Origin of the sequence: Mesonia algae (genome assembly GCF_003253545.1) — a bacterium.
GTDB classification, from domain to species: Bacteria; Bacteroidota; Bacteroidia; order Flavobacteriales; family Flavobacteriaceae; genus Mesonia; species Mesonia algae.
This window is the reverse complement of sequence record NZ_QKYV01000003.1, coordinates 202375-257995: the sequence shown is the minus strand read 5'-3', so window position 1 is coordinate 257995 and position 55621 is coordinate 202375. Positions and strand designations below refer to the sequence as shown.

The 55621-nt window shown below is 32.9% G+C and carries 69 protein-coding genes and 1 tRNA gene (1 of these 70 cut by a window edge); 11 read left to right on the top strand and 59 right to left on the bottom strand.

The window, feature by feature from the left end:
- Positions 1-687, top strand: the 3' portion of a protein-coding gene (gene porN / locus LX95_RS06590; protein WP_111540651.1) for a type IX secretion system ring subunit PorN/GldN. 267 nt of this gene lie to the left of the window's left edge; only the last 687 of its 954 coding nucleotides appear in the window; its start codon lies beyond the left edge, outside the window; it ends in the stop codon at positions 685-687.
- Between the two features lie 59 nt (positions 688-746).
- A complete protein-coding gene (locus tag LX95_RS06585; RefSeq protein WP_111540650.1) occupies positions 747-1823 on the top strand; it encodes an NAD(P)/FAD-dependent oxidoreductase in 1077 nt (358 codons plus the stop codon).
- Here LX95_RS06585 and LX95_RS06580 read toward each other — a convergent pair.
- The gene (locus tag LX95_RS06580) at positions 1790-2182 is read right to left on the bottom strand and encodes a DUF983 domain-containing protein (RefSeq protein ID WP_111540649.1); all 393 of its coding nucleotides are present in this window, start codon (positions 2180-2182) and stop codon (positions 1790-1792) included. The two genes, LX95_RS06585 and LX95_RS06580, sit on opposite strands and share 34 nt — an antisense overlap.
- Positions 2183-2249: 67 nt before the next feature.
- Here LX95_RS06580 and LX95_RS06575 point away from each other — a divergent pair, with 67 nt between their 5' ends.
- The 5 genes from LX95_RS06575 to LX95_RS06555 all read left to right on the top strand — a co-directional run bounded on the left by LX95_RS06575 (position 2250) and on the right by LX95_RS06555 (position 10110).
- Positions 2250-4169: an ABC-F family ATP-binding cassette domain-containing protein gene (locus tag LX95_RS06575; protein WP_111540648.1), complete on the top strand. Its 1920-nt coding sequence runs from the start codon at positions 2250-2252 to the stop codon at positions 4167-4169.
- A 93-nt stretch (positions 4170-4262) separates the two neighbouring features.
- Positions 4263-5396, top strand: a complete 1134-nt coding sequence (locus tag LX95_RS06570) for an efflux RND transporter periplasmic adaptor subunit (RefSeq protein ID WP_111540647.1) — start codon at positions 4263-4265, stop codon at positions 5394-5396.
- Positions 5397-8591 carry an efflux RND transporter permease subunit gene (locus tag LX95_RS06565; protein ID WP_111540646.1) on the top strand — a complete coding sequence of 1065 codons (3195 nt, stop codon included), beginning with the start codon at positions 5397-5399 and terminating at the stop codon, positions 8589-8591.
- Positions 8584-9918 (top strand): TolC family protein, encoded by a 1335-nt coding sequence (locus LX95_RS06560; protein WP_111540645.1) that lies wholly within the window; start codon positions 8584-8586, stop codon positions 9916-9918. Before LX95_RS06565 ends, LX95_RS06560 begins: the two co-directional genes overlap by 8 nt.
- A 12-nt stretch (positions 9919-9930) precedes the next feature.
- Positions 9931-10110, top strand: a complete 180-nt coding sequence (locus LX95_RS06555; RefSeq protein WP_111540644.1) for a CPXCG motif-containing cysteine-rich protein — start codon at positions 9931-9933, stop codon at positions 10108-10110.
- A gap of 52 nt (positions 10111-10162) precedes the next feature.
- On the opposite strand, the gene LX95_RS06550 is transcribed toward LX95_RS06555, so the two are convergent.
- From LX95_RS06550 to LX95_RS06540, 3 genes are all read right to left on the bottom strand, one after another.
- Complete coding sequence (locus LX95_RS06550; protein ID WP_111540643.1) at positions 10163-10324, bottom strand: DUF1328 domain-containing protein; 162 nt, start codon at positions 10322-10324, stop codon at positions 10163-10165.
- 24 nt (positions 10325-10348) lie between these two features.
- Positions 10349-10669: a hypothetical protein gene (locus tag LX95_RS06545; RefSeq protein ID WP_111540642.1), complete on the bottom strand. Its 321-nt coding sequence runs from the start codon at positions 10667-10669 to the stop codon at positions 10349-10351.
- Between the two features lie 119 nt (positions 10670-10788).
- The gene (locus LX95_RS06540) at positions 10789-11814 is read right to left on the bottom strand and encodes a helix-turn-helix domain-containing protein (protein ID WP_111540641.1); all 1026 of its coding nucleotides are present in this window, start codon (positions 11812-11814) and stop codon (positions 10789-10791) included.
- A 107-nt stretch (positions 11815-11921) separates the two neighbouring features.
- On the opposite strand from LX95_RS06540, the gene LX95_RS06535 reads away from it, so the two are divergent.
- Positions 11922-11994, top strand: a tRNA-Met gene (locus LX95_RS06535).
- A gap of 113 nt (positions 11995-12107) precedes the next feature.
- Entirely contained in the window at positions 12108-13286 is a 1179-nt protein-coding gene (locus tag LX95_RS06530) for a tyrosine-type recombinase/integrase (protein ID WP_111540640.1), read from the top strand.
- Positions 13287-13525: 239 nt separating this feature from the next.
- Here LX95_RS06530 and LX95_RS06525 read toward each other — a convergent pair whose 3' ends face one another.
- The 40 genes from LX95_RS06525 to LX95_RS06330 form a co-directional block, all read right to left on the bottom strand.
- Entirely contained in the window at positions 13526-13885 is a 360-nt protein-coding gene (locus tag LX95_RS06525) for a hypothetical protein (RefSeq protein ID WP_111540639.1), read from the bottom strand.
- Between the two features lie 154 nt (positions 13886-14039).
- Positions 14040-17309, bottom strand: coding sequence for a zincin-like metallopeptidase domain-containing protein (locus LX95_RS06520; RefSeq protein ID WP_111540638.1), 3270 nt, complete (start codon positions 17307-17309; stop codon positions 14040-14042).
- A 27-nt stretch (positions 17310-17336) separates the two neighbouring features.
- Positions 17337-17804 carry a hypothetical protein gene (locus tag LX95_RS06515; RefSeq protein ID WP_111540637.1) on the bottom strand — a complete coding sequence of 156 codons (468 nt, stop codon included), beginning with the start codon at positions 17802-17804 and terminating at the stop codon, positions 17337-17339.
- Positions 17801-18448, bottom strand: a complete 648-nt coding sequence (locus LX95_RS06510; protein WP_111540636.1) for a hypothetical protein — start codon at positions 18446-18448, stop codon at positions 17801-17803. Before LX95_RS06510 ends, LX95_RS06515 begins: the two co-directional genes overlap by 4 nt.
- 4 nt (positions 18449-18452) lie before the next feature.
- Positions 18453-18773, bottom strand: coding sequence for a hypothetical protein (locus LX95_RS06505; protein WP_111540635.1), 321 nt, complete (start codon positions 18771-18773; stop codon positions 18453-18455).
- Position 18774: 1 nt separating this feature from the next.
- Complete coding sequence (locus tag LX95_RS06500; protein WP_146240754.1) at positions 18775-19017, bottom strand: hypothetical protein; 243 nt, start codon at positions 19015-19017, stop codon at positions 18775-18777.
- Between the two features lie 20 nt (positions 19018-19037).
- Positions 19038-19289 carry a hypothetical protein gene (locus LX95_RS06495; RefSeq protein WP_111540633.1) on the bottom strand — a complete coding sequence of 84 codons (252 nt, stop codon included), beginning with the start codon at positions 19287-19289 and terminating at the stop codon, positions 19038-19040.
- Position 19290: 1 nt separating this feature from the next.
- Complete coding sequence (locus LX95_RS06490) at positions 19291-19476, bottom strand: hypothetical protein (protein ID WP_111540632.1); 186 nt, start codon at positions 19474-19476, stop codon at positions 19291-19293.
- A 2-nt stretch (positions 19477-19478) separates the two neighbouring features.
- Positions 19479-20747, bottom strand: a complete 1269-nt coding sequence (locus tag LX95_RS06485; RefSeq protein WP_111540631.1) for a leucine-rich repeat domain-containing protein — start codon at positions 20745-20747, stop codon at positions 19479-19481.
- Complete coding sequence (locus LX95_RS06480) at positions 20747-21556, bottom strand: hypothetical protein (protein ID WP_111540630.1); 810 nt, start codon at positions 21554-21556, stop codon at positions 20747-20749. Before LX95_RS06480 ends, LX95_RS06485 begins: the two co-directional genes overlap by 1 nt.
- 2 nt (positions 21557-21558) lie before the next feature.
- Positions 21559-22320, bottom strand: a complete 762-nt coding sequence (locus tag LX95_RS06475; RefSeq protein WP_111540629.1) for a hypothetical protein — start codon at positions 22318-22320, stop codon at positions 21559-21561.
- A gap of 3 nt (positions 22321-22323) precedes the next feature.
- Positions 22324-22929: a transglycosylase SLT domain-containing protein gene (locus LX95_RS06470; protein WP_111540628.1), complete on the bottom strand. Its 606-nt coding sequence runs from the start codon at positions 22927-22929 to the stop codon at positions 22324-22326.
- Positions 22929-23273 carry a hypothetical protein gene (locus LX95_RS06465; RefSeq protein WP_111540627.1) on the bottom strand — a complete coding sequence of 115 codons (345 nt, stop codon included), beginning with the start codon at positions 23271-23273 and terminating at the stop codon, positions 22929-22931. Before LX95_RS06465 ends, LX95_RS06470 begins: the two co-directional genes overlap by 1 nt.
- Entirely contained in the window at positions 23266-23658 is a 393-nt protein-coding gene (locus LX95_RS06460) for a hypothetical protein (RefSeq protein ID WP_111540626.1), read from the bottom strand. The genes LX95_RS06465 and LX95_RS06460 overlap by 8 nt, the downstream gene beginning before the upstream one ends.
- A gap of 10 nt (positions 23659-23668) precedes the next feature.
- The gene (locus tag LX95_RS06455) at positions 23669-24082 is read right to left on the bottom strand and encodes a hypothetical protein (protein WP_111540625.1); all 414 of its coding nucleotides are present in this window, start codon (positions 24080-24082) and stop codon (positions 23669-23671) included.
- Complete coding sequence (locus LX95_RS06450) at positions 24082-24828, bottom strand: hypothetical protein (RefSeq protein WP_111540624.1); 747 nt, start codon at positions 24826-24828, stop codon at positions 24082-24084. The genes LX95_RS06455 and LX95_RS06450 overlap by 1 nt, the downstream gene beginning before the upstream one ends.
- A gap of 110 nt (positions 24829-24938) precedes the next feature.
- Positions 24939-25139, bottom strand: a complete 201-nt coding sequence (locus LX95_RS06445) for a hypothetical protein (protein WP_111540623.1) — start codon at positions 25137-25139, stop codon at positions 24939-24941.
- Entirely contained in the window at positions 25120-25935 is an 816-nt protein-coding gene (locus LX95_RS06440) for a hypothetical protein (protein ID WP_111540622.1), read from the bottom strand. Before LX95_RS06440 ends, LX95_RS06445 begins: the two co-directional genes overlap by 20 nt.
- A 30-nt stretch (positions 25936-25965) precedes the next feature.
- A complete protein-coding gene (locus LX95_RS06435) occupies positions 25966-26244 on the bottom strand; it encodes a hypothetical protein (protein WP_111540621.1) in 279 nt (92 codons plus the stop codon).
- Complete coding sequence (locus LX95_RS06430) at positions 26238-26597, bottom strand: hypothetical protein (protein ID WP_111540620.1); 360 nt, start codon at positions 26595-26597, stop codon at positions 26238-26240. The genes LX95_RS06435 and LX95_RS06430 overlap by 7 nt, the downstream gene beginning before the upstream one ends.
- A gap of 82 nt (positions 26598-26679) precedes the next feature.
- Positions 26680-27288, bottom strand: a complete 609-nt coding sequence (locus LX95_RS06425; RefSeq protein WP_111540619.1) for a hypothetical protein — start codon at positions 27286-27288, stop codon at positions 26680-26682.
- A 90-nt stretch (positions 27289-27378) separates the two neighbouring features.
- Entirely contained in the window at positions 27379-27840 is a 462-nt protein-coding gene (locus LX95_RS06420; RefSeq protein ID WP_111540618.1) for a hypothetical protein, read from the bottom strand.
- 27 nt (positions 27841-27867) lie between these two features.
- The gene (locus LX95_RS06415) at positions 27868-28869 is read right to left on the bottom strand and encodes a hypothetical protein (RefSeq protein WP_111540617.1); all 1002 of its coding nucleotides are present in this window, start codon (positions 28867-28869) and stop codon (positions 27868-27870) included.
- 1 nt (position 28870) lies between these two features.
- Positions 28871-30634: a hypothetical protein gene (locus LX95_RS06410; protein WP_111540616.1), complete on the bottom strand. Its 1764-nt coding sequence runs from the start codon at positions 30632-30634 to the stop codon at positions 28871-28873.
- Between the two features lie 362 nt (positions 30635-30996).
- Entirely contained in the window at positions 30997-31572 is a 576-nt protein-coding gene (locus tag LX95_RS06405; protein WP_111540615.1) for a hypothetical protein, read from the bottom strand.
- A 119-nt stretch (positions 31573-31691) separates the two neighbouring features.
- Positions 31692-31886, bottom strand: coding sequence for a hypothetical protein (locus tag LX95_RS06400; protein ID WP_111540614.1), 195 nt, complete (start codon positions 31884-31886; stop codon positions 31692-31694).
- Between the two features lie 93 nt (positions 31887-31979).
- The gene (locus LX95_RS06395) at positions 31980-32222 is read right to left on the bottom strand and encodes a hypothetical protein (protein WP_111540613.1); all 243 of its coding nucleotides are present in this window, start codon (positions 32220-32222) and stop codon (positions 31980-31982) included.
- A 342-nt stretch (positions 32223-32564) separates the two neighbouring features.
- A complete protein-coding gene (locus LX95_RS06390) occupies positions 32565-32957 on the bottom strand; it encodes a hypothetical protein (protein WP_111540612.1) in 393 nt (130 codons plus the stop codon).
- A gap of 283 nt (positions 32958-33240) precedes the next feature.
- Complete coding sequence (locus tag LX95_RS06385) at positions 33241-33447, bottom strand: hypothetical protein (protein ID WP_111540611.1); 207 nt, start codon at positions 33445-33447, stop codon at positions 33241-33243.
- A gap of 167 nt (positions 33448-33614) precedes the next feature.
- Complete coding sequence (locus LX95_RS06380; protein WP_111540610.1) at positions 33615-33929, bottom strand: hypothetical protein; 315 nt, start codon at positions 33927-33929, stop codon at positions 33615-33617.
- A 242-nt stretch (positions 33930-34171) separates the two neighbouring features.
- Positions 34172-35335, bottom strand: a complete 1164-nt coding sequence (locus tag LX95_RS06375; RefSeq protein WP_111540609.1) for a DNA cytosine methyltransferase — start codon at positions 35333-35335, stop codon at positions 34172-34174.
- A 3-nt stretch (positions 35336-35338) separates the two neighbouring features.
- Positions 35339-35677 carry a hypothetical protein gene (locus LX95_RS06370; RefSeq protein ID WP_111540608.1) on the bottom strand — a complete coding sequence of 113 codons (339 nt, stop codon included), beginning with the start codon at positions 35675-35677 and terminating at the stop codon, positions 35339-35341.
- 18 nt (positions 35678-35695) lie between these two features.
- Entirely contained in the window at positions 35696-35968 is a 273-nt protein-coding gene (locus tag LX95_RS06365) for a hypothetical protein (RefSeq protein ID WP_111540607.1), read from the bottom strand.
- Between the two features lie 53 nt (positions 35969-36021).
- Complete coding sequence (locus LX95_RS06360) at positions 36022-36369, bottom strand: hypothetical protein (RefSeq protein ID WP_111540606.1); 348 nt, start codon at positions 36367-36369, stop codon at positions 36022-36024.
- 11 nt (positions 36370-36380) lie between these two features.
- Complete coding sequence (locus tag LX95_RS06355; RefSeq protein WP_111540605.1) at positions 36381-36611, bottom strand: hypothetical protein; 231 nt, start codon at positions 36609-36611, stop codon at positions 36381-36383.
- Positions 36612-36635: 24 nt separating this feature from the next.
- Positions 36636-36971 carry a hypothetical protein gene (locus tag LX95_RS06350; protein WP_111540604.1) on the bottom strand — a complete coding sequence of 112 codons (336 nt, stop codon included), beginning with the start codon at positions 36969-36971 and terminating at the stop codon, positions 36636-36638.
- A 25-nt stretch (positions 36972-36996) separates the two neighbouring features.
- Positions 36997-37440, bottom strand: a complete 444-nt coding sequence (locus LX95_RS06345; RefSeq protein WP_111540603.1) for a P-loop NTPase family protein — start codon at positions 37438-37440, stop codon at positions 36997-36999.
- 32 nt (positions 37441-37472) lie between these two features.
- Positions 37473-40427 (bottom strand): primase-helicase family protein, encoded by a 2955-nt coding sequence (locus LX95_RS06340; protein ID WP_111540602.1) that lies wholly within the window; start codon positions 40425-40427, stop codon positions 37473-37475.
- Between the two features lie 3 nt (positions 40428-40430).
- Entirely contained in the window at positions 40431-41009 is a 579-nt protein-coding gene (locus tag LX95_RS06335; RefSeq protein ID WP_111540601.1) for a hypothetical protein, read from the bottom strand.
- A gap of 13 nt (positions 41010-41022) precedes the next feature.
- Positions 41023-41277: a hypothetical protein gene (locus LX95_RS06330; protein WP_111540600.1), complete on the bottom strand. Its 255-nt coding sequence runs from the start codon at positions 41275-41277 to the stop codon at positions 41023-41025.
- Between the two features lie 164 nt (positions 41278-41441).
- On the opposite strand from LX95_RS06330, the gene LX95_RS06325 reads away from it, so the two are divergent.
- The gene (locus LX95_RS06325) at positions 41442-41828 is read left to right on the top strand and encodes a helix-turn-helix domain-containing protein (protein WP_170116588.1); all 387 of its coding nucleotides are present in this window, start codon (positions 41442-41444) and stop codon (positions 41826-41828) included.
- A 109-nt stretch (positions 41829-41937) separates the two neighbouring features.
- The gene (locus LX95_RS06320; protein WP_111540598.1) at positions 41938-42567 is read left to right on the top strand and encodes a hypothetical protein; all 630 of its coding nucleotides are present in this window, start codon (positions 41938-41940) and stop codon (positions 42565-42567) included.
- A 985-nt stretch (positions 42568-43552) separates the two neighbouring features.
- On the opposite strand, the gene LX95_RS06315 is transcribed toward LX95_RS06320, so the two are convergent.
- The 15 genes from LX95_RS06315 to LX95_RS06240 all read right to left on the bottom strand — a co-directional run bounded on the left by LX95_RS06315 (position 43553) and on the right by LX95_RS06240 (position 55454).
- Positions 43553-44908, bottom strand: a complete 1356-nt coding sequence (locus LX95_RS06315; RefSeq protein WP_111540597.1) for a DUF5458 family protein — start codon at positions 44906-44908, stop codon at positions 43553-43555.
- A gap of 2 nt (positions 44909-44910) precedes the next feature.
- Entirely contained in the window at positions 44911-45363 is a 453-nt protein-coding gene (locus LX95_RS06310; RefSeq protein WP_111540596.1) for a type VI secretion system contractile sheath small subunit, read from the bottom strand.
- A gap of 51 nt (positions 45364-45414) precedes the next feature.
- Positions 45415-47895, bottom strand: coding sequence for an ATP-dependent Clp protease ATP-binding subunit (locus LX95_RS06305; RefSeq protein ID WP_111540595.1), 2481 nt, complete (start codon positions 47893-47895; stop codon positions 45415-45417).
- A 483-nt stretch (positions 47896-48378) separates the two neighbouring features.
- Positions 48379-48663 carry a hypothetical protein gene (locus tag LX95_RS06295; protein WP_111540593.1) on the bottom strand — a complete coding sequence of 95 codons (285 nt, stop codon included), beginning with the start codon at positions 48661-48663 and terminating at the stop codon, positions 48379-48381.
- Positions 48664-48741: 78 nt separating this feature from the next.
- Positions 48742-49437: a hypothetical protein gene (locus tag LX95_RS06290; protein WP_111540592.1), complete on the bottom strand. Its 696-nt coding sequence runs from the start codon at positions 49435-49437 to the stop codon at positions 48742-48744.
- A gap of 10 nt (positions 49438-49447) precedes the next feature.
- A complete protein-coding gene (locus LX95_RS06285) occupies positions 49448-49648 on the bottom strand; it encodes a hypothetical protein (RefSeq protein ID WP_146240753.1) in 201 nt (66 codons plus the stop codon).
- Positions 49649-49752: 104 nt separating this feature from the next.
- Positions 49753-50502 (bottom strand): hypothetical protein, encoded by a 750-nt coding sequence (locus LX95_RS06280; protein ID WP_111540590.1) that lies wholly within the window; start codon positions 50500-50502, stop codon positions 49753-49755.
- Between the two features lie 93 nt (positions 50503-50595).
- Positions 50596-51126 carry a toxin-antitoxin system YwqK family antitoxin gene (locus LX95_RS06275; protein ID WP_146240752.1) on the bottom strand — a complete coding sequence of 177 codons (531 nt, stop codon included), beginning with the start codon at positions 51124-51126 and terminating at the stop codon, positions 50596-50598.
- Between the two features lie 104 nt (positions 51127-51230).
- Entirely contained in the window at positions 51231-51470 is a 240-nt protein-coding gene (locus LX95_RS06270; protein WP_146240751.1) for a hypothetical protein, read from the bottom strand.
- Positions 51471-51804: 334 nt separating this feature from the next.
- Positions 51805-52041, bottom strand: coding sequence for a hypothetical protein (locus LX95_RS06265; RefSeq protein WP_111540587.1), 237 nt, complete (start codon positions 52039-52041; stop codon positions 51805-51807).
- Between the two features lie 112 nt (positions 52042-52153).
- Positions 52154-52672 carry a hypothetical protein gene (locus LX95_RS06260; protein ID WP_111540586.1) on the bottom strand — a complete coding sequence of 173 codons (519 nt, stop codon included), beginning with the start codon at positions 52670-52672 and terminating at the stop codon, positions 52154-52156.
- A 172-nt stretch (positions 52673-52844) separates the two neighbouring features.
- Entirely contained in the window at positions 52845-53369 is a 525-nt protein-coding gene (locus LX95_RS06255) for a hypothetical protein (RefSeq protein ID WP_111540585.1), read from the bottom strand.
- A 430-nt stretch (positions 53370-53799) separates the two neighbouring features.
- On the bottom strand, positions 53800-54000 hold the full coding sequence (locus LX95_RS06250) for a hypothetical protein (protein WP_111540584.1): 201 nt from the start codon (positions 53998-54000) through the stop codon (positions 53800-53802).
- Positions 54001-54567, bottom strand: coding sequence for a toxin-antitoxin system YwqK family antitoxin (locus LX95_RS06245; RefSeq protein WP_146240750.1), 567 nt, complete (start codon positions 54565-54567; stop codon positions 54001-54003).
- Between the two features lie 23 nt (positions 54568-54590).
- A complete protein-coding gene (locus LX95_RS06240; RefSeq protein ID WP_170116586.1) occupies positions 54591-55454 on the bottom strand; it encodes a hypothetical protein in 864 nt (287 codons plus the stop codon).
- Between the last annotated feature and the right edge of the window lie 167 nt (positions 55455-55621).

Below are 55621 nucleotides of genomic sequence, written 5' to 3'. Positions count from 1 at the left end.
ACACCAACAAGAAGACCTTTATTTAATGTGATCAAAGATGCTATCGAAAAGGATAGTGTTAATATATATAGAGATTCTTACTTTATGAATAAGTTAACCACTGTAGAAATACAAGATAACTTTAAGATGAAAAGAATTACAGATATTGGTCAGCAAAGAATTAATGAAGGGGTGCACGAAGATTCTTTACAACTTGGTATGGGAGAGATTGTAGAATCTGAGCTTAAACCTGAAGATGTTAAAGGATACCGTATTAAAGGATATTGGTATTTTGATAAGAGACAAGGTGAATTAAGATACAGACTTATAGGAATTGCTCCTATGGCTTTATCTGCATCGCTTAAAGCGGAACTTCAAGTTGCTTCACTTAGTGGAACTCAAATGACTGATGAACAGCGTCAGGCTTTATCTGAACCGGTTGAGTTATTTTGGGTATTTTATCCAGAGTTGAGACCTGCTTTACATAAAGCAAAAGTTTTTAATGCAAAAAATACTTCACAACCTATCACTTTTGATCATTTATTAAATTCTAGAAGATTTGATGCTATGATTTATAAAGAAGATAACGTTTATGGAGATAGAGAAATTGATCAATATATGGTTGAAAATTCTTTAATGCAATTATTAGAATCTAACAGAATTAAAGATGTTATCAGAAACTTTGAGTCTGATATGTGGAATTATTAATATTTTTCATACAAAATTAGAAAGCACCCTTTTGGGTGCTTTTTTTTATTACAAGATATATGGATAAAAATCATTTTGATGTTATTGTTGTAGGTTTTGGTCTTTCGGGTTTAACTGTTACAAAAAGATTAGAAGAACAAAATAAAAAGGTTTTAGTGATCTCTGGTCAATTTCCTACTGCCTCTCGAGTAGCTGGGGGAATTTGCAATCCAGTGGTTCTGAAAAAATTTAATCTGGCATGGAATTCTGAAGAGCTTTATAAAAATGCTGTACCTTTTTATAAAGGGTTTCAACAGCAATTTCAAGAAACCTTTTACATTGAAAAGCCAATTTTGAAAATTTTTAATTCCATAAAAGAACAAAATGATTGGTTTTCAGCTTTAGGAAAACCAATTTTAGATAATTTTCTTGTGGAAGATTTAATGGTAAATAAAAACATCTCATTAAATGTTCCTCATAAAATAGGATCTACTAAGCATACTGGATTACTTTATGTGGCTAACTTATTAAATTCCTATAAGGAGTGTCTAATTAAAATAGATTGTTTCTTAGAAGAAGACTTTACTTTTACTGATTTAAATGTTGAAAGTGAGGGTGTGAGGTATAAAAATTATTCAGCCGATAATATTATCTTCTGCGAGGGAGCTTACGTGAATCAGAATCCTTATTTTAACTACTTGCCTATAGAAGGTAACAAAGGAGAGTACATTACTATTAAAGCTCCTAATTTAAAGTTAGATGATATCGTAAAAGGAAGTTTTTTTATGATTCCGAAAGAAAATGATACCTATAAAGTAGGAGCAACTTATAGCCGAGATTTTGAAGGTGTTGATCCTACAAATTCAGCGAAAAATCAACTGATTGAGAAGGTCAAACAAATGATTAATTGCGATTTTGAGGTGATAGATCAAGAAGCAGGGGTTAGACCTACGGTTACAGATAGGAAACCTATCATTGGTTCACATCCTAAATACGCCAACGTATATATTTCTAATGGTTTTGGGAGTAGAGGTATATTATTCGCTCCAACAGTTTCTAAGCAACTAGTAGAGGCTATTTATTCCGATAAGGAAATCCCTAAAGAAATAAACGTTTCACGATTTTATAAAGATTTTGATGAAGCCCCTTCTTTATAACTAAAAAAGAAGTTGATCCATATGTTTCTAGATAGTCGAGTAATTATAGGCATTAAAATAATCAAAGCTCCTATAATAGCAAAAAACGATACCAGTAAACCAGCTCCAAAAAAATAGTGAGCAATAATAAAAACGGCAGTAGAAAATGCAACTCCAACTGCATAACTTACATACATTGCTCCATAAAAAAATGAAGGTTCAATCTTGTATTTTGTTTGGCAATGAGAGCAACGCTCTTGCATCTCAAAAATAGCTCCTAATTTATAAGGGTTACTTTCCTTATACATACTTTCTTCGTGACAAACAGGACAATATCCAGTAAGAATACTGTAAATTTTAGTTCCTTTAAATAATTGCATAAGCGTTGGTATTACGTTACAAAAATAAGGATATTTGCATGATAATAACGTCACTTAAGTTACATAAATGCTAAACATTCATAATTTATCTATTTCCTTTCAAGGAGAATACCTTTTTCAAGAAATTACCTTTCGTTTAGGTGCTGGAGACCGTGTGGGACTAGTAGGAAAAAACGGAGCGGGAAAATCTACTTTACTAAAAGTATTGGCTAGAGATTTTGAACCAGATACCGGACAAATCGCTTATGAGAAAGATATTAAAATTGGTTTTTTACGCCAAGATATAGATTTTGAAGAAGGTAAAACGGTGCTTGAAGAAGCTTACCAAGCATTTAAAGGAATTAAAACCTTAGAAGTTCAGCTCGATAAAATTAATCACGCTTTAGCGGAAAGAACCGATTACGAGAGTGAAGCTTATCATCAACTTATGATTGATGTAAATGACGTACAACATCAATATGAAATTTTAGGAGGATACAATTACCAAGGAGATACCGAAAGAATTTTACAAGGATTAGGTTTTAAAAGAGAAGATTTCAATAAACAAACAGATACTTTTTCGGGAGGATGGAGAATGCGTATAGAATTAGCAAAACTCTTACTTCAAAATAACGATATCCTACTTTTAGATGAGCCTACCAACCATTTAGATATAGAAAGTATTATATGGTTAGAAGATTTCTTAAAAGGCTACTCTGGTTGTGTGGTTATAGTTTCTCACGATAAAATGTTCTTAGATAATGTAACCAATAGAACTATTGAAATTTCTTTAGGGAGTATTTATGATTATAATAAACCTTATACTAAATATTTGGTATTAAGGAAAGAACGCAGAGAACAACAATTAGCTACTCAAAAAAATCAGCAAAAAGAAATAGAAAATACAGAGAAGCTTATTGAAAAGTTTAGAGCAAAGGCTTCAAAAGCATCGATGGCTCAATCTTTAATAAAAAAATTAGATAAGATAGATCGCGTAGAGGTTGATGAGGATGATAACAGCGTTATGACGCTAAATTTCCCAGTTTCAGTAACTCCAGGAAAAGTTGTGGTTGAAGCTGATAAGATTTCTAAAAACTACGGCGACAAGAGTGTGTTGCAAAATATAGATTTGCTCATAGAAAGAAACACTAAGACAGCTTTTGTAGGGCAAAACGGACAAGGAAAGTCTACGCTCGCAAAAATTATAGTTGGTGAAATAGAATATGAAGGTGGTTTAAAGTTAGGTCATAATGTGAAGATTGCATACTTCGCTCAAAATCAAGCAGAATACCTTGACGGAAATAAAACCGTACTTGATACCATGATCGATGAAGCTAATGAAACCAATAGAAGTAAAGTAAGAGACATTCTAGGGGCTTTTCTATTTAGGGGAGATGAAGTAGAAAAATATGTAAAGGTTCTATCTGGAGGAGAGAGAAATCGCTTGGCTTTAGCAAAAATGTTGTTGCAGCCGTTTAATGTCTTGGTGATGGATGAACCTACCAATCACTTAGATATTCAATCTAAAAATGTACTTAAAGAAGCTTTACGGAAGTTTGAAGGAACTTTAATTTTAGTTTCTCACGATAGAGATTTCTTACAGGGACTTACCAACAATGTATATGAATTTAAAAATCATCAAATAAAAGAGTATTTAGGTGATATAGATGATTATTTGGCTGAGAGAAATGTAGAAAGTTTAAGAGAGGTAGAAAAGCGTACTGAAGTAAAAAAAGCTGAAGAGCCATTAAACCAAAAGTCTTCAAAGCAGTCTTATAAAGATCAAAAGAAGCTAAAATCGCTTCAGAATAAATTGAGCAATATTGAGGCAAAAATTGGGAAGTTAGAGAAGACAATAAAAGAAGATGATGCTAAACTAGCTGCTAATTATGAGAAAACTGCAGCTGACTCTAGTTTTTTTACTCAATACGAAGATAAAAAGAAAGAACTTACTTCGCTTATGAAAGATTGGGAAGAGGTTCAAGAACGTTTAGATCAGTTCAGTTAAGTTTAAAATTACCAAACTTTACCTTTATTGACTTTGCAGTGTTAATAATCTCACTTAATGAGATTAAATTATAAATTTTATAAATAAGTTTTAATGAGGAAGTTGGTTAGTGTTATACTAGGTTTGCTTATTCTAATTGGGGCAGGAGCATTAGCTTACTACCTCATAGATAGTAATAAAAAAGAAAAAGCTCCAGTTAAAAAAGTAGTGAAAACCGTATTTGTAAATACGGTAAAAAATTCAACCGTTCCTATAGAGCTTCCAGCAAACGGGACTTTAATTGCTAAAAATCGTATAGAGTTATTCTCTGAGGTACAAGGTGTTTTTCAATATAGTGCCAAGGACTTTAGACCCGGGGAAAATTACACTAGAGGCCAGGTTTTATTAAAACTAAACTCTCAAGAATACTTTGCTTCGGTACAATCTGCTAAAAGTGAATTGTACAATCAAATTGCGGCTATTATGCCCGATTTACGTCTAGACTATCCAGATGCTTTTTCAAAATGGGAAAGTTATTTAAATAACTATAATCTAGATAAAACTACCCCTAAGCTTCCAGAGATTTCAAATAATAAGGAGCGTTATTTTATAACAGGAAGAGGAATTCTTTCTACTTATTATAATGTAAAAAACTTAGAAGAACGTCTAGTGAAATATAGTATTATAGCACCATTTGATGGTATTTTAACCGAAGCTTTGGTGACTAAAGGTGCTTTGGTAAGACAGGGTCAAAAATTAGGAGAGTTTATAGATCCTTCTGTATATGAGTTAGAAGTTTCCATTTCTAAAGAGTATAGCGATTTACTTCAAAAAGGAGAAAAAGTAATTTTACAAGATTTAGAAGGTAGAGAAACTTATACAGGTAAAGTTTCTCGTATTAATGCAAGTATAGATCAAGCTACTCAATCCATAAGAGTATATATTCAGGTAGAAGGAGATTCTTTAAAAGAGGGAATGTATTTAGAAGCTCAACTTGAAGCTAAAAAAATAGAAAATGCCATCTCTATAGATAGAAAATTACTGGTCAATCAAAACCAATTGTACATTGTGAGAGATAGCATCCTCGATCTGGTAAAAATAGAACCTGTTTACACTTCAGAAGAAAAAGCGGTTGTAAAGGGATTGGAAGATGGAATAAAAATGGTCAATAAGCCCGTTTCTGGAGCTTATGCGGGAATGCCAGTTAAAATATTTCAGGAAAAAGAATCAGCTAAAAGCCAAAACTAGATGCGAAAAGTCATTAGTTATTTTATTCGCTATGAGGTTGCCGTAAACGTCGTAATTATTGCATTTATAGCTTTTGGTATTATCGGTTTAAGCCGAATGAAATCTTCATTTTTTCCTTTAATTGAATCACAAATTATAAATATCGATTTAAATTATCCTGGAGCAACTCCAGAGGAAATTGAAGAAGGAATTGTTCTAAAAATTGAGGATAACTTAAAAGGTTTAGCAGGCATTGACCGTGTAACCTCGACCTCTAGACAAGGTGGAGGTAGTATTACCGTAGAGATTGATAAAGACGAGGATATCGATATTATGGTAACAGAGGTGAAAAATGCGGTAGATCGCGTTCCTACCTTTCCTGCCGATATGGAGCCTCTTATCATTGCAAAAGAAGAAAATATAAGAGAAACCATTTCTTTTGCCATTAATGGAAAAGATATTCCCTTAGCAACTTTAAAGCAAATTGGCCGATCTATAGAGAATGATATTCGCAGAATGGACGGTATATCTCAAATTGAGATTTATGGGTTCCCAGAAGAAGAAATTCAAATTGCTGTTAGAGAAAATGATTTACTAGCCTACAATTTAACTTTTCAAGAAGTTGCTAATGCGGTTGCAGAAACCAATATTTTAACCTCGGGAGGTGATATTAAGACCAGTGCAGAAGATTTTCTAATTCGCGCAAGCAATCGTTCTTATTATGCTGATGAGCTCAACAATATCGTGGTGCGAGCCAATAATAACGGGACGTTAGTTCAATTGGAAGATGTGGCCACAGTACGAGATCAATTTTCAGAAACGCCAAACGCATCCTTTTTTAGTGGTAACATTGCTGTTAATGTAAATATTAGCAATACTAATAATGAAGATTTACTTTCTACTGCAGAGCAAATTAATGCTTATGTAGAAGAGTACAATCAAAGTCATGATGTGGTTCAATTAGATATCACACAAGATTCTTCCATAAGATTAAATCAACGTACGCAGTTACTTTTAGAAAATGGAATTGTAGGAATTCTATTGGTACTTCTTTTTCTATCTTTTTTCTTGAATACAAGATTAGCATTTTGGGTAGCCTTTGGTCTTCCTGTAGCCTTTTTGGGTATGTTTATTTTTGCCGGTTCTTTTGGAGTTACCATCAACGTATTATCTCTTTTTGGGATGATAATTGTGATCGGGATTTTAGTAGATGATGGTATTGTAATATCAGAAAATATCTACCAGCATTACGAAATGGGTAAAAGTCCTGTAAAAGCAGCGATTGATGGAACAATGGAAGTTATTCCTCCAATTGTTTCGGCGATTATCACTACAGTTTTGGCTTTTGCTACGTTTCAGTTTTTAGATAGTAGAATAGGAGAGTTCTTTTCAGAAGTTTCTACCGTTGTAATTTTAACCTTGATTGTTTCATTAGTCGAAGCTCTCATTATTTTACCTGCACACATTGGTCACTCCAAAGCATTAGTCCGGGAAACCGAAGAAGAACAAAAAAATAAAAAGGGAATTGATAAATTCTTTTATAAACTGCGCTGGTACAATAAAAAAGGAGATCAGTTTATGCGTTATTGTAGAGACCGTATTTACAGTCCTGCATTAAGATTTGTGCTACGTCAACGCTTCATTTCATTTGCAATAGTTATCGCAGCTTTTGTTATTACTATTGGTGCAATTGGAGGAGGAATTATTAAAATAACATTGTTTCCTAGTATTGCCAGTGATACGGTGAGTATTAATTTATTAATGGCCGAAGGTACAAATCCCAAAATTACCGATTCTGTAATTTCTATGGTAGAAGATGCCGCGTGGCGTGTGAATAAAGAATTTACTCAAAATCAAACAGGAAATAAACCCGTAGTTGAAAATATTATAAAACGTGTAGGACCAGGAAATAATAAAGCCTCTTTAAGAGTTAATTTATTACCAGGAGAGGAACGTGATTTCGGTTCCCCGGAAATTACCAATGCCATTCGAGATGAAGTGGGTGAGGTGTATGGAGTAGAGCAGTTAACGTTTGGTTCTGGTGGAAATTTTGGTGGGAGTCCTATTTCTGTATCTTTATTAGGAAATAATACAGAAGAACTGAAAGCCGCCACCGAAGAATTGCGAGAAGTTCTAGAGAACAATTCTCTGCTTAAAGATATCACCGATACCGACCCTGAAGGTGCAAAAGAATTAAATGTTACTTTAAAAGACAATGCTTATGCTTTAGGATTAACACTCAACTCAGTAATGCGTCAAATACGAGGTGGTTTCTTTGGAGCACAAGCACAACGGTTTCAACGCGGACAAGATGAAATAAGAGTATGGGTTCGTTACGGTTTAGATAACCGAAATTCTTTGAGTGATTTAGATGAAATGCGAATTGTAACTCCTGCAGGAGATCGAGTACCTTTTCAAGAGATTGCCAATTATGAAATTGCAAGAGGAGACGAATCAATTAGACATTTAGATGGGGTTCGAGAGATTCAAGTAAATGCAGATATGGAAGACCCTAACGGAAGTTCTACCGATATTTTACTGGATATTCAAAACAACGTCATGCCAGAGATCACTTCTAAATACCCAACCGTAAAAGCAGTTTATGAAGGTCAAAATAGAGAAGCTGGTAAATTGTCAGATTCGGCCAATAAAATTTTTCCAGTCATTTTATTTTTGATTTACGCGACTATCGCTTTTACCTTTAGAAGTTACAGTCAACCTTTATTATTAATGCTTATGATTCCGTTAAGTGTTATTGCGATAGGTTGGGGTCATTTATTCCACGGTTTCCCTATAAACGTTTTGTCGGCTTTAGGAATTATTGCCTTAATCGGAATTATGGTTAATGATGGTTTGGTTCTTATTGGTAAATTTAATTCTTTCTTAAAGGAAGGAATGAAGTTTGACGAAGCTTTGTATGAAGCAGGAAGAGCTAGGTTTAGGGCCATATTTTTAACATCAGTTACAACCATTGCTGGTTTAGCGCCATTATTGTTAGAAAAAAGCAGACAGGCACAATTTTTAAAACCTATGGCAATTTCTATCGCCTATGGTATTGGGATCGCTACATTCTTAACTTTATTATTTTTACCCTTATTACTTTCGGCAACCAACGAATTAAAAACAAAAATTAAATGGTTAAAAACAGGAAAAGAGGTTTCTAAAGAGGAAGTAGAGCGAGCGATTAAAGAACAAAAAATAAAAGAAGATGAGTAGAGTTAAACTATTACTTATATTAATATCTTGTTTGTTCAATTTTATAATGGTTGCGCAAGAAGAGACTCCTTTTTTATCTAAAAAAGAAGCGATAAAGCAAACTTTAGAAAAAAATTACGGAATTAAAATTGCCGATAATAATATTGAAATTGCCGAAAACAACGCAGGGATTTTAAATTCGGGCTATTTGCCAACTTTAGTAGGTAGTGCTTTTGCAGACTATAGTTTAGATGACCGTTTAACGGAAATTGATGGAGAAGAGCCTCGAGATCAAAATGATCTAGAAAATACGAGTTATGGAGGCTCTCTCGATTTGAATTATACCATATTTGATGGTTTAGGTAGGTTGTATAATTACCGTCAATTAAAAGAAGAATATAACTTATCGGAACTAGAGGCACGAGAAACGATTGAAAATACTTTATTGGAGCTTTTCTCTGTGTACTTTGAGATTGCTCGTCTATCTGAAAATGTAGAAGTATTAGAGCAGACTTTGGCAATCTCTAAAGAGCGAGTTACCCGCGCTGAATATCAATTTGAGTATGGACAAAGCAACAAACTGGAAGTTTTAAATGCTAAAGTAGATGTTACTAACGATAGTATTAATCTCATTGGTACACGCCAACAATTAAGAAACACCAAAAGAGATTTAAGTTATATTATTGGGAAAGAGCCTTCGGTTAATTTTGAAGTAGATACTATAGTAGGGTTTACGCCACAATTAAAGATTGAAAATTATGTAAAAGAAGCCAAAACAAATAATGTTTCTCTATTGCAAATAGAAAAGAATTTAGTGATTAGTGAGTACGATATTAAAGTAAATAAATCTGGATATTTACCTAGCGTAGGCTTAACAGGTTCTTATGGCTGGAATCGTAATAGAAGTGCCGACAGTCCGTTTTTTCCAGGTTCTTTGCAAACTACATCTGGGCTCTCTGCTAGAGTTAGTCTCTCGTGGGATATTTTTGATGGAGGCTCTACTTCTGTTCGAGTTAGAAACGCTAAGATTTTGTATGAAAATCAGCAAATTCAAAAGAAACAAATAGAAAATGAAGTTGATCGTGATTTAAAAAATGCATTAGATAATTATCAAAACAGACTTTATATTTATGAGTTACAAGAGCAAAATGTGGTGACAAGTGAAGCAAATTTTGAACGTTCTGAAGAACGTTTTAAAATAGGGCAGATTACCTCTATTGAATTCCGTCAAGCGCAAATTAATTTAATCAATGCGAAGACGAGTAAGAATTTGGCTAAATATGATGCAAAGTTAGCAGAGCTGCAGGTTTTACAATTGTCAGGTCAACTTTTAAACGTTCAATTTTAAAATTACTTTTTAATGATAGAGCATTATTTTCAATGTCCACATTGCTGGGAAGAAATTTCGATGTTGTTAGATTCTTCAGTGAGTCAAACTTATATAGAAGATTGCGAAGTTTGCTGCAATCCCATAGAAATTACGGTAAAGTTTGAAGCGAAAAACCTGATAGAGTTTAGAACTGAAATATTAGGACAATAAAAAAAGCTGCAAAATTTCAAATTTGCAGCTTTTTGATTTTATATAATATCAATTATCTTCTAAAAAGTCTTGAGAGTAAGGAAAGTACTAATAAGACAATAAAGATGTAAAAGATTATTTGTGCAATATCTGCAGCGCCATCAGCAATTCCTCCGAATCCGAAAATTGCAGCAACTAATGCGATAATTAAAAAAATAACAATCCAGCGTATCATAATGTTTGGTTTTTAGGTTAGTATTTAAATTTTTACTTGTTGATAAATAGCTTTTCTATTAGCATTATTTTTTAAACAAGTGATCATTAAATCCCCAATAGAATTAAAGTGAAGTTCTATTACACGAGAATTTGCCGAAAATAACCTACTATCTATTATATTTTTATTACCGTAATCATAATGTAGATACGCGATTTTTTTAGCGTAATCTATGTTTACAAGAGTAGCTTTGTAGTGCTTTTTTAATAAATAACAATAAAATGAATGCGCTACTTTCTTTTTAGGAGCAGCAATAATTTCATTTAAATTTGATTTGTTTCGATAGTAGAATTCTCTTGCTTTCACTTGTTTTTGTTTTAAATTTAAAACAGAATTCTCTAAGTGAAAGCATCTCCACAGATATTTATGCGGAGTTTAACAAAAAAACAAATGACCTCTTAAGGAATAGTTAATAAACTGATAATCTATTCTTTGTGTTTAAGGTTGGCTTTTCTAAAATCGTTAGGAGAGATGTAATATTCCTTTTTAAAGACCTTAGAAAAGTAGCTGGCATTAGAGAGACCTATTTTTTCAGTAATCTCTTGCATGCTTAAATCGGTGTTTAAAATTAACTCTACAGCTTTTTGCATTCTAAGTTTTTGAATGTAGTTATTTACCGTTTCATTGTATAAATGTTTAAAGCCGTTTTGTAATTTGTTTTCATTTAAGCCCACGTGTTGAGAAAGACTTTTTACGGTATGCGGAAAGTGAATTTCTTGTTCGATCTTGGATATGAGATTAGATATATTTTCAATCTCTTGTTTTCTTAGAACAGTTTTATCATTATCTGCTTTTAGGTCGTCCTCTAGTTGTTCAGCTTGTTGAATTAACAATTGCAAGGCATAAGATTCTAATTTTAGTTCTCTCATAAAATTAGAATTACTTTCCATATTCATTTCTTGAATGGTATTTGCAATAGAAACACTGTAGTTGCCATGATAAAAGAAAACTTTATTCGCATCAATATCATTAAAGATCTCCTTTAATGGATGTTCCCAAGATTCGACTTCACAAGCATATTTCTTTAAAAAAACGTCTCGATTAACTTCAATACTATTTAGATGTACGTTTTCATTCTTTTTAAATTCTAAAACGTGCCCGTGAGTTTCGTTACTACTAACAATTACGTTTTGGAATTTCAGAATCTGTGTTTTCTCCTGAGAAGTTTCTAATTGATGATTAATAAATCCTTCTCCGCAAATTAAAAACTTAAGAGGGTGCACTTCTGATAGTGAAAAATGAATCTGAGTGTCTCTTTTAAACTGACAACAATATTCAATTACACCAATCCCGCTTTTAAAATTCATACCTCTTATGTAGCCTTCACCGTATATTTTCGGGATATTTAAGATATGTTCGTGGCATTTAGCTTCAATTTTGGTATCTAATTGTTCAGCTAAATCTTTTAAAACTTCCTTTATCGGAAGAGATTGAACATTTATTTTTTTCATAGAAAGCAGTGACTGATTAGGTTACAGGCAAAAATAATAATTTTTTTAATATTTATCGTTTCTAGTTTTGCAGAATGAATAAAACGTTATATATTTGCATCACAAATCGCGGGATAGAGCAGTAGGTAGCTCGTCGGGCTCATAACCCGAAGGTCACTGGTTCGAGTCCAGTTCCCGCTACTAGATTTTAAAAACCCTTGCAATAGCAGGGGTTTTGCGGTTTTTATACCGTTTGTCTGGGTAAAAAATGGGTAAAACAATTTTTTTAATCGGTGTAATCGGTTAAAAAAAAAATGTCTTTAAGTCAAAATTCAAATTCCACAGCTCACAAAGAAATATTTTTAGATTTTGAACCTGCCGAAATAGGCGGTTTAAGCGGTAGTGATTGGCGTATTTATTTTCGTGTAAAAGTTCCTGGAGAGCAAAAAATGAAGCTCTTTAGAAGGCGTGTAAAGAAGTATTCTAATAAAACCGTAAGGATGCGTTACGCAAAACGCATGTGTGCTGAAATTAATAAGAAACTAGAAAAAGGGTGGTCGCCTTTTTTTGACGGTTATGCAGATAATGAGTTTTATAGGCTTATTGATGTATTAGATAAATTTCTAAAACAAGCTGAAAGAAAATTAAACGATAACCTGTTAAGAAAAGATACTTACAGATCCTACAGCTCATACGCTAAGAATATAGAGGAATATCTTAAGTTAAAAGGATTAGAAGATTTATTTACCGTGCAATTTGACAGGTCCTTTATTATTGAATTTTTAGATCATATTTATTATGATAAAAAAAGAACGGCCAGGACTAGCAATAATTATCTTTCCTTTTGCAGTCAATTATGCGTGTTTATGGTAGATAGAAACTATTTAACAAACAATCCTACCTTAAAAATACCTAAAAGAAAAGTAGGTAAGAAAAAGAGGGAAATCTTACCTAATTATTTAAGGAATGATATTTTTAAATACCAATCTAAAAACTCTAAAGAATATTTAACCTTGTGTTTGTTGGTTTACTTTTGTTTTGTTCGCAGAACCGAATTAACCAAGCTGAAGGTAAAACATATTGATTTGGAAAAAAGTACAATATTTATTCCTGCTGAAATTTCAAAAAATAAAAAAGACGGAATAGTTACAATTCCAAAAAAACTAAAGATTTTACTAGCAAAGCATGTGCATACTTTTTTAATAGATGATTTTTTATTTTCTAATGAAAATTTTAAACCAGGTAAAAAACAATTACAACCTAAAAAAGTTTCTGACGAATGGGGGAAAATGCGTAACGCTCTAAATTTTGAAAATAAGTACCAATTTTACTCTTTAAAAGATAGTGGAATTACTGAACTTTTTTTACTTGGTGTACCTAGTAAAAAAATAAGGGATCAAGCAAGGCATCATGATATTAAAATAACTGAAAGTTATACGCCAAGAAACTACAAAGCAGACGAATTTTTAAGAGATTTAGATTTTGATTTTTAGAAAAAATAAAATTTTTAAGTTTGAAACTGAAAAAAAGGCTAATTTTTGTAATAATCGCAGTTTTTTTAATGTAACGTATTGTTTTATAGCTATTTAAAGTCTTACAAAAATTAAAATAAATTTGTAAGAGCAAAATCGAAAAATCGCTGTAATAAAATGGTTTTCAATTGTTTAGCCCTATTACAAAAATTGTAATGATTTTTGTAATACTCTTACAAAAATTTGTAATTTTTATAATTTCAGCCCTTTTTTACATCATTTGCGTATAAAATGGGGTTAAAATCTCCTGCGGCCATTTTTAAAGGAGCTATGTAAATCTGCCAATTTTTGCGTGGAATATAAAAAGGATCTACCTCTATAATTTTAAAATTTCCTTCTGGAGCTATGATATATAAATAGCATTTTTCATTGAGAAATTTAAAGAAGAAATGGGATAATTTGGTAGGGGTAAATTCTATTTGAGCGTTACGCAATAATACGCTCAATTTCTCCTTGCCAATGTGATCTAAAAAACAGGAAATAGCAGGTTTATCGTAATTACAAAAACTTAATTTTACCTCTTTGTAACTATATTCTGTAGTGGTGTATTCTAATTCCATAAAATAAATTTAGGATATTTTCCAAAATTAGGATTTTTTCCAATAATACGAACAAAAAAAAGCCTTACCCACCACAGATAAGACTTTATATTTTTACTACAAATTGCTCTTTACAAAGATAACTTTATTGTTCTAATTAACAAAGTTTTAGGTTTTAATTTAAAGGAGTTATTACTAATCCGCTTGCGTTTTGTTGCGTTACGCTATTTACTTCCGCAGTAGCGGTGTTTTCTTCTCCTTCTATGGGTAGCATTTTACGATCATAGATATTATATTTTAAATCGCTTGCCGGTAAATGGTTGTAACGGTTTTTATCGGTATAGATATAGTTTTGTTTGTAGTCGTCAAACTTTTCGGTTAAGAGTACAATATCTACATCAAATTGAGATTTAGAACCGCCACGCATTTTGCCGTCACTCGTTAATTGAAAGATGATGATAAACAATTTACCGTTATATTTTTTTCGCAGATCTTTATCTACTTGTACATTTTTATCTAATTCTCGCAGCTTCTCGAAACTATCTATCATAATCACATCGTTAGCCATAATAAGCTCATGTAGATCCTGCATAGTGTTAATCTCTGGGGCTTCTACATTTGGTATGTTTTTGTTAGAAATATACTCTGGCACTTTAGATAAAAATAAACTACTTGCCGGGTGTTCTTCCATACTCGCAATACCAACTTTGTAATTATCTGCAAAAGCATCTACCAACTGAAAACAAAAGCGTGTTTTACCTGCGCCCTGTGGTGCGGTAACACTTATACCTATACTTTCTTTTTGCTTCACTTCTACCCTACCTAAAAACTTAGCTATTTCAGGATTGTCTATTTTGTAATATTCAAAATCTTGGTTTTGGCTTGCTTGCAAACGAGCTGCCAAACTATTAGGGTTTTGCTTAGGTTGCGTTACGCTATTTATTTCTGCAGTAGCGGTGGTTTCTTGAACCTCGCAAACTTCTTGCGGTTGCTCTCCTAATAATGCTATTTGGCCTGTCTCTTTATTTACTTTTTGAGGTTCTTCTACAACTTCTTTATTTTCCTCTTTAAGGTTTTCTTTTTGTGGAGTTTCAATTTTTTCATATATTTTTTTTAATGCAGGAATAACAAATTTTCTTAAGCTATAGCTTGCATTACCTGTAATTTGTCGCTGCCAAGCTTTATTTTTATTGGACCACCTAAAACTGTGGCTTTTCAAAACTTTTCTTATTTCTTCTGACGGTATATCATCAAATAAAATTTGATAACGGTTTTGCTCGGCATTTTCTAAGATCTTAAAATCTTTAAAATCGTGCATTTTGTTTTCTGTGCTACGGTTTTTCTCTTGCTTTACTCGTTGCTCATACCTTTTAACTTTTGCTAAAGAGTTTTGAGTACCTTGTTTAGCCCAAATTAAATTATCTGTCATTAGCCTTTTATAAGAAATTAAAAATTTATCGCTTACTTCTAACTTTTTTACTTCTTCTAAAATTTTCTCAATCGTTTCTTCCTTTGAAAGTTTTTTTCTTTTTACAGATGAAACTATTTTGTTTATAGATTTATTTAATTCGTGTTCTCTTTTGGCCTTTTCAAGTTTTTGCTCCAATACCTCTAAAGCTCCTTTTTCTCCTGTTTTTACAGGCTTATTAACTCTGGCTGTTAACTCTCTGCGCATTCTATCTTCTGCATACTTAGAATAATCTATTAATTCTGTAAGCTTATTATGATGCGCATTACTATTTTTTTCTGCTCTTCTAGTTGGAAAGTTTGCAGGACCTGTAATCATTGTACTTAAAAGCCTGGATCTACTTTCTAATTCTGAAATTTTACGTTTTAAATATCCTTTATGGAATTTATCAAAAGCAGCTTCAAAGTTTTCTTCGGTCTTTTGACTTTTAGAGTATTTTTTAGCGTTATTGTAAACCTCTTTTAAATAGCTGAAGTGGCTATTTTGCTCTTGTTCTGCTCTTTTTTCTGGAGAAAAAGAGGTGCCGGAATGCGCTCTTTTTGCTAAATCGTAACTAATTTCACTTTTAGAAAAAGGATAAATCGTTTCATTAGATGTTTCTTTTTTACTTTTTTCTGTTTTGGTTGTTTCTTTAGCTTCTTCTTTTTTTGGCTTATTTTCTAATTCTTTTAAATAAGCAGGATTTCCTTCTTTATCACGATCTAAAATGTAATCGGCTGCGGCTTGGCTTTTACTTGAAGCTCTAAAGAAATAACGGTTATCTTCTTTCATTTCTTTAACTAAACGACCATTCCAACCGCTTAAATATTTAGCGGAATTATCTAATGTTTTAAATAACGTTCCTGCTTCTGCCGATAAAAATACAGCTCCCATTTCGGCTATTAATTCTTCAAAAGCATTATCTCTTTTTGTGGATTCACTTCTTGAAGAAACAGCAAATCTCTTTAATCTCTTACCGTGCCCTGTGCTATGGGTTAATTCGTGAAAAATGGTAGTGTAGTAGCTTTGTTCGTCTTTAAAAGCTTCTATAGGTGTCATTAAAATACTATCGGTATCTGGATAATATGCAGGTTGATCTCCTTCAAATAAAATTTTAGGAGCGTTAGGCATATTATTTACAATTAATTCAGCTATTTCTATACGTTCTTTTAGGGGCTTATCTGCATTTGGGTTTTTTGGTAATTCTCCCCAATCTATCCCTGTAATATCATCGGCATTAAAAACGTTGTAATACTTTAATATTGGTAAATAAGAATTTTTATAATAGTCTGCATCCCTGTTTAGGTTGTTGATGTTTTTATCTACCCAAGCATCAAATTTCTTTTTGTTGTACGTACCAAAACTTAACTCTTTGCCGTTTTTTCCTTTTTCATCTACTTTATACAGCTTTGTAAAATACACAACCTTAAAACCTGTAGATCCTTTTTTAAGTTCGCCTTTATTTTTTTTAATCTGGTTAAAGGTTAAAAAATAAGGAACGTCAAAATTTCTACGAGTTAAAATTTTCTCTCCGTCTTTAATTTCTACTTTAAAATTGAGTAAAAAGTAGTTGATGCCACGGTAAGGGTTTTTACTTTCAAAATTAATGGCTTGTTTACCTTGGTAAAGGTTGGTTTTCTCCCACTCTCTTTGCCACGGTAAATGCCCTACTTTTTTAATCGTGTTAATGATTAAATCGGTTATCATTTGGTAAATATCATCTGGAGAAACAGGTTTACCAAGTCCGGGGGTTTCGCCTTCTTCTGGTATTGCCAAATAATCTATTCCTGGTAATAAATTTTCTTCTAAAATTTCATCTTGTGGCGTGGTTTCAATATCAAAACTTTTAGCTTCTGGATATGAAGCTAAAAGTTGTTCTAATTTTTGTAAAATATGTTTTTGATCTTCCGCTTTAGCTTTATTGATAAGATTTTCTACTTCCGCCCTGGTTAAAATTTCTCCGTTAAGGCCGTTGTAAGTTTTGATTGATGATAACATAGTATTATTTTGATGTGATGATTGTTTTTAAGCTTCAATAGTATAAGTTTCTCCAAATGCGCTAAACTCTAATTTTAACTTTAAAGAATTAGGGTTTTGAATGATCGATAAAGCATTAGTTAAAACGCTTCCTAAATCGTCTAAAGGAACTACTGTATTTATGTTTTCTACTACGGTAGTACTTTGCGCAGGTAAATTAATTGCGCTTAAGTTTGGTGTAGCTTTCCCTAAATATTCTCCGTTAGAATTATACACTAAAATACGAGAAAGCACCACTTTTTTAGCGGTATCTAAAGCTATATTTGTTAGTGAGTTATTAACGATTTCTAAGTTTGTGTAAAAGCTAAGTTTACCGCCACTTAATCTTATATTTTTAATCCCTAAAGGTTTAAATTCTAATTGCTCAAATGCTTGCAGGTATTCATCTACTTTATTTTTTCCTATGTACCAAAAAAAGCCTGCGGCTATAGCTGTCATTCCTAAAATTGTTCTCATTGTTTTTTGCGTTTAAAAAGGTTGATAAAAAATAAAAAAGGGTTGCTCCTGGTAATAAGGCCAACTAAACCAAAAACTACTATGAAAACAACCATAGGCCATATAATTAAACCACTTGCAAACCCTTTATTTTCTTTATTTTTTTCGCTTAAAGCGGATTTTTCTTTATGTTCTTTTTTACTGTTTTCGGCGGTGGTTTCTTCTGTTTTTTTACTTCCGTTAAGGCGGTTTTCTATACTTGTAGATTGCTTAATAATATTCTCGCTTGTACTATCGCTAAGAATAGATTTTTCTTCTTCTACAATCGTTGAATTTTGCCAATTATAAGTTTTACCGTTAATGGTGGCTTGGCTGGGTTGGTTATGATCTACCGGGGTAAAAGTGGTTTTAGTTTCCGTTTGTTTTACGGTGGCATTTTTAACCTCTTGTAGCGTTACGCTCTCTTTTACTCTCGTAATTTGTTGCGTGTCGCTCGTTTCAATTTTAGAGGTTTCTATATCTTTTACCTCCAACTGCTCTAAACTTGTGACTTCTTTACGGACGGTTTTCTGCTTGCTTTTACAAGAGAATAAGCAAAACACTAAAAGCCCTACAAATAAGGCTTTTATAAACGGATCTATATTTTTAGGCTGCTGTAGTGTCATAAGATTAGGTTTTGCTTGGTGTTATATTGCCACCTTTAGGGAAGTGATCTAAAACAAACATAGCTTCTGGATCATCTTTTAACTGACGTTTAAGCAACGGAATAAGCACCTCTAACCTCATATTTAAATCTGCTAGGTTATTCTTTAGATCTTCGATCTCTAACTCTTGTGCGGTTATGGTTTTACGCATTTTGGCAATATTGCCGCTTTTACGATCTACCCAAGATTTTAGAAATTCGCCAAAGGGTTTAAAAAACCATTGGCCTACTGCACCAAGTATTAAACTTGCCGATCCTATTAATGCTATTCTTTCTGCTTCTGTCATTTTATAAACTGTTATAAATTATTGCGTACTTTAATACTATGTGAATTGTTGGCAATATGATACTTGCTAAAAAATCTAGTACGCTAGGTTCTCCTTTTTCTCCAATGAAATCTATAAACTCAACCAATGCGGCAGCAAATACCACCAACAAAAAAGCTATAAAACCTAAAAAGGGTTCTAAAGCTAAATAAGCGATTGAAAAAGCGATAATATGGTTTTTCTTATCATCGCCTATCGAGTTCATAAAAGCCGCTATTTTTGATTTTAGAACCATAGCAATAATGTAGCTACAATAGTTAAAAACATTCCAAAAACACCGCATAGAAAGTGTTTACCTCCTAGCGTTCTATTACCTAAATAATAGTTGTGTAACGGAATACCTGCAACCGCTAAAAACGTAATTATTACCGCTATAGCGTGTGCGTTGTCATTCACTCCCCAAAAGAAGAAGAAAATAGTGGTTAATAAAATTTGTAGGATTAATCCTAAAACGAAAAATTTACTTAAAGTACTCATTTTATATGGTGTTAATTGGTTCAAAATCTTCTATTTTGGTAACATCATAACCCAGGGCTATAAACATTTGCAAAGCATCTTCTTTGCTTGCAACTAAAGTTAGATTACCGCTTGCTATTACACCGCCTTCTGGAGCTTCTCCCACGGTAATAATTTCTTCATTGTTATAAACGATTAATAGTTTCATTTTTAAGATTGGTTAAAGGTTACGGTATGGCCGTAATTGTTTACTAATACATATATTTTCTCGGCTTCGTTGGCAGGATTACCATTGCTTACGCCTAGCACAAATCCTGTAGGTGCTTGGTAATTTCCTGTAGGAGTTAAGCTGCTATGCCCCCAACTTATATCTCTAAATTTATTCGGGTACTCGTCTGCTTGTGCTGTTGGTGTGCTTGTATCTAAATAGGCTTCGTTGGTGCAAAGGGTGTAGAATGCGTTGATGAACTCGTTGAAATCAGTTGTATTATTAATCCAACTATGGAAATTATTAATACTTCTTAAAGAAAACAAATGAATCCAAGCACTTGATATATCTGAAATTCCAATATCACCATATATGTACATAGTTGATAACTGGTTCCATAGACTCATATCAAACCAAGGTTGGCGCACACTATTATTAATACCAAAATCAAATCTGTTAATGTTTGAAAATAATGATAAAGCTGGTGGTAAATATGTGTATTCGTTTGAATCAATTCTCAATGTAGTCAAAGTATTAGCCATACTTTGCCAATCACTAGGTAGATAGTTGATATTATTATCTCTTAAATCAAGGTTAATCATGTTAGTCCATTGATTTACCTTAAATAAGTTTGACGACACTTCATTTGAACAATCAAATACACTACTCGCTTGAAATCTTTCTAAATCTAAATTAAAAAAACTGTCTGGTATTTTATCGAATTTTGATGAGGATAGAATCCTTAAATTAAGCTCTTTAAGATTTATTAATGGACTTAAATCGGTTGGAAAACTCGTAATATGTCTTAAAACATTAAAACTTAAACTATTTAATGAAATCATAGATTTTATTTCATTTGGTAATGCCCCGTAAATATTAAACTGAGAAAGTCTTAATTCAATGATACTTTCAATGTTTTCAAAAATTATTGTTATTGTTTTTTGACTTCCAATAGGATTTATAAAGTCGATTTTATTAAAATATCCAGATGTAGCACCTTGGTTAAAACCGTTTATTGTTTGACCGTCTGACGTGATCGATAAATAATATGTAGAATTTTGCTGATAGTTAGAGCTAAAACTATAAACGTTACTTCCTGTAGAAATTTGAATATTTATAGGTTTTTTGCTTGCTATTCCTAATTGACCATGCCCTGTTGCGTTACTTATAGGAAAACCCGCATCGTCTATTGTGAATGATATTGAGTTAACTTTCCTTTGAGGAAAACCACCTTCTAACTTTACTATATTGTCATCTACTGAATAAAACATTAGGCTACAGGTGTTAATTTATATTCTACCCAATCATTTGTATTGGCATCTACTTTCTTATAGATCAAATTTATTTGCTTACAAATCACCATAAAACCACGTAAAGCAGTAGGATAAGCAGTATTAAGATCTGATTTGCTCATTCCTGTAGATTGCGCATCTCTAAAAACTTCTAATTCTATAATAGGTACGGTTTCGCTTCGTGCATCGGGTGTAACAACTTCTACCTGCGTGTTTGGTAAACCTCTATGTTCTGGTCTATATTTACTCGCAAATTGATCTATTAATTGCCATTTTTGAATTACATCTACATAAATAAGCTCACAAGATCCCTCAATACCTGTACTGGCAATTAAATTAGGTAATTTTATTTGCTTGTCGGCATCACTATTACCGTCTAATTTATTAATACGTATCTCAAAATCTCCGTTATTGATAACGGTAATTCTCTTATACTTATCGTGATTAAAACCGTTTAAAATGGCTTGTGCGTTAGTATTAGTAAACACTAAAACGTTTCCTGTTAATTCTACATTATTGTAATTACCGCCGCTATCTATTACTTGGGTTTTAATATCTACACTATCAAGCTCTATATCTGTATCTAAAATTCCTTTTTTCCAAGTCCATTGTTCTATTATTCCCTGGGCATTTTCAATAAGTACGTAACGCCCCTTTTCTCTTAAAGAAATAGGCACGGCTGTAAAAGCTTCTGGTAAACTTAAATAAGGACCGTGCAAACCGTCAACGCTTGCACTTGGGTTTACAATTTTTACAGGTTTTGATAAATTATGTGTATTCTCTGGCATAATTAATTACTTAAGGTTACGTTTAAAGTCGCTGCTAAGGGTTGCGCTGTCTGGAGGTTAAAAACGGTGTAATTTTGAGGGTTTCCGGCTGCATCATTTACCGTAATGGCTTGGCTTGTAAATTGCCCGGTTAAGGTTTCGTTATTACTGCTTACTACGCTTGCTAAGGTTGTGCCTTGCGGTACGATAATAGAGTTATTAACTTCACTTGCTAAGAAACTAAAAGAGTTAACGCTACTTTTAATTTTGGTTAATGCTCTCGCTTGTGCGGAATTAGTAGGAGTAGAAGCAACCGAACCGAAAAAGCTTCGTTGCGTTCCGGTAATTATTCTCGTTTGAGAAAAAATAGATCCGGCTTGTATTTGTCCGGTTGGATCATCTTCTCCTAAGTTATTTTGCTTTACAGGACCTTGTGCGTAGTTTACTAAAGCTTTAAATTCAACGTTACCTAATGGTACGACTAAGCTATCAACTGTAAAACCTGCGGCATTTGCAATTACATTTTCATCTTGTATAATTTCATAACCTGTTGCTGCTCCTGCATCATTTTGATTAAAATTAACTTGTAGGTTAATTTCTTCAATAGTAGTACCGTTTTCTACATCTTGACTAACATTTGTAATGCTTGCCGTTGGTGCTTCATATTCCGCAGGTTCTAAATGTAAAGCTGCGATTACTTTATTTTGCACAGGGTTAATACTCGTTAAACTCAAAGAGCTATCTACTTGAATATTTGAACCGTTATTTCTTACAGGACCTGCCATAATTTATGCTTTATAGATTAAGTAATAAGAAGAAGCTGCAATACCTGCTAACATAAAAAAACCAATAAGGCCAATAGCCATGGTGTTTTTTAAAAACTCCCCTTTCCATAAATCGGGTATTTTTTCTAGCATCGTTTTTTCTACTTCAACTTTAGTTACTTTACGATCTTTATTATTATCAAATGCAGGGTTTTGTTCTGCTATTTTTTGAATTAAATAAGAAGAGCTACCAAGTACATAATTATCTGGCTTACCTATAGCTGCCGGGTAAAAAGTAGCAAAATATAGATCTATAAAACTTTTGATTTTGTGTTTGTAAGGGCTGTAGTATTTCTCTACATAGTCTAATTGTTCTACTGCTGTCATTTGCGCTAATTGCGCTGTTGTAGTTCCTAAACCTTTTGCTGTAGAAGGCATAAACTGAATTAAACCTGTAGCACCTGAATAAGGATTTTTCTTAGAAGGACTAAAGCTTCTTGCACTTTCCCAATAAATTACAAGCATCAACCAATTAGGATTAATGCCTAAGTTTTTACTTACTTGCACAAGTTTTTCCAAAAATGCAGCTCTATAGCTGTTAGGTACTGATGTTTCGTGTATTAATGCCATTATAATTTTACTTTTACGGGTTTGTTTTTCGCATTTGCGGCTACAATTGCTACAAATGCCATTGCAGCAATCCAATATTTGAGGTTGCTCTTTTTTTTAGCAGTAATTTCTACCGTTTCAAGCTCATTTGCTCCAAGGGTAACGGAATCGGTTAAATCGAAAAAAGGCATTGTAGTACTTGCACCGCTTACGTGTGTAATTTCTACCCATGTCTCTTGATTACTAACTTCTACGTTTGCTACTCCTGCGCTGTTAGAAATAGTTTTTATGCCGTTCTCTGGCATTACGTGCGCTCCTGCTAACGGATTGCCTTCTGCATCTACTATTTTTATAGTCTTATTCATCTTTTCCAAGTTTTAAACGCAATTCTAAGCAGTCTAACCAACCATTTATTAGCCATTCAAACTCTTTTAGTGTTATTTGATCTTTAGCTAAAAGCTGTGTCCATTTTTTGAATTTAGCTTTAGAGTTTTCTATAATTTTAGGATTAGAAAACTTAGAAATAAACTCTGCTTCGAGAATTAAACACTCATCTTTTAACCTATCTTCAAATTCTAATTGAGATAATTCTCCAGATCTTTTTAATTCAAAAAGTAAACTCAAACGTGTTGGTTTATTTTCTGAAATTTGAGGTTCTCTATTGTGATCTAATGTAGTAGTGACATTTCCTAAGCTTGAAAAGCTTATCATTAAAAGGAAAATGATTGTAATTTTAGTAATCGTTTTCATAATTATAATTTTATTGTTCTTTTCCCATTTTTGAGATTAGTAAAAACCCTAAACCTGCTAAAGCTGCTTTTCCCCAATGCTTCTCTATGATTGTCATTTCTTTAGGTGCGGTGGTGGTTGCTACGGTGGTTGTGGCTGTGGTTACTTCGCTTGTTTCTTCTTGCATTTCTGCGGAAGCGGAAGAGCAAACTAACTGCTCAAATTTTCCGTTGCTTAATCTTATTTTTCCGCTAAGGAGACAAAAAGGAATTTCTAAAGTTTCAGCTCCAAAAGCCGAAATTTTAACGGTGGTTGTAGGGTTACTTGTTTCTATAACCAACTTTCCACTACAACCTGTAGTATAGGCGTTTTCGGTTTCAATAAAAACGTTTTCAATACCGTTGCCGTTTTGATCTACTATTAATATTTGTTTACGGTTTTCCATTATGATCCTACGATTAAATCTTTAGCTTCTGCGTAAAGCTCGTTAGTACTCCAAGGCTTATCTATGTAAACGTGAGTTTTACCGTCCCAGGCATCCTCTGTGAAGTAAATGATTTCTCCTATTTTTTCCCCTTTGTTGTAGATCTTGTAAAACTTGCGTTTATACCAAATGCCGTCCACTTCTTCTGCGTAATAAACCTCTGTACCGTCTTTTGCTGCGTAAACATCGCTACCCTTACTTAAGGTTTTAGCGGTGGTAACTACGTTAGGCATAATAGACTGTAAATGCACTAGATCGTCTCCGTCTAAAGAATACCTAAGCCATTGTAATAAGGTTAAATCTCCTCTAAGGATATAATAACGTTTTCCAAAAGCTTCACTCACTTTTACAAAATCATTATAGCTTAAGCCGTTAAGAGTGTTAAAAATAGTTTCTTCATCGGCTGCGTTCCAACTATCCCAACCAAAATAAGTGAAAGCAGTATAAAGAATTTCAGCTTTTTGCTTAGCTTCTGTTTCGGTTAACCCGGAAGGTGGAAAACGTGGATCTTCTTCAATTTTACCATGGTCGTCTCCTGCAAAAAACTTATCATAAATTAAGTAACCTAGCAAAGCTGCTGTAGATAAACCTAAAATGATTTTCCAATTGTTTTTAGCAAAATTAACCGCTTTACCGCCACTACTCGCAGCCGTTAAAGCTAAAGATCCTATTGCTAATGGATTTCCTAAACCTTCTTGATTTTTCATAATTATTTTCTTTTTACTCTACGTCTAACGGTGTGATATATAAATAGCGGTTCGCCTATCATATTCACGCCTATTTGAAACGGTATAACCTCTGTGTAATGGTGGTACATTTATCCAAGTTTTAAAAAGGATTTAAGCATAATGTACTTTGCACCGCTTAAATACTGTTTTGCCGTTGTGCTGTTTGCAATACGGTCTAATTTTTCTAAATGATCTGTACTTAATTTATTTTCTAAATTTTGTAAGATGTCTTTTCTCTTTTTCGCTTCTGCGGAAGTAGAACCGTTAATGTTAACTGTCTCCGTTGCCATTGTTTAATAAATTATTGAGTTGTTGTATAAATTCTTTGTCGCTCGATTTGTAAAGGATGCCTATTAAAGATTGAGCTTGTCCTTCACTTACCTTATCGGAAGAAATAAGGCTAATCAATTCACTTTTGTAACGCCCTAAATCTGGTGCGTTTAATGCAGGTTGTTGTCCTGCTCCGCCCCCTGCTTTTGCTGATGCTATGGCTTGGGCTACCATTGCAATAGTTTCTGGAGTAAGATTTTCCATTAACTTCTCTAAAGCTCCAGGCTTACCTTCTATACCTAAAGCATACTTCATGTTTTCACGGTCTAAACGCTTGTTTTCACTTTCTAAAGTTTCATTTTTACGCTTTAGCTCGATAACTTCATTTTTTAAATTATCGTGATTGTAAGCTTTAACAAACTGCTCCCCTGTTAAACCTTGCATTTGAGGGTTTCCCATTGCTGGAGTTGGTTGGTGGGTTGGTGCATAAGTGTTTTGGTGTGGTAGTGTGGCGGGTCCGTTATCGGATTGGCCGCCACTCTCTACAACACTCTCTGGGGTAGTACCTATTTCAAATTGTTTAGGTACAATATCTTCTCTTATGTTGGATGCACCTTGTTTTCTGGTGCGCTGAACTTGTATTTTTTTAACGCCTTTTTGCGCTAATTGCAAAAAATAATCTTCCCACTTAGAAAAAGCTTCTAAATCGGTTGCGGTTAGGTTTTTAGTAATTATTGAAGCCGTGGCTAAATTGACAATTTCTAAACCGTGCTTTGGGCTTTTCTTAAGCCAAGTGATTATTTCTATTAATTTCATAACTGTAAATTTTGAGAGTGTGAGTGATGTTTAGCAGTTTTTTTGTTCTCTATAAGTACCGTACACGCAAATAATTTTTTTAATATTATTTGGTTCTTCGGCTGCTAGAAAAGAAATATCTACCGTTCCAAAGGTTTTAGAGTTTACAAACCCTGCGTTAAATTGGCCGCCAGGCTTTACGGTAAAACCAAAAATCTTTACAGGAAAATTTCCCTCATTGTAAAACATTGGTTCTATTTTTCCGTCAAGGCTATACTGCGGATTATCGTTGTCGATTATATCTTTTGCAAGGTTGGTATCTCTTAACATGTTTGTCCTTCTTTAGAAATTTCAAAAACTACTTCAATAGTTGCTTTTGCTGTTAAACTTGCTGTAGTAATAGCTCTTAAAGTAAGCTCTGAACCTCCTTTATAACTACCTAGATCTATGGCTCTTTGTCTAAATGAACCATTATTGCCATTGTACCATGCAACATTCATTGCATCGTGAATGGTTGTGCCGTTTTCTTCTAATTGAAGCCTAACGAGTTTATCTGTATCGCCACCTGCTTTTGTAGCACCAACGTAAACATTTTGCCCGGCAGGAATAGTAATTTTAGATTGCCCTTCGTTAGAACCTGCATTAACTACTACCAACTGCGTTTTATATTCTGGTTTTTGCATCTTGAAAAGATTAATGAGTTAAAAAAGCCTTGCCAAGTGTTTGACAAGGCTTTTTAATAAATTGATTGGTAAGTGGTATGGTTTAGTTGCTCGATCTACGAGTTACGTAACCGATTAGCTTAAATTCCGCTAAAAGCTCATTTCCTGCACTAGCTGCATCTGCCATAGATGTTCCAGAAGGAAAAGTGATTTCAAAATCAATAGCTTCATCATCACGTAATACGTGTGGAGATCCTAAGTTTAACACTTTTTCTCCTGGAGATTGTGGATCTGCTTTTGCGTAAAAGTCAGAAACTGGTCTTTCCATTATAACATTACCTAACTGCTTTATAGAAAGTACTGCATTTTGTAAGGCAGCAGGAAAAGCTGTTTCAAACTTTACATCACCCATTTTTGAAGCTGATCCAACACCGTGAGCAATAGCTACAGTATCAAAAATAAAAGCTTCGTTTTTAGGTAATTTGTTGTCACTAATTGTCGAAACTCCATCAACTTTCTTAGTGTTTTCGTCTAAGATTTTGTTTCTTCCTCCTAAAGAAGAAATATCTTTTTTCACAAAGTGAGTGTGTCCTACAACTCTAATTGCTCCATTTGAAGCTAAAGAGTTTAAATCTCCGCTAAATCTTCTTTCACCTGCTAAGCTTTTAGCTAAATTAGTGGCTGCATTGTGGTTTCTAATAGATTGTTCCATTTTTTGATTGATGATTTTTAATGAATATTTTTTTTATGATGATAGGTTGATGAAACCTAGATTTTTTAAAGAGGTGTTCTCCCCATATTTTTAAAGTGCGTTTGTAGAAATAACTACCGCATCTGTATCTACCGTTTCATTAGCTACAGGAAAATTGAACGTTGGTACTGCGTTAAAAGTTTCTCCTAATAATGCCATGTTGTTGTCGCTAGGACAAGCTAAACCCATTGCCCCCTCGAATGCACGATCTGCAATACCTGGGTTTTCTTTTGGTGTGTAATCTTTAGCGAAAACTTCTCGCATAAGATTAACTCCTTGTTTTACAGAAGCACCTAAAGCCATAGACTTTAAAGCCGTTCCTGTTGTGCTTTTGTCTTTTTGCAACCCGGCTGCACCCATAAGGCCACCTCCTGCAATACCTACTTTAGCGATTTGTTTTTGATCTGAAGGAACGACATTTACAATCGCATCACTTGCTACAACTCCAACTGCTAAAGAGCCTAAGACTACTACGCTAGTCAATAGCGCATCTTGTGTTAAACTGAACTTCATACTTAAATTGATTTAAAAATTAATTGATTACTTTTTCTTTTTGTTTCCGAAAGCTAAAAGAGCTATGATAGTACCTAAGCCAAGCGTAGGTATTAAGTAGTTATTCTTTTTACTTTCTGTATTAGAGGTTGTAGTAGTAGGGGTGTTATTTATGGTTTGATTTACCGGTACTTCTTCATCACTATTTTGATTTTGGTTAGTTTCCGTTGTCATTGTTGTTGGTGTACTAGGATTAATTGGAGGTGTGGTAAAATCTTGTTTTGTATTACCAACCGTTTTAACCGTTCCATTGATTTTTGTAGGATTGGAAGTTGTAAAACTGTTACCGCTATTGTTTTGCGTACCTTTTTTAACCACTTCTTTAAAAATTTCTAGTTGAGACTTAAAATCTTTAGTAGGATCGAAATTAAAATTGGTAGGGTAAGTAGTTTCGTGATTTTTAGCATTAAAATCTAAAACTTGAACTTTAACTATGTAGCCTAAATCATCTAAAGCTTTTTTGTAAGAAGTTTTTAGACCTTCTAAAAATAAAGCTACAACAGCTTCTTTTGTTTTAGCTTCATCTGTATTTACGTTAGTATCTACTGTAAATCTACCTGCCACTCCTCCGCCTAAAAAACCTTCTTGTATTTGGTAATAAACCCTTACCGCTTCAAGATCTTTAATTACAGCGTTTAGTTTCTCTCTATATGCAGAAGAAACAAAATAAGTGCTATCTTCTGAACCTTTTAAGCTTTTAGTTTTATTAACAAACCAAGGCTTAAAGCTCCTATCAATCCAATTTTCTAAAGCTTTTTGTTTTTGTTCATCAGTAACAGGCCTTCCTAATCCGCCTGGTGCAGGTGGCCAAATTTGATCTATACCTTTCCATAATACAGGAGATAAGACCGCACCGAAAGGACCGCCTAAACCACCTGCTATAGTAGTAGCTAAGCCTTTTAATAAACTTCTACCTAAGTCTCTCAAAGAGAAATCTCCAAAAATACCCCCTAAAAACTTACCTAAACCTTGTGTATATTCTGCACTCATATTATTTTGTTTTAGGAGTTGATTTTTTATTTTTTGCTAATTGTTTTTTTAGGGTAGGCCATAATAGAATTAAAGCTCCTGCTGCAATACCTACACTAGCTGTAGATAAATTGGTGGACGTAGAAGATGTTTTTTTATCTGTTACTTTCTTTACCTGTCCTGGTTCGTAAGTAGTAGATCCATAACCCGGAGAACCTTCTGAAAAAGAATTACCTCCTGTAACTACGTCCTTAATAGTATCGAAAATACTTCCGGCGTTATTATTAGAGCTTCCTGTATCGTTAGAAGGAGGATCTACAGGAGGTAAGACATTTGAACCTCCTACAATTTTCTTTATAGGAATTGGACGTTTTACCCAATAATTTGTGTTTCCACGATTAAAACCATAATAACCCCCAGAAGTAAAGGGTAATTTCACACCCCCCGTAGTTACTTTATAAGCGTTGTTAGATTGTAATTGAGGTAAGTTATTAGCAGGTAAAAGTTGACCGCCTAAAGCTGAAATTTTTTGAGATAATTGTTGAATTACCTTGTCTCTAAATTCCGTCATTTTTTCATCCAACAACTTAAAACCTTCTTTAGAACAGCTAGAACTCATACTTTGTCGCTTATCATCGGCAATATGAGCGTACATGGTAGCCATTTCAATAAAACGGTTGAGATCGTTAATTGTAGGATTAGATTTTGTTAAACCAGAAGCTTTTAAAATTCCGTTAGATCCTAAATCTTTTTGTAAAAACTCTTTTGCTTTCTTTGGGCTATTGCTTGAACCCCAACAGGATAAGTTAAAACCATTTGAAAGAATAGCTCCAAATGTAGAATTAAACCAACCACTATCTGAAACAGAACTATAAACGTCTCCAAAATCTATATTGGTTTCATCCCCTCTTAAACCTGTTACAGGTAAAAGAAAAAGCTTACCAGGCTCGTTTTTTGAAGGCTGAATATTTGTGCCTTTTTCACTTGGGTAAATTAATATTTGATCCTTAGAATAGCCTTGAAGCATTAATTCTTCTAAGTAAGAGTACATCTTATTAATCGTTGAACTTGAATAACCTACAGCCTTAAAGAAACTCGTAAGCTTCTCTAAACTTTGTTTTTCTGCTTCCGTTAGCAATTGTTTTCCGCTTGAAGGTGCATTTAACCCAACGTATTGATGTTTTTGTATCATTTTATCTTTTTTATCTATAAATCCTACTTCAATGTTAGAGTGTCTTGTAGCATCAATTACTAGATAATCATTTTCATTTTCTAAGTCTTTAAGAGTTGGTTTGTCTTGATTTTTAGGAACTACCACGTAAACGTGTGTCCATAAATCGCTATTTGCTCCGGGCTGCTTAACTTGTCTTATCGCTGCCGATACTCCTAATTGTTGAAGCATTGCCATTGCAAAAATGGTATAGCTTTTACAGTCTAAACCTTGCTTTCTTTGTTGCCAAGCACAAGCAGGAGATCTTAATTGTTGTAAAGCTGCATCTGCGGTGTATTGCAAATGGTTATACTCGAATTTGTAAATATCTTGTGCAAGGTTAAATAGCGTGTTAGAGCGTAACGCTCCTTCTCTTTTTAATACATCTACTAATTTTTTAACCTGCCACGAGTATTTTTCTACCCATTGCGCCATAAAATCTACTCCCTCTATAGTGTCATTGCTTCCATTACCTAAATTGGTAGTTTGGCAAGAAACTTTAGGAAAAAGCTTATTGTATTTAGATCCTGGCTTTAAATTTCTTTTGAGAGGTGCTGAAATTAGATCTGTATTCATTGTAACCTAGTTTTGTAAATGAACTTAGGTACAAAGTTAGAGTTAAAGCATTTTGCATCAGACTTTTAGCGTCTTAACTACACGCATTACGCTTTATTACGTCTTTAAGCATAACGTGTATGTATATAAAAAAAGCGTTACGCTATGAGCGTAACGCTTTTTAGAAGTGTTTTTAAATATTTACAAATGGTAATTGTTGCCTTATTCGTAGTTCTAACAAATATTTTTTGCCTTTGCGCTCGAATTTAATTCTTACTCAGACGTTAGCAAGTTTACGGTTAATGGCTTTTGCAAAGCCAGTTTGCCAACGCTATCAAAAATACTTGCAAGAACACCGTATATAAGTAATAAAAAAGGGGCGCTTACTCAGACGCTTTCAATGCTCTCTGTAAATATTTATGAAAACCTACAAGCCAATTATATTCATTAGATTGTTTTTCGGCTATAAAATGCCAAGGTTCGCTTTTAAAAACACCTTCAATAATATCTTTAAATTCCCTTTCTTCTTTATAATCTAAATCATAACACATTAAATTATCTGGTAAATCAATCATTCTCGCTACAAACTCGTTATTAGAAGAAACATATTCAAGTTTTTTTATAGCTTCTCTCATTTCTTTTTGAGCAGACATAAATTTATAACGAGGCAATTCATAAGACAATTCTTCTCTTATATGTTTACGTACATTTTTAGTACTGCCTTTTGCATCAAAAACATAACTGTTACTAGACAATTTACCTGCAAAATAATCTCCATTTATTCTCAAAAGAAAGTCCTTTAAATCGCTCCCCATTGATCCCCAGTAAAAAGTAAAAGCACCGTAATTAAAACTTGATATAGTTACCTTTCCTTTTCCTGTTTCGTAATCTTCTAAGAAAACATCTGCATCTTTTATTTTTAGCTTTCTTAATTTTGGTTCAATCTCTACTGTATTCATAATTAAATTTTTATTTGGTTAATGGTTTATTTGCCGTTTGCAACGGCAGCCCCTTTTTTACTACTCATATACTTATTCGTTATCGCACAATTATAAAAAATGTCCTCGCTAATTAAGATTTAATTTCTTTTACATTTGCAACTGGTAATTGTTACGCTCCAAGTTCCTGAGAATCTTGGTTCAATTTTACATCCTCTAGATAGCCAATTTCCAAGTAAACTACCTGTATCTTTTGGTGTTGTTCTATCAACATCAATAACTCCTATTATTTCATCACACTGGCAAGTAGCCACAAATCCTGTTGGTTTTTTCATATCTAGTTTATTAATTTATTAATCAAATTTTCCATACTTTCTGGCTATGCTTCGCATTATGCCTTCGCTTATTTTTTTATAACAGCTCAAAAACTAAATTTCACAGCATCTAACTACTCTTAAAAGGCTTGGGCTGTAATAATGACCTTTACCCTCACATAAAAGACAGTGCTTCATTTTAGTTTTTTCGGGCTTCGCCTGCATAACATTGTTTATAGATAATGCTTCCTCCGTTGCTTCTATTGTAGCCTGTATTAGTTCGGCATTTTCTTGTAAATATTTAGACGTAAATTCATTCAGTAATTTTACTGTAATTTCTGTGTGATCTATTTTCATTTTATCAAATTTTAGTTATTAATTCCGCACTATCCATAAACTTATTCGTTATCGCACAATTGCCAAAAAGCCACCGACTTAAAAATAAAGAAGTAGACCACGCAAGCAGGGCGTAATCCAGCCGCTATTTTTTTGGCAACAGTAAAAAATATGGCAGCGTTTCAAATTCATAATTTTGTTTTGTCTGCTTTATTCCTTTCATAACCGAATAACGGTTTTATTTTTGTTCAATATTTTTTCCCCTTCGGGTACATAACAACGTTTATAACAAATTGCGAGTATTTTCTTAATCGATGTTTAGGCGTATTTGCAATAATTAAATATTTTTTTGCCTACGCTTTTTTAATCAACTGGGATGTAACCGTATTCAGGAGAAAAGATTTCTAAATCACAAACCTCCCTTTTTTCTTTATCTATAAATCCGTATAAATTATCCATATCCCAATCAACTATATGATATACTTCCTCTTTTTCTAAATCAAAATCAGGATCATCTTTTGATACTAAAGATTTTAGCTTTTTAGGCATTTCATCCTTTGTTCTTTTTTCCCACCAGTTTAATTTTCTAAATAAGTGAGGAAAGTCAGAAATACTCCATATAGGCTTTTCTGTTTCATCATCATTGGGATATTTAGACCAATTTCTATCTAAAATAGTTCCTATTTGTCCGTAATGGTTTCCAGGGAAGTCTGCAATCAATTCAAATCTAGGTCTTAATAATTCTTTTGCGTTCATAATCTGTTAGTTTTGCTGCGCAATTTGCCTGCGCTATTAAAAAAATATTTAATTATTTAAGATTCCGTGTTAATCGGAAAATTTAAGTTCTCTTGGCGCAACTTGCCATAAACAAATCCGTTACCTCACAATTTTAAAATGCCCAAGCTCGAAAGATAAACAAAAGCAGCACGTATATCAGCACGCATTGCCTTTGCGCTATTATTTTAAACCAGTGGGTAACAACGTATAAATTAAATTATAGCTACTTGCATTAAATAGTCAGTAGGCTATAAAATTAAAATTAATTAATTCTTATCTCATATTTTTCCCAGCTATCATCTTCACTTAACATTCCATTAGTATGGTGTAGTTTAAGTCCTTTTTCTATGGCAGCTTCTAAAAAAATACCTAATAACTTTTCTTGCAACTCCTTAGATTTGTCATAGTGTTTTATTGATATACAAGGTTTTCCGTTAGTGTCTAAATCTAAGTCAATTATTACTTTCATAATTTTTAATTTTTAAAATGTTAATTTACTTTTATTATCTTTTTTACTTAATTCCTATAACTTACTTTATACGCAATCCGTTACCAAAAATAAAACCTGCCTTTGCGCTCGACTTAAAATTTAATAGCAGAGCGCAATAAGACTGGTTAAGATTGCTTACGCTAATTTTACTCTACTAAATCGTAAGTATTGTCAAATATCTCCTTTCTAACAGGCCAACTATCTTTCGTTTCTGGATCAGTTAATATCCAATCTCCGGGATTTATATTTACTTTTCCGTTTGCAGTTTCAAACATAAATTTATCATCCCCATAACCTGGTATTTTAGAAAATTGGTACAAATCTCCTATTTGCCTATAATCAGGAGGATTTACATTATTTCCTTTTCTATCAACTAACATAGAAGAATCGTGCCTTTCATCTGTTGGTGGCCACCATTGTTTTGCTTCTACTTCTCTTGGTTTTTTGATTGCTTTAATCATCTTTATAAAATTTAAAATTAATACTCAATATTTTGCCCTTCGGGACTTTGCCTACGCTATCGGTTTTACTTTAGGTAACAACGTATAACAAACATAGGCTGCTTGCTGGCTCGATAATTCAATTTACTTTCTTCCTAATTTTCCTGCGGAAAATAACGCTTGTGCTTTCCCTTACGTTGGTTATACAAATCCGTTAGCAAAGCATCAAAACGCTTTCTAACATTTTATTTTAAACCATTGCGTTACGCTATTTGCGTGTTAATTAATCTTTCTCCTATAGCTTTAACCACTACGGTACTAACGGCATTACCACACATTTTATAGCGTTGGGTTTTGCTTATTTCTTTTATTGTGCCGTCATAGTTGCCGTACTTGGTCCAATTGTCATAAAAACCTTGTAAGCGTTCACACTCAATTTCGGTTAACCGTCTTATTTGATTTTTTGATGAAATTACAGGCTGTCCGCTTCCGTCTTGTCTAGCTCTTGCAGGTATTGTAGGGCATAAATTATCTTTCATTTTGCGAAAACCTTTACCGTCTTTATGAGTTCTATTTGTACCGATCATAACGCCATGTTGATCTTGGCAGCTTAGCGTAAAACTTGGATCTCCGTTTTCTTTAAACCTTCTACCGTTTTGTCTTTTCTCTTTACGGTTGGGGGTAAGTACAGGTATAACGGTCATATCGCTATGTAAACCGCCACTATTACCACCTGCGGTTAATGTTCCTGCTTTTTTAGGTATTATAAAAGTATCATCTGCTTTTAATGTTCCCGAAGATTTTAAGCACGTACTAATCTCGGTTTGTGTCCGTCCTTTTTTTGATTGGTTCGTTTGGTTAAATAATCTGTCATTTTCTGTGATAGGAAATACTCCGGGGGTACTTCTTCCTGCAAGATGTCCGATAAGGTAAATGCGCTCTCTATTTTGGGGTAAAAACCAACTTGTATTAAGCAATTGCCATTCAAGTCTATAGTTCCCAATGTTGGTAAAGGCGTTGAGAATTGCCCAAAAGTCTGCGCCATGGTTACTGCTGAATGTTCCTTTAACATTTTCCCAGATATAAAAATTTGGTTTAATTTCAAGAATAAGCCGCATTGCTTCCATGATAAGGCTACTTCTTTGCCCTTGCATCCCTTGTCGTTTTCCAGCCAAACTAAAATCTTGGCAAGGACTACCAAAAGTGATAACGATTTTTTCGTTTGGGTGTTTTCTGCGGATTTCGTTTCCGCAAACAGTTGTAATTGATCCAATGTATTCTGCATCTTTAAAATTGTTTTTGTAATTAGCGATTGCGTGTTTATCTATTTCAGAAAAATAATGCTTGGTTATGGTAAACCCTGCTTCTTCTAAACCAAAAGGAAAACCGCCAATACCGCTAAAAAGATCTATTAATATTATTTTCATTTTCTAATTTATTAAAGTCCATACGTAAGCTTCGTTTTGCGTTACGCAAAAAGCGTTGTGATGCTTCCATACGTTTTTTGATTTTCGGTTATATAGCTCGTTGTATTTAGCTTCTAGCAGCTTTTTTTCTTTAGGTATTACTTTTTCAAAAACCACTTTATTGTTTTTGAAGATTAAAACCCTTTGCGCTTCTGGTTCTTGCCAAACGATAAGATTTTCTTTTTCTAAAATTATAGGGAGCGTTACGCTCTCTTTAATTTCGGTAATAGATTTTGATAGGTAATTTTGCGCCATTAAAGAAGGAGCAAATAATAATAGAGCAATTTGTAGTATTGTTTTCATTTTAAAAGTATTTATACGCTATGAGCGTTGTTTTTCTAATCTGCTAGTCATATCTAAGCGATCTACCCACGTATCGCCTTCTTTAAAAAAATTACAGTACCCAGGTGGCACGCCTACAATCGAAATAAATTCGCACCATTCATTATTGCTAAGTGCTTTATCTCTATGATTTTGCATTACAAATTTGTAAACACGCCTACGTTTTTCTAAAGAAACGTGGCCTTGGTACATTTCTGAAATTTGAAATTTTGAAACTGAATAAGGTAATATCTTAAGGTCTGGTTTTTGCATCACTACATTTTATTAAGTTAGATTGAGCGTATTGTAGTAGTGGAGCTTTAAGTTTATCTTAGGTTAAATCTTAATTTTTTGCGTAACGCTTGGGTAAAATGGTTGCGTTTTCTTTTTAGCTTAAAATAATTAAGTTCTATTTTATCGAGCTTACATCTAAGTTTGTATTTATTTTTAGAGCCTATCTTAAAAACGTGATTATCTAATTTTAAGGTAGTTAAGTAATACCCTTGTTTGTTATTCTCGTACTTTTCTACGTGATACTTTGAGTCTTGTTTTAAATGTTCTAAAAATTCTGAAACTTTAACTTGGGTATAAAACCACTCGATAATGTAATACGCTATAGCCAATAGCGTAATACAAATAACAAAGCCAGGTAATAAATTGTAATTGGTTTCCATTGGTTTAAATTTTAACTGATTAATCCTTTATTTTTATAGTAGTTATAGAGTTTTAATGCACTCTCATATTCTGCTTTTTCTTCTTCTCCTTGACGGATTTTTTTATCTGAAATTTTTAAAATTTTATCTTCATCACAAAAGAGAAGTTTACCCGATAAAACCAACACTTCAAACCCTAGTTTTTCTAAAGATTCTCTTGCTTGTTTTTGATCTTCTGGAGGTCTGAAAATGTGGTTATACATGGCGTTACAGTATTAGCGTTATAGCTATAGCTCAATTTCTAGGTTAACCTCTTTTTCTGGAGTTAAATTAAATTTGTCTAACTTGTATTTAAGCTCTAAAAACAGAGATTCTAAACTAACATCTACACGGCTTCTAAAAGGATCACTAGCGTAAATTGTAAAATTGCTTTCTTCATTATTTTTCAAGCGGTAGAAAACGGTTAATTCTAATTCGTTTTTTTCTTCTTTTACAAAACCTATTGATTGATGTAATTTTATTTGCCTAACTTTTAAACCTTTTACGGTACTTTCAGCTAGTTCTTTAGCTGCGGTAATCACTTCTTTTGTGGTCTTGATTTCTTTAATGTTTAAACTTTTCATTGCGTTACGGTATTTGTGTTAATTATTAAAGTTCTATAGCGTTAAATCTTCTTTTTATACTTTCTCCCAAATCATTAAATTGCTCCAAGCTTAGTATATTTGTATTGATGATAATTGCAGGTTTAATGTAAAAAGGACTTTCTCCTCTTTTATTTACTAAAAGGCCTTTACCGTCATAGTAGTAATCACTTAAAAAATTAAATAGTTGATCTAAGCTTAAAATAAAATCATCTATAACTATTATTTTTGTGTCTTTAGTAGCTGCCTGTAAAGCACAAGGGATATTAAAGTTGTGAGGTACAAAACCGTTTATATACATTATTTCCTCGTTGGTAAAAGTTCTTGCTATTATATCGCATAAAAGACTTTTACCGGTATAAGGTTTACCTAATATTAAAAGGGGTTTTCGGTTGATTAAATTTTGTTCTATGCTAAATTTGAATGCTAAATTTTCTTTTAAATCGTTCATGGTGTTACGGTATTTGTGTTAATTATTATTATTTAAAATGGCATATCATCATCATCTTGGGCGGCATCTGCAATTTTTTGAATATTATCTTTTATGATGCGTGCCTGTGCTGGGGATTTTAGAAATAAAATTTCTTGGGTTGTTCCTTCTATGCTTTTTCTTATAGAAACGGCTCCGGTCTTACTTACTGTAGTAGTGTAATCTTTACTTGGAGGGCAATAAATAAAGCCGTGGTATTTGCACCACTCTTGCAGCTTCTTCTTAAAAAAGTGAGAGGATAAAGTTTTCTTTAGCTTAGAATTACAATCTTCGTTAGCGGTTGTTTTTATAATAAAGTCGTTAATGCGTTCTTCGTGAATAAAATAACCGTCTGCCCACTCTTTAAAATCTGTACCTATGGTTTGTAGAGCGTTACGCTTTTCTACGTTATCATTAGGAGCTTCAATTTTAGTAGTGGTATTTAAAAAGAATTGTATAGCTTCAAAAGCAAGGTTGAAATAGTCGTTATCTTCTTCTTTAGTAAATTCCGTAAAGAGGTTTTTTTCAAAATCATCATTAGGGCTATAATCTTCATAGTTATTATCACTTTTTTTATGGTAATAATCTGAAAATGGTACAATTAAAAGCCTTCTTAGTGTGCTATCATCTGGAGAGTATAAACCAAAATTAGAAGTAAAGGCTATTTTTGGGCTTTCGTGAAAAAGCAGGTTAAAAGCTTTAGTTCCTTTAGGGTTTACAACAAACTCCCCTGTAATATTTGCGTAAACAGAGCGAAACGGAAAACGGCTGTCTAAATCATCAAAAACAACATAGTTGGTAGTAGCATCTACACCGTCAAAAAGAAAGTCACTTTCTATTAACTTTTTGTTACCACCGTTAATATACTTGTAGTTTCTAACGATGTATTTAACGGCCTTATCAAACATAATAGATTTACCGCTACCTCCGTTACTTTCGCCAATTTCACTAACTCGGTTATCCATAGCGAAAACCGCCCAAGCTTTATCATCTAATTTCTTTTCGTGAAGCAAATAACCCCAAGCGAAAATTTTATTAATTAAGCTTAATTTTTGTTCGGCTATTTGTGCCGGAGTAAGTCCTTTTTCAGTTAAATTAAACTTGTTTTCTTTACGGTATGCGTTACGCTTTTTTAGAACTTCTTTAATTTGTTTACTTTCTTCTTCTGGCTCTAAATCGTTTTCTTTAATTGCGTTAATTTGCGTATCGTAAGGATCATTACCACAAACTCGCCAATGTATGCGGCTAGTATTGATTAGGTAATTAAGAAAATGATTGTCTTTTGCATAAATATCTATATCCCATGCGCCTTGTTGATTTTTAAAAATTTTAAAGCTTTTATTCTTATCAAGCGTTATATGGTGGGGAATTATGGCATCTTTCCAAACATTGTTAGTGTTATATTTATAGCTATGTTTAGTAATTGCATCTTTACCTACCGTAATTACTTCATTTTCAAAAAATAAACGTTGAAAATTTCTCTCACTATTAATGAAAGTAGGTTTAATCTTACCTAATTTACTTAGTCGCTTATCGCTAATTTGAGGGCTTCTATGTATAGCGTTGCGTAACGCAATAGGTAAAAGTTTCTTTTGTGCAAACTGTAAAGGAAAATTAACTATTTGGTGCGGTTTTATACGCTCAAAAACGCCATTTTCTACGCGGATAAACTCGTAATCATCTTTAGCGTTTTCATCTTCGTAAAGGTAAAAGCCATTGTAATTTAAAAATTTAACCAAGGCTTCGTTATTAATATCATAGCCCTTTACTTTGCCGTCTTTTGTCTTTTTTTCTTCCCAAAAACGAGCAGGTAAAGCGGTATAAACTAAGCTTGTAAATTGTTTTTTTACAAAGTCTGGATCTTCTTCTTTATAGCTAAATTTTGTAAAATCGGTTACATCTTTACCCTTTTTGGCTTTTATCCAATTAGGCAACCATATAATTTTTATATGAATAAATGATAATGCTAGTTTTATGGTTTCTTTTACGCCTGTAAGGTCTAAATCTCCGCAGTAACAAACATTTTCGGCTATTGCTAATAGTCGCTTAAAAGTTTTATCGTCTAGTTTTGCCGTTTCGCTATTTAGCCAAATAACAGGGTAGCCCAAAGAAGAAATATTTAAACCGTCACGATCTCCACCTGCTATAATTACATTTTTAAACTTTTCGTAAGTTTCCTTTTCATCGTCATAGTGATTAAACTTCCATTCATCATGGTAATAATCTATTAAGCTATCTAAACCAAAAACATAATTATCTGGCTTTTTACCTGCGTAAGAAAAGCGTACATCTACCTTAGTGGTTTTTCCGTTTTTATCGGTTTTAGTGTATTTTCCAAAAGGTTGATAAATCTTTTGCCAAGTACCATAATCATAGATAAGTATAGGGTAATCTTCCGTGGCAACGGTAACAAGTTGTTTTTTGCAAGTACCGTGTTTTGCGTGGTTGGTGTATTGTTTAATTTTCGTAACGCTCTTTGCGCTACGGATCTTAAATATTTCAATTTCATTTTCTCCAACTAAAGGACCTAATACAGCTAATTCTTTAGCAGAAACTTCTTTATTATACTCTATATAAGTTTCTCCTACTTTTTGATCTGGAGTAGCATCTTTAAACTCAAAATCTCCCTTTTTAACAGTATAACCTTTTAATGTAAGGCCTAAGCTTTCAGCAATCCATTTACAGGCTTCGCCAAAGTTCTTACCGTGTTCCTCCATTACAAGTGAAAAGCAAGTATAGGTATCGCCTGTTTTAAAAGACTTAACCACTACGCAATCGCTACCCAACGTATTAGGCACAATTATAAAACTAGGCGTTTCTTCTACACAAAAACCAACGTTAAAGTGTGTAGGCTTTTTCTCACTACCGCCACTAAATAACTTTTCATTAGGGTAAAGGTGTTTAATAACCTCTAGGCCGCCATTGGTTTGTTTTAGGATCTCGTTTTTATCGTAAATAAATTCGCTCATTTATTACGCATTTACCGTTACAGGAGAAACAACCTCTAATTCTCTAGGAGAAAAAGCATTTACTAAAGCCGTAATAGCCTTAATTTTTTGGAAGTAGTATTTTCTTAATAATTTAGCGTTTGCAGGTTTAGTGTTCTCTAAGTATGGTAAACCGTTAATATTAGCGTGGCATCTAATTAATTTTGCATATAAAGCAAAATATCTCTCTCCTAAATAAGTAGGCACTTCTATAAAAATAGCGTTACGCTCCTGCTCAATAGTAAGGTAAGGTTTTGCAAAAGTTCCTATTATCATTTGAGGATAATCTACGCTTGTAAGCGTGTTATTAGGTAGTTGTATTTGCTGTAACGGACTATTTATTTTATTAAAAACAGTAGGCGTTATTTTATTAGGCAATACAGGATAAGCGCAAATAGTAGTAGGATTTTCAACATTTTTATTAATGTTGAATTTTAGAAAGTTTGAAGCTTCAAAATAATCTAACGTACCTTTTACCATATTTTTTTGGTTTTTGATAACGTTGTAAAAAATGCTGTCTAAAGCTCTACTGCTTTCTGAAATAAGATAGATTGATTTTTTCATGGTGTGGTGGTTTTTATGCGTTGGCTATTGCTCTTAATTTTTCAAGGCGTATTTGCTTAGCTTTAAGTTGATCTCTTAACTCAAAAATTGCTAACTCAATGTCTATGTTTTCTGTTATGCCGTTAAAAACTTGTCTTACAGATGAAGGAGAGTAAGAATTACCTATTTTATTGGTAATCCCTTTATCATTGAGGATTGAAATAACACCAGAAGTGTAATTTTTTCCTAAAATTTTAGATAATTCTGCGTTTTCTTTTGGACTTATCATATATTGAAGCGTTAATTATTATAAATGTTAAAATAAAAGCGTTATGCTAACGGTTGCAATGTTTTAAATAACGCTTTTACGAAACTTACTAACGCAAATGTATTATATTTTTGCGATTTTAAATGTTAAAATCGCAAAAATATTACATTTACGTATTTAATTGTATGGAAATCAAAAGATTAAGAAAGAAATTAAATTTAACGCAGGTTGAATTTGGTAAGATTATTAATAAATCTCACGCTACTATACGAAAGTATGAGAGTGGAGAAATTGAGGTGCCGGGTAACATAAAAGAGCTTTTAAGATTAAAATATCCCCAACATTTTAGCACAGAAAAATTACAGGTTACAGTATTAGAACCTGGGGAGAATTACACTAATTTTAAAAAAGAATTACATCATAAAACTTTAGAAGTAGAACGTTTACTAGAGCGTAACGCTGAATTAATGAAAATTAACGGTTTACAAGCTCGAAATATTGAGCTACTCGAAGAACAAATACAGCTCTACAAAGACAGGCTAAAAAACTATGAAGGTAAAACGGCCAGTTAAAAGTAGTTTGGAAATCCCCTTAACATAAGTAATATATCATTAACTTTATATACAAAATAGCGTTATAGAGCGTAACGCTACATATTTTACTAACTAACAATTATTTACAATGAAGAAATTATTACTATTATTTTTAGGTTTTACTTGTCAGTTTTCTTTTTCTCAAAATACAGTTACCTATACCGATATTACAGAAGAAATCGCAGCTAAAAAAATAGATGACGGTTTAGATTATAACAAAGTAGAAATTTTACCTAACAAATTTATTTCGTTAAATGATACTTTAGTAATGGGTTATAAAGACGGTATCAACTCCAATTGTAATAATTACGAATTTATAAAAGCAGGAAAAAAAGGAGCAGGAATTATAAAGTATATTCCTTTATCTGGTAAAGATCATAGCGACGAAATTATATACCATACACCTGGTAGAAAAGTAATTGTTGAAGAAATAAATATTAAATATAATAAACGACCAAAAAAAGAAGAAGATTATATTGATGTAGCTTTTCTACTTAAGGAGATTAACGGTAAAGAGTTTAGAACTTGGAGCTACATTAGAGCGTATCGCAAAGCCTTTTTAATTAATGAGGTAATTAGCACAAAACACGGTAGAATTGAAAGTAACTTATCTTCTTACGAAATCGATGAAAGATTAGAAAAACTTAATCAGTTAAAAGAGGATCAAGCCATTTCTAACGAAATGTATGAAGCTAAAGCTGCTGAACTCAATAAATAGCGTTACACTATAATCGTTAAAGACAGGGGTAAAACCCTGTTTTTTTAGTGCTAAACTCTATTTTTATAATTTTGTAATAATTTGTAATATTTTTGTAAGAGTTTAAAAGCTTTATTTTCAGTAAGTTATAAGGTTAATTATAAAATTATAAATATTTATAAGAAATAGAATTAATTTATTTTAATAAATAAATATATAAAAGGAGTTTCGTGTATTTTTTGCCTATAAGAGCGTAACGCTTATTAACTCAATTAACCCGAAATTTACGTGCTTCATTATATAATTACATTTTTTGATAATTTCTATAAATGGGGGTTTGGGGATTTGGGGAAATCTCGCTTTATTAATTATTAAGAAAGAATGATTAGGAAAATCCTACGGATTTAGATTTTTCATTATTGCTAACGCAATAAAAATATTAGGAAGTATTTGTTTACTCCCTGCGGTCGTAAGTAGCTTAAATCCTCTAAAAATAAGCATTTAACCCGGGTAAAAAATGGGTAAAAGTGATAGTTATAGTTAAAGTTAACTAAATGATAATTAATTAATTACTGATTAAATTAATTGTAAAAACAAGGTTTTTAAATCCAGTTCCCGCTACTAAAATTAAAACCTTTGCAAACGCAAAGGTTTTTTTGTTTTATAGGGTCTTGTCGAGTTAGTGAGGTTTAATTATAAAGAAAAGTCTACGCTTTGCTATTGCCAACTTGTTTTTGAGTTTTATAATTAAAAGATGTTTTACTTAAATAATAAAAGAATCCACTTATATTAAAACCATATAATGAACTCATCAGGTTTATATGTTACCATAGTAATTCAAAATTATTGTCTTCTCTTCTTTATAAGTGAGATACTATACCCTTAAAAGCAATAAGCTTGCCTTTTGTAGCGTTTTTAGTCTAATAATAGAGTAGGAGCGTTTTAAAATAAAACAAGCTATTATTCGAGGTATAATAGCTTGTCTTGAAATTATGTTTCTGTAATTCTATTTTTGCTGTTCGTATTCTGCATCCCAATCGGTACCATCGTCTCCTTTTTGACCATCTAATTTTATTAAGAAATTTTTAGCAGGGAAATATGGTTTCATATGTATATCGAGATAAATTCTATCTTTTTGATTTGGGTCTTGTTCAAAACGTTTAATAGAGAAATCTTCAATCAGTTTATCAGGACCTGAGATATTATCTAAAAACTTAACAATTTGACTCATTAGCTCCTTACGAGTTCTAGCATTAAAATTTTCGAAAGCTCTTCGGTTTAAGAAATCCATTAGTACTTTAGCGACATAGTCGAATACACGAACCACTGAATAAGTTTGAAGCCCCAAATTATCCCCATTAAATAAAGTCTTAGCAGAGAATGCCATCACCTTACCGTATTCATTTACCATGGGAACTAGGCCTAGTTTTTCTAAATTGGCAATTTCACTCTTTTTTAAATCGAACCGAACACCACTAATTTCATTAATACCACCATATTTTTTTCCAGCAGTAACTTGCGACATTAAGGTTTTATATATTTTACCCGCTAAAGCTGCTGCAGGGGGTACAAAAAGATCGTCTTCCTCTCCAACTTCATCTTCTCTACCTCTTCCTACTAACCAATTACAAGTCATGATAACATTAGAACGATGATTTTCGCCTCCAGTTAAATTAGCGGCTTCAAACATTTCCATCACATCATCTGGTTCATCAAGATGTTCAAAATCGGTTACCAACATTACTTTATTTTCATAAGCAATCTTAGCCCATTTTTCAACCACAGCATTGTTTCCTAAATATCCAGGAATTACCATCAAGCCATAATTGTCTCTAAGATCTAAACGATCATAACTATCTTTAAGTTCGTCGGCAATAGCATCAAAAAAACGAGTATTGTCGAGATCTTTAAGTTGTTCTAAATCAGCATTAACAAGAGTTATATTTCTTAATTTATCTTCTTCGGTATTTTTAAAGAATAAAGCCATCGAGCGATAAGAGCGTTCTAGATCATGTGTTTCTTTTATGGCTTTACCTACGTTAACTTTAAGGGTTTGGTCTGCTATTTGAGATCTTTTTTCAGATTCATCAACCATTTCTGATATGTCTTCAGAACCCGAAAGTATTGATGCCCACATTTCAAGGGTTTTCTTTACTTTTTTACGTTCTTTTTCTTTATTGCTCTCGGTTAGAAAAATCTTTTTACGAGCTTTTCTATCTGGATTCATATTTTGAACCCCATCTATAGTTGCTTCTAAAAGGTCGAACCCGCCATATTTAGCTAGCTTTTCACTGCTTTGCTCCAGTTGCTTGGAGGGACTTTGAGAGATTGATTGCTGTTGGGTTTTTTCTGCTTCGGCCATAATTATTTATTGGATTCAAGTTCGGAAATTAAAGTTTCGATAGAAGTTAACAAAGCTTGTTTTGCTTCGGGATCTGTCAATGCAGCTTTTAAAATTTTATTAGATTTAAGTTGCTTTATAATTTTAACATATTGCTCTTTTTCAGTATCAAGATCTTTAAGAAAGTCACTCTGGTTAACAATCCCGTTTCTCCCAAAATCACCTAAATTGGTGAAATTGAGTGTCTCTTTAGATTCTACGCCATCTTTATTTGAAAATTCCATTTCAACATTGGGTTGATAGTGGTTAAAAACGTCGTCAATCTTTTTAAGCCCCTTAATCATTTCTGCTTTTACAGGTTGATTATGGGTTAGCTTTTCTATCAATAAGGTTCTATTTTGGGGAATTTCTTGTAATGCTTCCGCAGCTTCCTGCCTTACTTCTGTACCGCCAATTCCATAAGTTTTATCGCTCATTGTGTGTTATTTAGTGAATTGAAAAATAAATATAGGGATTTTATTATAAAATTACTTGTTTATGTGCCATTTTAAAGCCTCATTTTGTAGGCTTATTTTTACGTTATCACCTTTTTGAATCTTTCCTGTAATCAACATTTTAGATAATGGCCCTCTTAAATCAGTACGTATAACTCCTCTAAGTGGGCGAGCTCCATATTGGGGTGTAAATCCTTTATGGGAAAGGTATTCATATACTTCATCAGTTAATTCGAGACTTATCTCTTGCTTTTCTAAAGCTTTTAATAAATCTTTTAGCTGAATTTTAAATATTTTAATGATGTTTTCTTTTGTAATAGGACTAAAGGGAACAATCTCTGTAAGTCTTCCTAAAAACTCAGGTCTAAAGTGGCCACCCATAATTTCCATCAAATCTGTAGATTTAGGAGTTTCACCTGCTTCAAATGACTTAACCACATGCTTGCTTCCTACATTAGAAGTGAATAAAACAACGGCGTGAGAAAAATCACCAGTTTTACCTAAACGGTCGTGCAGTTTTCCTTCATCTAATATTTGAAGAAATATATCGAAAACAGAAGGGTGCGCTTTTTCAATTTCGTCGAAAAGTACGATAGAGTATGGCTTCTGTCTTATTTTATTAACTAAAAGGCCGCCTTCTTCATATCCCACATAACCTGGAGGCGCCCCATACAGCAATGCTGCGGAATGTTCTTCTTTGAATTCGGACATATCAAAGCGAATAATTGCATCTTCAGTCTGAAATAAAAACTCAGCCAGTGCTTTTGCTAATTCAGTTTTACCAGTACCAGTTGGTCCTGTAAAAAAGAAAGATCCTGTTGGTAGCCCTGGTTTACTTAACCCAGACCGTGATTCATGCACGGCAGCTGTAATGGTTTTTACAGCATGATCTTGTCCAACAACTCGTTTTTTAAGTTCTTCTTCCATAGAGAGCAATCGTTCTTTTTCATCTGCCAAGAGATCGCCTACTGGAATTCCCGTTTTGTTAGAAATAGTAGCCGTTACATCTTTTTTAGTAATGGTGCTCCTTTCTGTTTCTGCTTCTTTCAGTAAAAGGTTGAGAATAGTTTCAATTTTTTCTGAAATTTCTTTTGAAGTCGTATTGCTATCAAATGTTGGATGATCGTCTTCTTTTAAGGCTGCGAAAAGCAGATAACTTATTCGATTTCCTAAATCTTTATAAAACCATTCTAATTCCTGTTTTTTTTGTTCTTCGGAATAATTTTGATTTACTGAAATAGCTGATAATTCTTCTTTAAGATTTTCAATAACAGGACTAGAAGTTTCTAACATATAACGTCCGGCGGACATGGTTCTGTCAATTAAATCGATGGCTGCATCTGGTAGGCTACGCTCCTTGTTAAAACGTTTAGAGAGTTTAATGGCTTCTTCTATGATTGGATGTTCTATTTCTAGTTTATGATGTTGTGTATAACTCTCAATAATATGGTTAATCATCCGGGCAGTTGTTTGCTCGGTAGGTTCTTCCAAATTAATAATTTCGAATCTTCTGGAAAGTGTATCATCACTTTCTACTTGTTTTCTGAACGTATCATTGGTCATACTCCCAATAATGGTAATATCACCTTTTGCCAATTCAGATTTTAAGATATTTATTAACCCTTTTTGCTGGCTGTTTTTATCTAATAAATTGTCGAGTTCATCTATTAATAAAATAGGACGTGTAAACTGTTTAATGGCGGTGATTACTTTTTTAAAACGGTCTTCAATTTCACCATTGTAGCTAGCGCTAGAGACCAACTCGATAAAATCAAGTTCATAAATCTGCGCTTCTTTTAGCGATTCCTGGACGTTACCGTTAGTAACAGCATTGGTAAAACCATTGAGTAAAGCCGATTTACCCACGCCAGGCTCTCCAGTTATAAGCACGTTAGGCTTAGAGTGTCTTCCTAAAATTTCAGTAATCATTTTAATCTCGGCATCGCGACCATATACATTTGAAAGTTCTTGATTACGCGCTTGTGTAGATTTATCAATACAATATTTCTTGAGCACATCGGTGCTTACTTTTTGTTTCGTTCCTATGGCTGTGCCAGTTGAATTGTTTTTTGCAGTAGCTTCACCAGAACACATTGAGAGAATATCTTCTCTTTTTACAGGAAGTGTTTTTAACTGTTCATAAGTAAATCCCACGCCAGGAGTGCAGATAGCGACTAAAACACACTCGGGTGTGATTTCTTCTTTTCCCAACTTCAATTTTACCATATCGGCTTCATTAAAAATGGCTTCGATACTATCATCTGCTTTTAATTGATCGGGTATTTTAGCTGCTCTAGGTAACGCTTCCATACGTACGTCCGCCCATTCTTCCATATAAAATATATCGCCACTAACATCTTCTATTAATGAGCGTAATTCGATATCTTTATGAAGCAATGCCCGTAATAAATGGGATGCGTTATATTGATCGGCATAATATCCTTTAGCATTAGCCTCAGCAATATGTAATAGTTCTTTGGTGGATGATGATAGGGGAAAGGTAAGAGTTTGCATAAATAAGACTGTATAAAGCAAGTTTAATTTAAACTTAAAACTACTGTAATTTTATGCATATTAACATTTCTAAAAGCAAACTTTTTGTTAAAACATTAAAGTAATCTTTAAATGTGAATAAAAAATCGAAATTCTTTCAGTAAATAATTACTTGTAATTATTGTTTTGCGCATTATACCCTACTGCAATTTGTAAAAATTGTTAAATTTATTATTGGTTTCAAAAAAGTTTCTATTTGAGATACTTTCTTTGTTTAGTCTTTCAATATGTTCGTCTATATTAGAGTCAGAAATATTAGAAGCAATAATTTTGAGTTGTTCTTTTCTAAGTTTAGCTTTACATCAGCTAGGTATGATGAGTTGAAACCACTTGCTTTCCATATCCAACCAATGGTTTTTGATAGTATTTTATCTGGATTGCCATTTGTCTCAGAATTACGTCCATGGTAAATCACTTCTTTGTTAGCGTTATTACTATGGGCATCTACCAATAGATATAGAAAGTTTTTTTATTGTCAAGATTTTCTAGTTTGCTTTTCCAAGAGTCTACATCATTCTCGTTAGCAAGATCTAGGGTTACTTTTATAATGGCCATATTACTATAATTATCTTTGTTTAGATAATCGGTGCTACAAAAGTTTTCAGCTGTGGCTTCAATAGCTACTTTACGTCCGTCTTCTATTGAAAGAGGAAGGGCCCGTCTTGAACTACAATGCCTTCTTCTTTTCCTTGCTTTACATTTATTTTTAAAATCTTTGGCTTTCACCAAGATATAGACCTCTTTTCCTACTGATGCTTTGCTTAACCTTTTGAAAGTAATGTTTTCCCCTTTTTCTTTTTTGGACAGTTAATTCATTTCTTCTGTTTCAAAGTTAACAGGTATGAGTTTATAGTCTCCTTCTTTGTTTTTTTTAATCGTATATTTACCGAACAACGTTTTATAGTATTTCCCCTTTCGTTTTAGTGTATTTCCTTTATAAATATTAAACATAAAGCTTAGGCTATCTTTAAGAAAAAGAGGTTGTCCCGTGCCATCCAAAGAAAAGTATTCTCCTTTTTTCAAGAAAACGTTATCCTTTAATTTTAGAGAATCTTTATAAACATTGCTTCCTTCAATTATTTCTACAGTTCTAAGCTTTTTGTCTAAAGTGTCCAAATAATAAAAATGTTTTTTATTTAGATTACCACTGCCTTCGCTATATTCGTTAACATAAATAAAATAATTTTTGTTTTCTTTAAGTAGTCTTGGAGGCATTACACTAAGGTAATCCGTTCCATTAGGTTTAAAGTTCAATAATGTATCTGATTTATTGGTATAAATTGAAAGCGAGGGCACATCAAAGGAACTGTCAATGATCTCATATAATATTTTATAATTCCTGTTTTCGTATAATACTCGAGCCTCTTGGGATTGTTTTATAGTATTATTCTCGTCTACAGGTGCCACACGTTCAAGTGCTGTTGTGGATTTCTTCTTATCTGCTTTATCGAGACATCCCGATAAAACTGTAACAGCCAGCACTGTTAAAATGAACTTTTTCATTATTTAATTTTTAATATTCACTTAAATCTTCATCATTCTCACTACAAACATGTTCAACATAAAACCCAGATTGAGGTGAATCTCTGTCTAAAACCCAATACGGCTTATCATTACCAGATATTCCACCAATTTTAGGTAGTTCAGAACCAATAATAGTTTTGTCAAATGCAAAATAATCATTTAGAAAAGACTTGATTATATATATATCCACTGTATTTTCTTTGTAATCAGTATTTTTACAAACCATCAACTTGCCTACCTCTTCTTTTTAGTCGTTCAGCTTGGTAAGTTTTCGAGCGTCTATTTTTTATAAACTCATCTATGGGTGTCAATCACCTCAATGCCTTTTTCTATATTCTTTAAATTGACGCGTAATGCTTTTTTACCTTCATTGGATTCTACTGTGATATTTATAGTAGGAGATTTGTTTATTTCTTCCTTTAAACTGTCGATATCGAAACCTGAGGTGTTCTCTATAATTGGATTTTTATAGGAGTGACAAGAGTGTAATTGGTGAGTGCTCTGCTCTACATCCTTTAAGTTCTCCCCAACTTTTAACCAGCATAAATAAGATTCTATTCCTAAACCGCAATTTCCTCTCGGCCTGGAATATCCTAAAGAAGGATGCTCATAGTAAAGGTATAGGTAGGTGCTTCCGTTTTTTTCTTTTTGGTACAAGAGTTCATATTTCTCTTCAAAAATTTCGTTTTTATCCATATAGTTTCTAAAAGGTTGAACCGTCTGTTTAAATCTGCCTTGAGAAATTTTAAAAACACCCCTTGAAAAACTTTTTTGTTTTTTTAAGGTTTCTTTTTTCTCCGAAACAACTATTTGTATCTCTTCATTTTTTAAAAAACTACCAGATATGGAGGCAGTGTCGTTTTTTAGGGTGAAGTTTTCATCATATGAGTTCCCTTCTAAATAGATAAGATTAAGTTTATCAGAATCTTCTTTGTTACTGGTAAACAGTATGCCGCTCAAATTATCGGTTGATTCTATATCAGGTTTCAGAATTAGTTTTTTACCAGAATTAAAATAGGCTTCAGAGACACTCTCGAGCTTCAAGTGGTTTGACTGACCAGTAGAGTAGCAGCTTATCAATAAAAAACATAGGAAAAAATAAAAAAATTTTGTCATCACATCGTTTTTATAGACCCTCTATTCTTTTTCTATAGGGACGCCCTTCCTATAATCAATACTCTCTATTAAAGTTCCTTCTTCATCAAAACGGCACCATTCGCCTTGCTTTTTGCCGTTTTCATATTGACCTTCCTCTTTTAATGTTCCCGTATTGTAATAATAATCCTTGTATTTACCGTTGCCTTGTGAACCAAAAGTTATTTTGTACAGTACATCGCCATTGTTGTTATATACCCGGTAACGGCCTATCACCAGACCGTTATTGTAGTTTTGGGTCTTGACCAGTTTGTTTTCGTAGGTGGTTTTCCAAAGGCCGTCTTTGTAGCCGTTTTTGAAAAGGCCTATGCTTCTGATGGCTGTGGGGTAATAACTGTTTGCAATATCAGTATCCCTATTAAGTTTAGTTTTTATAAATATGTGTTCTCCAGCTAAAAAGTGATTGTCAGATTTTCGATGAAATCGAGGTGTTCCTTGTTCAACAACAATATCTACGGTATGTGATTCTGTTGGAATCGTAATGGCCTCAATCTTTTTTTTCTGAGAGTTCACTAAGTTGCTGGTTAATACTATAAATAAAAATACTATAATACGTATTATAATCATTTCGAATAAAATTTTAAAATATCATCTTGTAATGCCTTCCATTGAAACTTTCAAAATGATTTTTCTATGTTATAATAATCCATAAAATTTTCTGTCTCTGATTGTATGAATTTTGGTAAGTTTCTATAATATACATTTAAATCTTCCCTTGACATTTTATACATTTTCTTGTGTTTTTTCAAAAACTTTGCAATTTCTTTTTTGGAATAACTATTTTCTTGCATATGGCTTATTTGTTCATCAACTTGTTGAATAAACCGATTTCTTTCAAAAACCTTCAGCTTTTGCATAAGGTGCAATTTTGTCGAACATGGCTCCATCCCAGTTTGTGCTTCCATCTTTGATTTCGACAACATCTATGGCAACGCCGTAATTATGATAGCTTTGTCCAGCATTTGCATTTGTAAGAACATCCCAGAGGTAGTTCTTTCTTTGTTATACAGTTCAGTCTGCTCTGCAAAATATCTATACCCACTAGACTAGTTAATTACCCATAGTTTGATGCCTAGCTCACCTTCAACAGTATTAATGAAGTTCTTGGCAGGGCATTTTACTTTTGGATGAAGCTCGTTTATCCTTGCGTTACTGGCTATATCCCAAGTCTCTGAACAAGCATTCTTCAACTCAAACCAATTCCTCCTCCATATCCAGCCAATGGTTTTTAATGGAATCTGTAACCAGATTGCCATCGGCATCTGGGTTACGACTGTGGTAAATCACTTCTTTGTCAGCGTTATTGCTGTGGGCATCAACCAATAGATATAAAAATGCTTTTTTATTTTCGAGCTCTTTTAATTTATCTTGCCAAGACTCTAAATCGTCCTCATTGGCAGGGTCTAGGCTTACCTTTATAATGGCCATATAACTATAATTATCTTTGTTTAGATAATCGGTGCTACAAAAGTTTCCTACCGTGGTTTCAATAGCTACTTTACGTTCGTCTTCTATTGAAAGAGGAATGACTTTGATTTTATTATTGGGTTTGAGAAATTTTATGGTTAATCTGCTTAACCAAATCTAATACATTTTTTTCGCTCTTTGTATTGATTTCTCTATTTTCTATGATACTTTCGTTTCTAACATATAAAGACAATTTGTCTTTTTTTAACTTAAAAAATTCTTCATTAGTACTTTTAAGTTTTACGTCCCGCACAGTGAGAGGTTTGTTATATTTTTGAGTGGTTTTTTTTATAATGCTTGAATCAAGATAGTTAAGAATTTCGTAACTGTACTTATCCATTATTGCTATAGCGTCAATTCTAAAAAGTTTTACACTATCTTCTCGTTTATATACCTTAACAATACTTCCTTCAGAAGGAATGCTCAAAAATAAAGTGTCAATCAACACATCCCTGTGGCTTTGTAAACTTTCTGGGATTGTAAACTGAACTGGTTCCTGCCTTTTGTTTATGGTATCTACAAGAGTCTCTTTATGCTTTTCATTGCAGCCAATAAAAAGAATGAGAATAAAAATGTTGAAAAATAGCTTCATGATCTAAAGTTTGATTTTTGTATAATCGCTGCCAGGAGCGTCGTAAAGTGTTTTTAATTCTGTAGTGGAATTACCATTTATTATTAGGCAATTCACTGACATAAGTAAGTTTTTTAAAGTTATGGTATGTCAAAGAACGATTATAGTAAAATTTTCAAGGGTTTTTAATTATCTATTCATAAGTCTTGGGGGCTTTTATAGGGTCCTTTAAATACTTATCTTCTATCTGGGGAAGATTGAATTTTTTATAATCTATTTTTTTGACTCGTGTAAAGTAGGGTGGAAACCAATTAACATTGTTTTCTACAAAACAGGACCCATTTTTTAAAAATCGATTTCTATCAGCTTTGCTGATAGAAATGATACTATCCTCATTTGATTTTAGATAAGTTATTAGCATATATTTATCTTCATTTGTTTTATGTTTAAACCCACATAAATTAAATTTTTCTTGATCTTTTTCAAAATAATACATCGAATAAGGTAAGCTGAAACTAATGGTTGAATCAACTTTATTTAATATTGTAGTACTTCTTGTATAAATATAATTGTTGCTGTTACTTCTATAAACAGCAATATTATTATTTTGTATTTCGAAGGTTGCATATTTCCCATTGCTTAAATACTCATAATAAATACTTTTATTACAGGAAATTAGGAGCAGTGTAACAGAAATTAGTAAAATTAGCTTCTTCATGATATATTAATTTTCTTCTTGTAAATAATTTCCAGCAATTCCTGTTTTACACATTTTATCCCATTGCCATTTATAAAAAACCTTGCGCTCCATATCTGTATTTTCATTCCCGTTAGTGTCTTGGTTTTAATCCATATAATGCTCTTTGGTTTCTTTTTGGTCGTTCAGTTTAGCAAATACTTTTATTTCTTCGTGTTGGGTTAGTTTTCCTTTACATTTAATTTTGAGAATATAAGAGGCAATTTTTTTTTATGTGTTAATTTAGGTTGTGAAATATTTTATAGATTAGGTTAATAACACGGTTCATTTTTATTAAAAAGACAATGTGGGAACCGAACATCTAATGAATCTTGTAGCTTGTAAGTTTTGATGCTATCTGTTTTTCCTTGTTTGTTGTAATAAGTCCATTTACCATATTTAAAATTGTTTTTTACCGTCCCTTTTCCTTGATAACTGCTTCTTCATCTACTTCATGTTTTTCTAGATTGACTACAATTTTTATATTATCTGGTTGTAAAATTGGAGGTTTTATTTGTGACTTAAGCTTACACCCAATCAATAAGACTAAGAGTATAAGGCAAATAACTTTTAATGATAGCATCCCTTTTCTTTGAAGTGTATGTGTTGACACTTATTCTTTTTTAGGCATTCCCTCATTATAGTGAAGGGTCTCCACAAGATCGCCCTTTTCATCAAAGCGGCACCATTCGCCTTGTTTTTTACCGTTTTCGTAATTGCCCTCTTCTTTAAGGGTTCCAGTGGTGTAGTAATAATCCTTGTATTTACCATTGCCTTGCGGGCCAAAAGTTGTTTTGTACAATACATCACCATTGGTATTGAACACGCGGTAGCGGCCTACCATTAGGCCATTGTTGTAGTTTTCGGTCTTGACCAGCTTGTTTTCGTAAGTAGTTTTCCATAGGCCATGTTTGTAGCCGTGTTTGAAAACCCCTTCTTCTACTATATACTCGTAATAATCTTTTATGGGTGTGTCTGTGGGAATGGTTCTTTCCAAGAAAATGGCATATTTTGAATTTAATTTTTTTTTGTTTCTTTTTTTGTAATAAGTTTTTATACCAGCCTCTGTTTTAATGTATATATCAATTGGGGAAATCCAAATTGTTGGAATTGGTGGCTCCTTTTGCGAGAAACCTTTTCCAAATTGCATTAAGACAATTAATAAAATTAAATTTTTCATTTCGAGTAATAATTAGTTATTTCTCATTGCATTATATCCCATTGATATTTCCAAAAAGAGATTCTGCTGTTATTATTTGTTTGAATGATATTTTTTTGGGCATCCTTTTCATTAGAATAATCCATCATATTTTCAGTAGTAGCTTGTTTGAACACATCTTTAGTTTTAAAATAATGATAATAGGTTTTTAGAGAACCGCGAGCATCTGCGTAATCCTTCTTGTAATCTTTCCAAAGTTCTGTAATTTCATTTTCAGGATACTTATTATCAAACATATAATTAATTCGATTATCTACTTGCTTTACAAATAAGTTATATTGATTTAACCTTGTTTGTGAATATTTATGAAAAGAGTGTTTAAGCCCCAAAACATGTCCTATCTCATGAGCAAAGGAGTCTTTAGAACTTAAATTGGTGTTATAAATAACAAAGCTTTTGGCATCGATATCATATAGGTCGCCTTGACCTCCTGCTCCATCTCGCCTGAGAGGTGATAGAAATGAAATCAGCCCACTATTTTTGGCAGCACTTGGATGTTGTTTCTGGAATTCCTCAAATAGCTTATCTAAAATTTCTACATCTTTAAAAATTTTTGTTGAACTAAAAATCAATCCATCTGCAATCCATTGTGCTTCATCTATCTCAATATCATAAACAGTGTCAATGTTAGCTTTTAAGAGTGTTTGGTTTAAGCTTAGGGAGTTTAAATAGGTTTCGAGGTTTTTAAGGTCGTCCGTTATGGGCTTAGATGGATCGCCAAAACCCTTGTCCATTTCTATAGCTGACTGGTCTGATGAAACGGCGCCCTTCCGGACGATTCTTACAGGAGTGATGTCAAATTCTAACTCGTTATAATTGGCATTTTTAAAAACCATCAACTTGCCCACTTCTTCTTTTTGGTCGTTCAGTTTAGCAAATACTTTTATTTCTTCGTGTTGGGTTAGTTTTCCTTTACATTTAATTTTGAGAATATAAGAGGCAATTTTTTTTTATGTGTTAATTTAGGTTGTGAAATATTTTATAGATTAGGTTAATAACACGGTTCATTTTTATT

Excerpts from the sequence above, each read along its gene's own strand:
- LX95_RS06375 (WP_111540609.1), bottom strand. The coding sequence starts at position 35,335 with ATGAAAATAATATTAATAGATCTTTTTAGCGGTATTGGCGGTTTTCCT.
- LX95_RS06490 (WP_111540632.1), bottom strand. The coding sequence starts at position 19,476 with ATGAAACTATTAATCGTTTATAACAATGAAGAAATTATTACCGTGGGA.
- LX95_RS06580 (WP_111540649.1), bottom strand. The coding sequence starts at position 2,182 with ATGCAATTATTTAAAGGAACTAAAATTTACAGTATTCTTACTGGATAT.
- LX95_RS06380 (WP_111540610.1), bottom strand. The coding sequence starts at position 33,929 with ATGATTAAAGCAATCAAAAAACCAAGAGAAGTAGAAGCAAAACAATGG.
- LX95_RS06400 (WP_111540614.1), bottom strand. The coding sequence starts at position 31,886 with ATGAAAAAACCAACAGGATTTGTGGCTACTTGCCAGTGTGATGAAATA.
- LX95_RS06405 (WP_111540615.1), bottom strand. The coding sequence starts at position 31,572 with ATGAATACAGTAGAGATTGAACCAAAATTAAGAAAGCTAAAAATAAAA.
- LX95_RS06330 (WP_111540600.1), bottom strand. The coding sequence starts at position 41,277 with ATGATAAGTCCAAAAGAAAACGCAGAATTATCTAAAATTTTAGGAAAA.
- LX95_RS06495 (WP_111540633.1), bottom strand. The coding sequence starts at position 19,289 with ATGAGTACTTTAAGTAAATTTTTCGTTTTAGGATTAATCCTACAAATT.
- LX95_RS06410 (WP_111540616.1), bottom strand. The coding sequence starts at position 30,634 with ATGAATACAGATCTAATTTCAGCACCTCTCAAAAGAAATTTAAAGCCA.
- LX95_RS06485 (WP_111540631.1), bottom strand. The coding sequence starts at position 20,747 with ATGTTTTATTCAGTAGATGACAATATAGTAAAGTTAGAAGGTGGTTTT.
- LX95_RS06440 (WP_111540622.1), bottom strand. The coding sequence starts at position 25,935 with ATGAAATTAATAGAAATAATCACTTGGCTTAAGAAAAGCCCAAAGCAC.
- LX95_RS06325 (WP_170116588.1), top strand. The coding sequence starts at position 41,442 with ATGGAAATCAAAAGATTAAGAAAGAAATTAAATTTAACGCAGGTTGAA.
- LX95_RS06585 (WP_111540650.1), top strand. The coding sequence starts at position 747 with ATGGATAAAAATCATTTTGATGTTATTGTTGTAGGTTTTGGTCTTTCG.
- LX95_RS06420 (WP_111540618.1), bottom strand. The coding sequence starts at position 27,840 with ATGAAGTTCAGTTTAACACAAGATGCGCTATTGACTAGCGTAGTAGTC.
- LX95_RS06465 (WP_111540627.1), bottom strand. The coding sequence starts at position 23,273 with ATGAATAAGACTATAAAAATAGTAGATGCAGAAGGCAATCCGTTAGCA.
- LX95_RS06575 (WP_111540648.1), top strand. The coding sequence starts at position 2,250 with ATGCTAAACATTCATAATTTATCTATTTCCTTTCAAGGAGAATACCTT.
- LX95_RS06245 (WP_146240750.1), bottom strand. The coding sequence starts at position 54,567 with ATGAAAAATTTAATTTTATTAATTGTCTTAATGCAATTTGGAAAAGGT.
- LX95_RS06460 (WP_111540626.1), bottom strand. The coding sequence starts at position 23,658 with ATGAAAACGATTACTAAAATTACAATCATTTTCCTTTTAATGATAAGC.
- LX95_RS06370 (WP_111540608.1), bottom strand. The coding sequence starts at position 35,677 with ATGAAAACAATACTACAAATTGCTCTATTATTATTTGCTCCTTCTTTA.
- LX95_RS06315 (WP_111540597.1), bottom strand. The coding sequence starts at position 44,908 with ATGGCCGAAGCAGAAAAAACCCAACAGCAATCAATCTCTCAAAGTCCC.
- LX95_RS06260 (WP_111540586.1), bottom strand. The coding sequence starts at position 52,672 with ATGAAGCTATTTTTCAACATTTTTATTCTCATTCTTTTTATTGGCTGC.
- LX95_RS06560 (WP_111540645.1), top strand. The coding sequence starts at position 8,584 with ATGAGTAGAGTTAAACTATTACTTATATTAATATCTTGTTTGTTCAAT.
- LX95_RS06360 (WP_111540606.1), bottom strand. The coding sequence starts at position 36,369 with ATGGAAACCAATTACAATTTATTACCTGGCTTTGTTATTTGTATTACG.
- LX95_RS06365 (WP_111540607.1), bottom strand. The coding sequence starts at position 35,968 with ATGCAAAAACCAGACCTTAAGATATTACCTTATTCAGTTTCAAAATTT.
- LX95_RS06445 (WP_111540623.1), bottom strand. The coding sequence starts at position 25,139 with ATGGCAACGGAGACAGTTAACATTAACGGTTCTACTTCCGCAGAAGCG.
- LX95_RS06345 (WP_111540603.1), bottom strand. The coding sequence starts at position 37,440 with ATGAACGATTTAAAAGAAAATTTAGCATTCAAATTTAGCATAGAACAA.
- LX95_RS06550 (WP_111540643.1), bottom strand. The coding sequence starts at position 10,324 with ATGATACGCTGGATTGTTATTTTTTTAATTATCGCATTAGTTGCTGCA.
- LX95_RS06450 (WP_111540624.1), bottom strand. The coding sequence starts at position 24,828 with ATGAAAAATCAAGAAGGTTTAGGAAATCCATTAGCAATAGGATCTTTA.
- LX95_RS06270 (WP_146240751.1), bottom strand. The coding sequence starts at position 51,470 with ATGCAAAAGCTGAAGGTTTTTGAAAGAAATCGGTTTATTCAACAAGTT.
- LX95_RS06530 (WP_111540640.1), top strand. The coding sequence starts at position 12,108 with ATGTCTTTAAGTCAAAATTCAAATTCCACAGCTCACAAAGAAATATTT.
- LX95_RS06570 (WP_111540647.1), top strand. The coding sequence starts at position 4,263 with ATGAGGAAGTTGGTTAGTGTTATACTAGGTTTGCTTATTCTAATTGGG.
- LX95_RS06255 (WP_111540585.1), bottom strand. The coding sequence starts at position 53,369 with ATGAAGAAGCTAATTTTACTAATTTCTGTTACACTGCTCCTAATTTCC.
- LX95_RS06355 (WP_111540605.1), bottom strand. The coding sequence starts at position 36,611 with ATGTATAACCACATTTTCAGACCTCCAGAAGATCAAAAACAAGCAAGA.
- LX95_RS06385 (WP_111540611.1), bottom strand. The coding sequence starts at position 33,447 with ATGAAAGTAATAATTGACTTAGATTTAGACACTAACGGAAAACCTTGT.
- LX95_RS06340 (WP_111540602.1), bottom strand. The coding sequence starts at position 40,427 with ATGAGCGAATTTATTTACGATAAAAACGAGATCCTAAAACAAACCAAT.
- LX95_RS06500 (WP_146240754.1), bottom strand. The coding sequence starts at position 19,017 with ATGAACTCGATAGGCGATGATAAGAAAAACCATATTATCGCTTTTTCA.
- LX95_RS06320 (WP_111540598.1), top strand. The coding sequence starts at position 41,938 with ATGAAGAAATTATTACTATTATTTTTAGGTTTTACTTGTCAGTTTTCT.
- LX95_RS06555 (WP_111540644.1), top strand. The coding sequence starts at position 9,931 with ATGATAGAGCATTATTTTCAATGTCCACATTGCTGGGAAGAAATTTCG.
- LX95_RS06415 (WP_111540617.1), bottom strand. The coding sequence starts at position 28,869 with ATGAGTGCAGAATATACACAAGGTTTAGGTAAGTTTTTAGGGGGTATT.
- LX95_RS06290 (WP_111540592.1), bottom strand. The coding sequence starts at position 49,437 with ATGAAAAAGTTCATTTTAACAGTGCTGGCTGTTACAGTTTTATCGGGA.
- LX95_RS06395 (WP_111540613.1), bottom strand. The coding sequence starts at position 32,222 with ATGAAAATAGATCACACAGAAATTACAGTAAAATTACTGAATGAATTT.
- LX95_RS06335 (WP_111540601.1), bottom strand. The coding sequence starts at position 41,009 with ATGAAAAAATCAATCTATCTTATTTCAGAAAGCAGTAGAGCTTTAGAC.
- LX95_RS06390 (WP_111540612.1), bottom strand. The coding sequence starts at position 32,957 with ATGAACGCAAAAGAATTATTAAGACCTAGATTTGAATTGATTGCAGAC.
- LX95_RS06425 (WP_111540619.1), bottom strand. The coding sequence starts at position 27,288 with ATGGAACAATCTATTAGAAACCACAATGCAGCCACTAATTTAGCTAAA.
- LX95_RS06505 (WP_111540635.1), bottom strand. The coding sequence starts at position 18,773 with ATGACAGAAGCAGAAAGAATAGCATTAATAGGATCGGCAAGTTTAATA.
- LX95_RS06430 (WP_111540620.1), bottom strand. The coding sequence starts at position 26,597 with ATGCAAAAACCAGAATATAAAACGCAGTTGGTAGTAGTTAATGCAGGT.
- LX95_RS06540 (WP_111540641.1), bottom strand. The coding sequence starts at position 11,814 with ATGAAAAAAATAAATGTTCAATCTCTTCCGATAAAGGAAGTTTTAAAA.
- LX95_RS06515 (WP_111540637.1), bottom strand. The coding sequence starts at position 17,804 with ATGAGAACAATTTTAGGAATGACAGCTATAGCCGCAGGCTTTTTTTGG.
- LX95_RS06265 (WP_111540587.1), bottom strand. The coding sequence starts at position 52,041 with ATGGCCATTATAAAGGTAAGCCTAGACCCTGCCAATGAGGACGATTTA.
- LX95_RS06565 (WP_111540646.1), top strand. The coding sequence starts at position 5,397 with ATGCGAAAAGTCATTAGTTATTTTATTCGCTATGAGGTTGCCGTAAAC.
- LX95_RS06310 (WP_111540596.1), bottom strand. The coding sequence starts at position 45,363 with ATGAGCGATAAAACTTATGGAATTGGCGGTACAGAAGTAAGGCAGGAA.
- LX95_RS06480 (WP_111540630.1), bottom strand. The coding sequence starts at position 21,556 with ATGCCAGAGAATACACATAATTTATCAAAACCTGTAAAAATTGTAAAC.
- LX95_RS06520 (WP_111540638.1), bottom strand. The coding sequence starts at position 17,309 with ATGTTATCATCAATCAAAACTTACAACGGCCTTAACGGAGAAATTTTA.
- LX95_RS06305 (WP_111540595.1), bottom strand. The coding sequence starts at position 47,895 with ATGCAAACTCTTACCTTTCCCCTATCATCATCCACCAAAGAACTATTA.
- LX95_RS06475 (WP_111540629.1), bottom strand. The coding sequence starts at position 22,320 with ATGGCAGGTCCTGTAAGAAATAACGGTTCAAATATTCAAGTAGATAGC.
- LX95_RS06525 (WP_111540639.1), bottom strand. The coding sequence starts at position 13,885 with ATGGAATTAGAATACACCACTACAGAATATAGTTACAAAGAGGTAAAA.
- LX95_RS06435 (WP_111540621.1), bottom strand. The coding sequence starts at position 26,244 with ATGTTAAGAGATACCAACCTTGCAAAAGATATAATCGACAACGATAAT.
- LX95_RS06470 (WP_111540628.1), bottom strand. The coding sequence starts at position 22,929 with ATGGCATTAATACACGAAACATCAGTACCTAACAGCTATAGAGCTGCA.
- LX95_RS06455 (WP_111540625.1), bottom strand. The coding sequence starts at position 24,082 with ATGGAAAACCGTAAACAAATATTAATAGTAGATCAAAACGGCAACGGT.
- LX95_RS06350 (WP_111540604.1), bottom strand. The coding sequence starts at position 36,971 with ATGAAAAGTTTAAACATTAAAGAAATCAAGACCACAAAAGAAGTGATT.
- LX95_RS06510 (WP_111540636.1), bottom strand. The coding sequence starts at position 18,448 with ATGACACTACAGCAGCCTAAAAATATAGATCCGTTTATAAAAGCCTTA.